69 protein-coding genes, 2 pseudogenes and 1 riboswitch (1 of these 72 only partly in view) are annotated in these 55,382 nt (G+C 34.7%); of the genes and pseudogenes, 45 read left to right on the top strand and 26 right to left on the bottom strand.

Translation table 11 applies throughout. The annotated features are described in order from the left end of the window. From AC1Q8N_RS07170 to AC1Q8N_RS07215, 10 genes and pseudogenes are all read left to right on the top strand, one after another. A protein-coding gene (locus tag AC1Q8N_RS07170) for a DedA family protein (protein WP_098076049.1) crosses the window boundary here: on the top strand, positions 1 to 365 show its 3' portion. It extends 250 nt beyond the left edge of the window; only the last 365 of its 615 coding nucleotides appear in the window; its start codon lies beyond the left edge, outside the window; the stop codon is at positions 363 to 365. Positions 366 to 393: 28 nt separating this feature from the next. Beyond that, complete coding sequence (locus AC1Q8N_RS07175) at positions 394 to 1,095, top strand: response regulator transcription factor (protein WP_000033681.1); 702 nt, start codon at positions 394 to 396, stop codon at positions 1,093 to 1,095. Continuing rightward, on the top strand, positions 1,079 to 2,587 hold the full coding sequence (locus tag AC1Q8N_RS07180; protein WP_493521143.1) for a sensor histidine kinase: 1,509 nt from the start codon (positions 1,079 to 1,081) through the stop codon (positions 2,585 to 2,587). The genes AC1Q8N_RS07175 and AC1Q8N_RS07180 overlap by 17 nt, the downstream gene beginning before the upstream one ends. 112 nt (positions 2,588 to 2,699) lie before the next feature. Beyond that, on the top strand, positions 2,700 to 3,053 hold the full coding sequence (locus AC1Q8N_RS07185) for a YxeA family protein (protein WP_493521144.1): 354 nt from the start codon (positions 2,700 to 2,702) through the stop codon (positions 3,051 to 3,053). A 200-nt stretch (positions 3,054 to 3,253) separates the two neighbouring features. Next, positions 3,254 to 4,015, top strand: coding sequence for a rod shape-determining protein MreC (gene mreC, locus AC1Q8N_RS07190; RefSeq protein ID WP_493521145.1), 762 nt, complete (start codon positions 3,254 to 3,256; stop codon positions 4,013 to 4,015). Between the two features lie 668 nt (positions 4,016 to 4,683). Beyond that, positions 4,684 to 6,519: an FtsX-like permease family protein gene (locus AC1Q8N_RS07195; RefSeq protein WP_493521146.1), complete on the top strand. Its 1,836-nt coding sequence runs from the start codon at positions 4,684 to 4,686 to the stop codon at positions 6,517 to 6,519. An 80-nt stretch (positions 6,520 to 6,599) separates the two neighbouring features. After that, positions 6,600 to 7,421, top strand: a complete 822-nt coding sequence (locus AC1Q8N_RS07200; protein ID WP_098076043.1) for a peptidoglycan-N-acetylglucosamine deacetylase — start codon at positions 6,600 to 6,602, stop codon at positions 7,419 to 7,421. A 17-nt stretch (positions 7,422 to 7,438) separates the two neighbouring features. Further along, positions 7,439 to 8,095, top strand: a complete 657-nt coding sequence (locus AC1Q8N_RS07205; RefSeq protein WP_098076041.1) for a YkyA family protein — start codon at positions 7,439 to 7,441, stop codon at positions 8,093 to 8,095. A gap of 145 nt (positions 8,096 to 8,240) precedes the next feature. Then, a pseudogene (locus AC1Q8N_RS07210) lies at positions 8,241 to 8,354 on the top strand (LPXTG cell wall anchor domain-containing protein); the annotation flags it as partial. Positions 8,355 to 8,555: 201 nt separating this feature from the next. After that, a pseudogene (locus AC1Q8N_RS07215) lies at positions 8,556 to 8,743 on the top strand (hypothetical protein). Positions 8,744 to 8,891: 148 nt separating this feature from the next. Here the strand turns inward: AC1Q8N_RS07215 and AC1Q8N_RS07220 are convergent. Beyond that, positions 8,892 to 9,071: a cold-inducible protein YdjO-related protein gene (locus tag AC1Q8N_RS07220; RefSeq protein ID WP_048541090.1), complete on the bottom strand. Its 180-nt coding sequence runs from the start codon at positions 9,069 to 9,071 to the stop codon at positions 8,892 to 8,894. Positions 9,072 to 9,417: 346 nt separating this feature from the next. Continuing rightward, complete coding sequence (locus AC1Q8N_RS07225) at positions 9,418 to 10,377, bottom strand: Rpn family recombination-promoting nuclease/putative transposase (RefSeq protein ID WP_098076039.1); 960 nt, start codon at positions 10,375 to 10,377, stop codon at positions 9,418 to 9,420. 123 nt (positions 10,378 to 10,500) lie between these two features. On the opposite strand from AC1Q8N_RS07225, the gene AC1Q8N_RS07230 reads away from it, so the two are divergent. Then, complete coding sequence (locus AC1Q8N_RS07230) at positions 10,501 to 10,647, top strand: DUF7003 family protein (RefSeq protein WP_176520785.1); 147 nt, start codon at positions 10,501 to 10,503, stop codon at positions 10,645 to 10,647. Between the two features lie 69 nt (positions 10,648 to 10,716). On the opposite strand, the gene AC1Q8N_RS07235 is transcribed toward AC1Q8N_RS07230, so the two are convergent. Together AC1Q8N_RS07235 and hpt are read right to left on the bottom strand one after the other, a co-directional pair. Beyond that, positions 10,717 to 11,619 carry a diacylglycerol/lipid kinase family protein gene (locus tag AC1Q8N_RS07235; RefSeq protein WP_426934128.1) on the bottom strand — a complete coding sequence of 301 codons (903 nt, stop codon included), beginning with the start codon at positions 11,617 to 11,619 and terminating at the stop codon, positions 10,717 to 10,719. Positions 11,620 to 11,705: 86 nt separating this feature from the next. After that, positions 11,706 to 12,233, bottom strand: coding sequence for a hypoxanthine phosphoribosyltransferase (gene hpt / locus AC1Q8N_RS07240; protein ID WP_001047287.1), 528 nt, complete (start codon positions 12,231 to 12,233; stop codon positions 11,706 to 11,708). A gap of 161 nt (positions 12,234 to 12,394) precedes the next feature. On the opposite strand from hpt, the gene AC1Q8N_RS07245 reads away from it, so the two are divergent. The 6 genes from AC1Q8N_RS07245 (at position 12,395) to AC1Q8N_RS07270 (ending at position 17,081) form a co-directional block, all read left to right on the top strand. Beyond that, positions 12,395 to 12,610: a hypothetical protein gene (locus tag AC1Q8N_RS07245; protein ID WP_098076037.1), complete on the top strand. Its 216-nt coding sequence runs from the start codon at positions 12,395 to 12,397 to the stop codon at positions 12,608 to 12,610. A gap of 183 nt (positions 12,611 to 12,793) precedes the next feature. Then, a complete protein-coding gene (locus tag AC1Q8N_RS07250) occupies positions 12,794 to 13,126 on the top strand; it encodes a hypothetical protein (protein ID WP_048551170.1) in 333 nt (110 codons plus the stop codon). A gap of 177 nt (positions 13,127 to 13,303) precedes the next feature. After that, positions 13,304 to 13,792: an LPXTG cell wall anchor domain-containing protein gene (locus AC1Q8N_RS07255; RefSeq protein ID WP_048541079.1), complete on the top strand. Its 489-nt coding sequence runs from the start codon at positions 13,304 to 13,306 to the stop codon at positions 13,790 to 13,792. Between the two features lie 89 nt (positions 13,793 to 13,881). Continuing rightward, positions 13,882 to 14,502, top strand: coding sequence for a class D sortase, LPxTATN-specific (gene srtD, locus AC1Q8N_RS07260; RefSeq protein ID WP_098076035.1), 621 nt, complete (start codon positions 13,882 to 13,884; stop codon positions 14,500 to 14,502). A 39-nt stretch (positions 14,503 to 14,541) separates the two neighbouring features. Then, on the top strand, positions 14,542 to 15,231 hold the full coding sequence (locus AC1Q8N_RS07265) for a response regulator transcription factor (protein WP_000041861.1): 690 nt from the start codon (positions 14,542 to 14,544) through the stop codon (positions 15,229 to 15,231). After that, positions 15,228 to 17,081, top strand: a complete 1,854-nt coding sequence (locus AC1Q8N_RS07270; protein WP_098076033.1) for a sensor histidine kinase — start codon at positions 15,228 to 15,230, stop codon at positions 17,079 to 17,081. The genes AC1Q8N_RS07265 and AC1Q8N_RS07270 overlap by 4 nt, the downstream gene beginning before the upstream one ends. 204 nt (positions 17,082 to 17,285) lie before the next feature. Here the strand turns inward: AC1Q8N_RS07270 and AC1Q8N_RS07275 are convergent, their stop codons facing one another. Then, positions 17,286 to 17,960, bottom strand: coding sequence for an energy-coupled thiamine transporter ThiT (locus AC1Q8N_RS07275; RefSeq protein ID WP_098076031.1), 675 nt, complete (start codon positions 17,958 to 17,960; stop codon positions 17,286 to 17,288). 86 nt (positions 17,961 to 18,046) lie between these two features. Then, positions 18,047 to 18,148: riboswitch (TPP riboswitch) on the bottom strand. A gap of 194 nt (positions 18,149 to 18,342) precedes the next feature. On the opposite strand from AC1Q8N_RS07275, the gene AC1Q8N_RS07280 reads away from it, so the two are divergent. The 3 genes from AC1Q8N_RS07280 to AC1Q8N_RS07290 are packed head-to-tail and all read left to right on the top strand — an operon-like array spanning position 18,343 to position 20,739. Further along, the gene (locus tag AC1Q8N_RS07280; protein ID WP_000060518.1) at positions 18,343 to 18,570 is read left to right on the top strand and encodes a FeoA family protein; all 228 of its coding nucleotides are present in this window, start codon (positions 18,343 to 18,345) and stop codon (positions 18,568 to 18,570) included. After that, on the top strand, positions 18,567 to 20,555 hold the full coding sequence (gene feoB / locus AC1Q8N_RS07285) for a ferrous iron transport protein B (protein WP_098847787.1): 1,989 nt from the start codon (positions 18,567 to 18,569) through the stop codon (positions 20,553 to 20,555). Before AC1Q8N_RS07280 ends, feoB begins: the two co-directional genes overlap by 4 nt. Before the next feature lie 16 nt (positions 20,556 to 20,571). Next, complete coding sequence (locus tag AC1Q8N_RS07290) at positions 20,572 to 20,739, top strand: FeoB-associated Cys-rich membrane protein (RefSeq protein ID WP_000989599.1); 168 nt, start codon at positions 20,572 to 20,574, stop codon at positions 20,737 to 20,739. A 35-nt stretch (positions 20,740 to 20,774) separates the two neighbouring features. Here AC1Q8N_RS07290 and AC1Q8N_RS07295 read toward each other — a convergent pair whose 3' ends face one another. Beyond that, positions 20,775 to 21,353, bottom strand: coding sequence for a lipoprotein BA_5634 family protein (locus tag AC1Q8N_RS07295; protein WP_098076029.1), 579 nt, complete (start codon positions 21,351 to 21,353; stop codon positions 20,775 to 20,777). A 402-nt stretch (positions 21,354 to 21,755) separates the two neighbouring features. Here AC1Q8N_RS07295 and AC1Q8N_RS07300 point away from each other — a divergent pair, with 402 nt between their 5' ends. The 5 genes from AC1Q8N_RS07300 to AC1Q8N_RS07320 all read left to right on the top strand — a co-directional run bounded on the left by AC1Q8N_RS07300 (position 21,756) and on the right by AC1Q8N_RS07320 (position 24,578). Next, positions 21,756 to 22,421, top strand: coding sequence for a PspA/IM30 family protein (locus AC1Q8N_RS07300; protein WP_000110287.1), 666 nt, complete (start codon positions 21,756 to 21,758; stop codon positions 22,419 to 22,421). Between the two features lie 79 nt (positions 22,422 to 22,500). Continuing rightward, positions 22,501 to 22,905 (top strand): DUF350 domain-containing protein, encoded by a 405-nt coding sequence (locus AC1Q8N_RS07305; RefSeq protein ID WP_000220323.1) that lies wholly within the window; start codon positions 22,501 to 22,503, stop codon positions 22,903 to 22,905. Between the two features lie 21 nt (positions 22,906 to 22,926). Then, positions 22,927 to 23,433 carry a DUF4178 domain-containing protein gene (locus AC1Q8N_RS07310; RefSeq protein ID WP_000051749.1) on the top strand — a complete coding sequence of 169 codons (507 nt, stop codon included), beginning with the start codon at positions 22,927 to 22,929 and terminating at the stop codon, positions 23,431 to 23,433. A gap of 12 nt (positions 23,434 to 23,445) precedes the next feature. After that, entirely contained in the window at positions 23,446 to 24,261 is an 816-nt protein-coding gene (locus AC1Q8N_RS07315; protein ID WP_493521147.1) for a DUF4247 domain-containing protein, read from the top strand. Between the two features lie 98 nt (positions 24,262 to 24,359). After that, positions 24,360 to 24,578: a hypothetical protein gene (locus AC1Q8N_RS07320; protein WP_087984897.1), complete on the top strand. Its 219-nt coding sequence runs from the start codon at positions 24,360 to 24,362 to the stop codon at positions 24,576 to 24,578. 95 nt (positions 24,579 to 24,673) lie between these two features. On the opposite strand, the gene AC1Q8N_RS07325 is transcribed toward AC1Q8N_RS07320, so the two are convergent. Together AC1Q8N_RS07325 and AC1Q8N_RS07330 are read right to left on the bottom strand one after the other, a co-directional pair. Next, entirely contained in the window at positions 24,674 to 25,546 is an 873-nt protein-coding gene (locus AC1Q8N_RS07325; RefSeq protein ID WP_000411242.1) for a YitT family protein, read from the bottom strand. A 187-nt stretch (positions 25,547 to 25,733) separates the two neighbouring features. Beyond that, positions 25,734 to 26,771 (bottom strand): YdcF family protein, encoded by a 1,038-nt coding sequence (locus AC1Q8N_RS07330; protein WP_098642335.1) that lies wholly within the window; start codon positions 26,769 to 26,771, stop codon positions 25,734 to 25,736. 710 nt (positions 26,772 to 27,481) lie between these two features. Here AC1Q8N_RS07330 and AC1Q8N_RS07335 point away from each other — a divergent pair. Both AC1Q8N_RS07335 and AC1Q8N_RS07340 read left to right on the top strand, forming a co-directional pair. Continuing rightward, a complete protein-coding gene (locus AC1Q8N_RS07335) occupies positions 27,482 to 28,231 on the top strand; it encodes an S-layer homology domain-containing protein (protein WP_493521148.1) in 750 nt (249 codons plus the stop codon). 104 nt (positions 28,232 to 28,335) lie between these two features. Beyond that, a complete protein-coding gene (locus tag AC1Q8N_RS07340) occupies positions 28,336 to 28,569 on the top strand; it encodes a spore germination protein (RefSeq protein ID WP_098076023.1) in 234 nt (77 codons plus the stop codon). A gap of 167 nt (positions 28,570 to 28,736) precedes the next feature. Here AC1Q8N_RS07340 and cydB read toward each other — a convergent pair whose 3' ends face one another. Both cydB and cydA read right to left on the bottom strand, forming a co-directional pair. Beyond that, positions 28,737 to 29,765, bottom strand: a complete 1,029-nt coding sequence (gene cydB, locus AC1Q8N_RS07345; protein ID WP_000017650.1) for a cytochrome d ubiquinol oxidase subunit II — start codon at positions 29,763 to 29,765, stop codon at positions 28,737 to 28,739. Continuing rightward, a complete protein-coding gene (gene cydA / locus AC1Q8N_RS07350; RefSeq protein ID WP_048541033.1) occupies positions 29,755 to 31,104 on the bottom strand; it encodes a cytochrome ubiquinol oxidase subunit I in 1,350 nt (449 codons plus the stop codon). Before cydA ends, cydB begins: the two co-directional genes overlap by 11 nt. Before the next feature lie 224 nt (positions 31,105 to 31,328). Between cydA and AC1Q8N_RS07355 the strand changes: the two genes are divergently transcribed. Next, positions 31,329 to 31,892: a beta-class carbonic anhydrase gene (locus AC1Q8N_RS07355; RefSeq protein ID WP_048541035.1), complete on the top strand. Its 564-nt coding sequence runs from the start codon at positions 31,329 to 31,331 to the stop codon at positions 31,890 to 31,892. Here the strand turns inward: AC1Q8N_RS07355 and yidD are convergent. After that, on the bottom strand, positions 31,889 to 32,125 hold the full coding sequence (gene yidD, locus AC1Q8N_RS07360) for a membrane protein insertion efficiency factor YidD (protein WP_000809334.1): 237 nt from the start codon (positions 32,123 to 32,125) through the stop codon (positions 31,889 to 31,891). The genes AC1Q8N_RS07355 and yidD overlap by 4 nt on opposite strands. A 128-nt stretch (positions 32,126 to 32,253) precedes the next feature. Here yidD and luxS point away from each other — a divergent pair, with 128 nt between their 5' ends. The 5 genes from luxS (at position 32,254) to AC1Q8N_RS07385 (ending at position 34,628) form a co-directional block, all read left to right on the top strand. Then, a complete protein-coding gene (luxS, locus tag AC1Q8N_RS07365; RefSeq protein ID WP_001141371.1) occupies positions 32,254 to 32,727 on the top strand; it encodes an S-ribosylhomocysteine lyase LuxS in 474 nt (157 codons plus the stop codon). Between the two features lie 128 nt (positions 32,728 to 32,855). Continuing rightward, complete coding sequence (locus AC1Q8N_RS07370) at positions 32,856 to 33,620, top strand: MerR family transcriptional regulator (RefSeq protein WP_098076019.1); 765 nt, start codon at positions 32,856 to 32,858, stop codon at positions 33,618 to 33,620. Continuing rightward, positions 33,617 to 33,796, top strand: a complete 180-nt coding sequence (locus AC1Q8N_RS07375; protein ID WP_493521149.1) for a hypothetical protein — start codon at positions 33,617 to 33,619, stop codon at positions 33,794 to 33,796. The genes AC1Q8N_RS07370 and AC1Q8N_RS07375 overlap by 4 nt, the downstream gene beginning before the upstream one ends. A 3-nt stretch (positions 33,797 to 33,799) precedes the next feature. Then, entirely contained in the window at positions 33,800 to 34,312 is a 513-nt protein-coding gene (locus AC1Q8N_RS07380; protein ID WP_493521150.1) for a DMT family transporter, read from the top strand. 1 nt (position 34,313) lies between these two features. Continuing rightward, positions 34,314 to 34,628 (top strand): DMT family transporter, encoded by a 315-nt coding sequence (locus AC1Q8N_RS07385; RefSeq protein ID WP_000312450.1) that lies wholly within the window; start codon positions 34,314 to 34,316, stop codon positions 34,626 to 34,628. A 26-nt stretch (positions 34,629 to 34,654) separates the two neighbouring features. Here the strand turns inward: AC1Q8N_RS07385 and AC1Q8N_RS07390 are convergent, their stop codons facing one another. The 6 genes from AC1Q8N_RS07390 to ytzI are packed head-to-tail and all read right to left on the bottom strand — an operon-like array spanning position 34,655 to position 36,039. Further along, positions 34,655 to 34,885 (bottom strand): YczI family protein, encoded by a 231-nt coding sequence (locus tag AC1Q8N_RS07390; protein ID WP_071721099.1) that lies wholly within the window; start codon positions 34,883 to 34,885, stop codon positions 34,655 to 34,657. An 11-nt stretch (positions 34,886 to 34,896) separates the two neighbouring features. Next, positions 34,897 to 35,136, bottom strand: a complete 240-nt coding sequence (locus AC1Q8N_RS07395; RefSeq protein ID WP_000548108.1) for a hypothetical protein — start codon at positions 35,134 to 35,136, stop codon at positions 34,897 to 34,899. Between the two features lie 27 nt (positions 35,137 to 35,163). Beyond that, complete coding sequence (locus AC1Q8N_RS07400) at positions 35,164 to 35,397, bottom strand: DUF3953 domain-containing protein (protein WP_098076017.1); 234 nt, start codon at positions 35,395 to 35,397, stop codon at positions 35,164 to 35,166. Between the two features lie 28 nt (positions 35,398 to 35,425). Further along, a complete protein-coding gene (locus AC1Q8N_RS07405; RefSeq protein ID WP_048541040.1) occupies positions 35,426 to 35,656 on the bottom strand; it encodes a YczI family protein in 231 nt (76 codons plus the stop codon). Positions 35,657 to 35,699: 43 nt separating this feature from the next. Then, positions 35,700 to 35,897, bottom strand: a complete 198-nt coding sequence (locus AC1Q8N_RS07410; protein ID WP_048541071.1) for a DUF3953 domain-containing protein — start codon at positions 35,895 to 35,897, stop codon at positions 35,700 to 35,702. Continuing rightward, positions 35,890 to 36,039, bottom strand: a complete 150-nt coding sequence (ytzI, locus tag AC1Q8N_RS07415; protein WP_000472802.1) for a YtzI protein — start codon at positions 36,037 to 36,039, stop codon at positions 35,890 to 35,892. The genes AC1Q8N_RS07410 and ytzI overlap by 8 nt, the downstream gene beginning before the upstream one ends. An 83-nt stretch (positions 36,040 to 36,122) precedes the next feature. Between ytzI and AC1Q8N_RS07420 the strand changes: the two genes are divergently transcribed. The 3 genes from AC1Q8N_RS07420 (at position 36,123) to AC1Q8N_RS07430 (ending at position 37,653) form a co-directional block, all read left to right on the top strand. Then, positions 36,123 to 36,440 (top strand): hypothetical protein, encoded by a 318-nt coding sequence (locus AC1Q8N_RS07420; protein ID WP_000448410.1) that lies wholly within the window; start codon positions 36,123 to 36,125, stop codon positions 36,438 to 36,440. 84 nt (positions 36,441 to 36,524) lie between these two features. Continuing rightward, the gene (mutTA, locus tag AC1Q8N_RS07425; protein WP_000276386.1) at positions 36,525 to 37,004 is read left to right on the top strand and encodes an antimutator 8-oxo-(dGTP/GTP)ase; all 480 of its coding nucleotides are present in this window, start codon (positions 36,525 to 36,527) and stop codon (positions 37,002 to 37,004) included. A gap of 112 nt (positions 37,005 to 37,116) precedes the next feature. Further along, positions 37,117 to 37,653: a DUF3267 domain-containing protein gene (locus AC1Q8N_RS07430; protein WP_098076013.1), complete on the top strand. Its 537-nt coding sequence runs from the start codon at positions 37,117 to 37,119 to the stop codon at positions 37,651 to 37,653. A gap of 103 nt (positions 37,654 to 37,756) precedes the next feature. On the opposite strand, the gene AC1Q8N_RS07435 is transcribed toward AC1Q8N_RS07430, so the two are convergent. After that, positions 37,757 to 38,428, bottom strand: coding sequence for an HAD family hydrolase (locus AC1Q8N_RS07435; RefSeq protein WP_098642337.1), 672 nt, complete (start codon positions 38,426 to 38,428; stop codon positions 37,757 to 37,759). A 93-nt stretch (positions 38,429 to 38,521) separates the two neighbouring features. On the opposite strand from AC1Q8N_RS07435, the gene AC1Q8N_RS07440 reads away from it, so the two are divergent. Together AC1Q8N_RS07440 and AC1Q8N_RS07445 are read left to right on the top strand one after the other, a co-directional pair. Beyond that, positions 38,522 to 39,634: a hypothetical protein gene (locus tag AC1Q8N_RS07440; RefSeq protein WP_098642338.1), complete on the top strand. Its 1,113-nt coding sequence runs from the start codon at positions 38,522 to 38,524 to the stop codon at positions 39,632 to 39,634. A gap of 214 nt (positions 39,635 to 39,848) precedes the next feature. Beyond that, entirely contained in the window at positions 39,849 to 40,076 is a 228-nt protein-coding gene (locus tag AC1Q8N_RS07445; RefSeq protein WP_000849118.1) for a hypothetical protein, read from the top strand. A gap of 33 nt (positions 40,077 to 40,109) precedes the next feature. Here the strand turns inward: AC1Q8N_RS07445 and AC1Q8N_RS07450 are convergent, their stop codons facing one another. From AC1Q8N_RS07450 to AC1Q8N_RS07460, 3 genes are read right to left on the bottom strand one after another with little or no spacing between them, the layout of a single operon-like run. Next, a complete protein-coding gene (locus AC1Q8N_RS07450; RefSeq protein WP_088064640.1) occupies positions 40,110 to 40,916 on the bottom strand; it encodes an ABC transporter permease in 807 nt (268 codons plus the stop codon). Beyond that, positions 40,909 to 41,673, bottom strand: coding sequence for an ABC transporter ATP-binding protein (locus tag AC1Q8N_RS07455; protein WP_098047246.1), 765 nt, complete (start codon positions 41,671 to 41,673; stop codon positions 40,909 to 40,911). The genes AC1Q8N_RS07450 and AC1Q8N_RS07455 overlap by 8 nt, the downstream gene beginning before the upstream one ends. 11 nt (positions 41,674 to 41,684) lie before the next feature. Next, entirely contained in the window at positions 41,685 to 42,692 is a 1,008-nt protein-coding gene (locus tag AC1Q8N_RS07460) for an ABC transporter substrate-binding protein (RefSeq protein WP_493521151.1), read from the bottom strand. A gap of 120 nt (positions 42,693 to 42,812) precedes the next feature. On the opposite strand from AC1Q8N_RS07460, the gene AC1Q8N_RS07465 reads away from it, so the two are divergent. The 3 genes from AC1Q8N_RS07465 to AC1Q8N_RS07475 all read left to right on the top strand — a co-directional run bounded on the left by AC1Q8N_RS07465 (position 42,813) and on the right by AC1Q8N_RS07475 (position 45,729). After that, complete coding sequence (locus AC1Q8N_RS07465; RefSeq protein WP_098076007.1) at positions 42,813 to 43,109, top strand: DUF3986 family protein; 297 nt, start codon at positions 42,813 to 42,815, stop codon at positions 43,107 to 43,109. An 11-nt stretch (positions 43,110 to 43,120) separates the two neighbouring features. Then, entirely contained in the window at positions 43,121 to 43,351 is a 231-nt protein-coding gene (locus AC1Q8N_RS07470) for a hypothetical protein (RefSeq protein ID WP_048541060.1), read from the top strand. A gap of 227 nt (positions 43,352 to 43,578) precedes the next feature. After that, positions 43,579 to 45,729 (top strand): LTA synthase family protein, encoded by a 2,151-nt coding sequence (locus tag AC1Q8N_RS07475; protein ID WP_141519941.1) that lies wholly within the window; start codon positions 43,579 to 43,581, stop codon positions 45,727 to 45,729. 208 nt (positions 45,730 to 45,937) lie between these two features. Here AC1Q8N_RS07475 and AC1Q8N_RS07480 read toward each other — a convergent pair whose 3' ends face one another. Further along, positions 45,938 to 46,747 carry an alpha/beta fold hydrolase gene (locus tag AC1Q8N_RS07480; protein ID WP_098068483.1) on the bottom strand — a complete coding sequence of 270 codons (810 nt, stop codon included), beginning with the start codon at positions 46,745 to 46,747 and terminating at the stop codon, positions 45,938 to 45,940. Positions 46,748 to 46,763: 16 nt separating this feature from the next. Continuing rightward, positions 46,764 to 48,794: a catalase gene (locus AC1Q8N_RS07485; RefSeq protein ID WP_098076003.1), complete on the bottom strand. Its 2,031-nt coding sequence runs from the start codon at positions 48,792 to 48,794 to the stop codon at positions 46,764 to 46,766. Positions 48,795 to 48,976: 182 nt separating this feature from the next. Between AC1Q8N_RS07485 and AC1Q8N_RS07490 the strand changes: the two genes are divergently transcribed. Both AC1Q8N_RS07490 and AC1Q8N_RS07495 read left to right on the top strand, forming a co-directional pair. Then, positions 48,977 to 50,233, top strand: coding sequence for an ATP-binding protein (locus tag AC1Q8N_RS07490; RefSeq protein ID WP_098076001.1), 1,257 nt, complete (start codon positions 48,977 to 48,979; stop codon positions 50,231 to 50,233). Continuing rightward, on the top strand, positions 50,230 to 51,447 hold the full coding sequence (locus AC1Q8N_RS07495; RefSeq protein WP_098642339.1) for an ATP-binding protein: 1,218 nt from the start codon (positions 50,230 to 50,232) through the stop codon (positions 51,445 to 51,447). Before AC1Q8N_RS07490 ends, AC1Q8N_RS07495 begins: the two co-directional genes overlap by 4 nt. Positions 51,448 to 51,710: 263 nt before the next feature. Here AC1Q8N_RS07495 and AC1Q8N_RS07500 read toward each other — a convergent pair whose 3' ends face one another. Both AC1Q8N_RS07500 and AC1Q8N_RS07505 read right to left on the bottom strand, forming a co-directional pair. Further along, the gene (locus AC1Q8N_RS07500) at positions 51,711 to 53,069 is read right to left on the bottom strand and encodes a collagen-like domain-containing protein (protein ID WP_493521152.1); all 1,359 of its coding nucleotides are present in this window, start codon (positions 53,067 to 53,069) and stop codon (positions 51,711 to 51,713) included. 215 nt (positions 53,070 to 53,284) lie between these two features. Further along, positions 53,285 to 53,449 carry a hypothetical protein gene (locus AC1Q8N_RS07505; protein ID WP_048540847.1) on the bottom strand — a complete coding sequence of 55 codons (165 nt, stop codon included), beginning with the start codon at positions 53,447 to 53,449 and terminating at the stop codon, positions 53,285 to 53,287. A 123-nt stretch (positions 53,450 to 53,572) separates the two neighbouring features. Here AC1Q8N_RS07505 and AC1Q8N_RS07510 point away from each other — a divergent pair, with 123 nt between their 5' ends. Together AC1Q8N_RS07510 and AC1Q8N_RS07515 are read left to right on the top strand one after the other, a co-directional pair. Continuing rightward, on the top strand, positions 53,573 to 53,896 hold the full coding sequence (locus AC1Q8N_RS07510) for an iron-sulfur cluster biosynthesis family protein (RefSeq protein WP_048540845.1): 324 nt from the start codon (positions 53,573 to 53,575) through the stop codon (positions 53,894 to 53,896). A gap of 195 nt (positions 53,897 to 54,091) precedes the next feature. Continuing rightward, entirely contained in the window at positions 54,092 to 54,997 is a 906-nt protein-coding gene (locus AC1Q8N_RS07515) for a DMT family transporter (protein WP_098068486.1), read from the top strand. A 28-nt stretch (positions 54,998 to 55,025) separates the two neighbouring features. Here the strand turns inward: AC1Q8N_RS07515 and AC1Q8N_RS07520 are convergent, their stop codons facing one another. Further along, a complete protein-coding gene (locus AC1Q8N_RS07520) occupies positions 55,026 to 55,247 on the bottom strand; it encodes a hypothetical protein (RefSeq protein WP_000639043.1) in 222 nt (73 codons plus the stop codon). Between the last annotated feature and the right edge of the window lie 135 nt (positions 55,248 to 55,382).

Below are 55,382 nucleotides of genomic sequence, written 5' to 3' on the forward strand. Positions count from 1 at the left end.
TGATGAAAAAGAAAAAGGCGAAGTACCTTTTAAAATCACAAGAAATAGTAGGGAAATATGGTCATTATGCATTAGTAATAAGTTATTTTATCCCCGTTGTGAGACATATCGTACCGTATTTGGTTGGAATGAATAATATGTCATTTAAAACGTATGCATTGTATTCCTATATGGCAGGACTTGTTTGGACGCTAGCTTATTTTATGATGGGCTCTGTATTCGGAAAACAGATAGAAACGATTGTAGCACTTGCGACGAAATATGGGATGTATTTAGGCGGGGGCATTATGATCATTACTATCATTTCTTATGTGTACATTCAAAAGAGGAATGCAGTAGTGAGTGAAATAAAGCAACATTCATAGTTTGGTAAATGATGCTGGAGGAGATTTTGTGAGTAAAGGAACGATACTTATCGTGGACGATGAGAAGGAAATTAGAAAACTTATCACTATCTATTTGAAGAATGAAGGTTACGAAGTATTACAAGCTGGAGATGGTGAAGAGGGTTTAGAAATAGTAAAGAAAAGAGACGTGCATCTAATCGTCCTTGATATTATGATGCCGAAAATAGATGGTATTCATATGTGTATGAAAGTGAGAGAAATAGCGGAAATGCCTATTATTATGCTTTCGGCAAAAACGCAAGATATGGACAAGATTTTAGGATTAACAACTGGCGCAGATGATTACGTAGCCAAACCATTTAATCCACTGGAACTCATTGCTCGTATTAAATCACAACTTCGGAGATATATGAAAATGAGCGGGACAAGTGTACAGGATGAAAATGAAATAGAAATTGGAGATATGAAAATTAATATAGTAACACGGCAGGTCATTATTGCAAATAAAGAGGCGAAATTGACACCTAGAGAGTTTGAGGTATTAGAATTGCTTGCACGAAATCAAGGAATGGTATTAAATGCAGCACAAATTTATGAAAGAGTATGGAAAGAGCAAGCTTTCCAATCCGATAATACTGTGATGGTACATATTCGGAAAATACGTGAAAAGATAGAGGCAATTCCAAGGAAGCCTCGGTACATTAAAACGGTATGGGGAGTTGGCTATAAGATTGAGAAAGATATTTGAACCGATAATATGGATGAATCAAGTTTTTAAAAAAATGATAGGTAAAATAGTGAGTCATTTGGAAAAGAGCATACGGATACAGCTAATGGCTACATTTACTTTTTGTACGTTACTCGGGGTATTAGTAGGATGGTCTTCATCTTCTTTTTTCGAGGATGCTAATAAAATTTCTATCATTGATTATGCATCAGGTATGGAAGCCATTGATGGACAGACACAAAGGCTTGTTGAAAGTATAACCGAGGAAGGTAAGGAAATTAATATACAAGAATTGCTTGATCAATTGAATCACCAAAATCAACTGAAGATTTTAATAATAGATGAGAATGGGAAAGTCGTTTATAAAACAAAGGGAGCGCCGGAAGAACAAATCAATCTTCATGAGACGATGCGTAATGTGATGGATTTTAAAATGGATCAAGTACGATATGTAGAGGCGCAAAGTTTAATTCAAGATGGAACTGAACAAAAGCGTAAGGAGTTTACAACTTTTTATCCGGTTACTGTTAATACGGAAAATATGTATATCATTGCAAGTGGTATACCACAAGGAAATGTGAAGTATATAGTGAATGATAGCAGCCCATTTCCATCTTTACTAGGTTTTATCACTTTTATACTATCTTTCTTTTATATAACGAAAAGGAAGATGAATCAGATTGAAGCGATGGCAGAAGGAGTAAGGGAGTTTTCGAAAGGTAATTTACAATATAAAATCAAACAGGCAGGTCAAGATGAAATAGGTTTATTAACTTCTAATATTAATCAAATGGCAGAAAAGCTTTTGGCTAATATAGAAAAGGAAAAACAAATAGAGAAGCAAAAAAGTGAATTAATTACAAATGTATCACATGATTTAAGAACACCACTTACTTCTATTATGGGGTATTTACGTTTACTAGGTGATGCGAAATATGAAAATAAAGAACAGCATGATGAGTATATAAAAATTGCCTTTTCAAAATCAGAGCAGTTGAAGATGTTAATAGAAGATTTGTTTGAGTATACAAAACTAACAGATGAAAATATGGCGTTAGATTCGCAAGAAGTGTGTATAAATGAACTACTTGATCAATTAATAGAAGAGCTAGTACCACAAGCGGAGGAGCATAATATTTCTTTTGTAAAAGAATTTCAAGAAGATCGTATATATGCTGTTGTGGACTCAGAAAAAATGGTACGTGTGTTTGAAAATCTTTTAATAAATGCAATTAAATACAGTATAGATAAAGCAGAAATTCGGGTTTTACTTCAAAGAGAAGAACAGCATATCAAAATTTCTATAGCGAATCATAGTGAAGAATTTACAAAAATAGAATTAGAGAATTTGTTTGAGCGTTTTTATAAAAAAGATCAATCGAGAAGTAGAGCTGTAGAAGGTTCAGGTTTGGGACTTGCAATTGCAAAAAGCATTGTTGAATTGCACAAAGGAGAAATTCGAGCAGAATATGAAAATGGGGTTATTCAATTTATTATCTTATTGCCAATTTAATTAGAAGAGCACTAGGAAATTTGGTTACATTTTAATACGTAATAGCGCTGCGATGGATTTAGAGGAAGTCCTTTAAGGGGAAGTATCTGAGAAGAGGAGAATAGAAAGTTTCATGAAAAAAATAAGTTCGTTTATCGTATTGATTATAGTTGGAGTTACATTACTTATAGGAAAGGGGGGACCGATTGTAGATCAATTCAATCCATTTATTAAAGAAGATATTTATTATGCTGTTGTTGATAATGATGGTAAATATGGAGCTGAAAACAAAGGTTTTGCTAGATGGAAATATAAATTCAAAGGATATAATGAATCTGGTCAAGAGCAAAAGATTGCGATGACTGCTTCAAAACATTTAAGAATAGGAGCATATTTAAAGATTAGATCTAAAGGAAGTTATGGTATGGAATGGGAAGAAGTACAAATAGATGAAATACCTAAGAAAGTACAAATACAACATAATTAGTTATAGAAATTATAAGTGGCATTCCATGGATAAGGTAACGAGCAAACTTCGAAGATTGTAGCAGTATATGATAAGTTCTAAATTTTTTATAAAGAAAATAAAGTTTATCTGAACTTTATCTAAACTCCATTTCTTCTGTATACAATCACTAGTATTCTATAGTGTGTGGATAAAAAGTGGTAAGGAGTAGCAGGATAATTATGCAGGTTTCTAAGAAGAAAATATTATTATTTCTTTCAATTATTCTTTTGGCTTTATTGATGGTGTATGTATGTACAAATAATAAGCATGTCCAAAATATTGTTCATAATATAGAAGACATCTATAAAGTATATAGAGAGAATCAGGTATTGAAAGGGAAAATTGAACATCAAGAATCGTTAAAGAGTAAAGTGCAAATATTAAGTGAGGAGAAAGAAAACCTTACTAAACTTATCAACAAAACGAAAGAATTAAAGGAACAAGGAAAATACAATTTAATTCAAGCTACAGTAGTAACTCGTGTAGCAGAAGAGTGGTATGGAGAAGTCACTATTGATAGAGGAGCACAACATGGTGTAAAGGTTGATATGGCTGTTATTACAGTGGACGGTTTTATCGGAAAGGTAGAGAGTGTAGATCAATATACATCTGTTGTGAAATTAATTACGAATGATGAACGAACGAATCGTTTAGCAATCACCTTTCAAAATAATTCATCCATTTTAGGATTTGTTACAGGATATGATAAGAAAAAACAGGCTCTTCGAATTGATAATATTCCATCAGATAAAGCGAAAGAAATAAAAATAGGTGATAGTATTATTACCTCTGAATTGAGTCAGAAAATACCACCTGGCCTTGAAGTAGCAGAGGTGATAGAGCAAGAACCGGATCAATATGGTCTTGCTTATATTATTTATGCAAAACCAAAGGCGAATTTATATGATTTAGAAGATGTAATTTTAATAGAACCTAAATAATAGTTTTATGTAGTGCCTTTGAGAGGTGAATTAGAAACGAAGAGAAGGAACGTAAAATAAAGAGTAAGAGGGATAAGGAAAAGTAAAACGGTACCAAATTTAATAATATATGGTTATATATTTATAATTTTTTTATTTTATCTTTATCTTATCTTTATCTCGGACAATTATAATGAAGAGGTAAACTGATGATAAGTGCAAAGTTATTAAGTATTACAGTGGGGCTTTTTTTTTGTACATTTTTAATATTAATTATTTATATAACCTCTTAAATAGGCTAGAAAACCTATTTAATATCCTTCGACTTTATATGTGTAAATATATTATTTGAGCGTGAGAATATTGATGTCAAAAGGTATATGAATCGGATTATAAAATGTTTGATTTGCATATTGTAATGTTTTTTTCGGGAGTGTACATTACAAAAATGTAAGGATAATGTAAGAGGAATCAATATTGCTGTTTGTAGGGAAAAGATAAAATGATAGTTAGTGGCTATGAAAATAGCATGATCGCAGCACTAGCCAAATGACAGGAGGCAATATGAAAACTTTAATATTTGAAGAGAACGTTGTACAAAGAGGGGATAGTAAAAAGATGAATGTAGTACACCACACTGTAGAGAAGCGTGGGTGTAGAGTGTGTTATTAAAACTTTCTATTTCTAGTATGAAAAAAATGATTAAGGATTATATCGTTTTATTAATAGGTCTTGTCATCTCAATTGCTATTTTTTATATGTTTCAAACGCTTGCGTTAAATAAAGAGTTTACAATGAATAACAGTATTATTGGTTCAATCGTATTTGTATTTCAAATAGGATCGATTTTGGTGGCTTTTATTACATTCTTTTATATTTTTTATGCAAACTCTTTTCTCCTTTCACTACGGCGGAAAGAACTTGGCATGTATCTTGTTTTAGGGGCCAAAAAGAGTAAAATCAGCCAACTTTTATTCTTTGAGACATTGTCTATGGGAATGATTTCACTAGCATTAGGGAGTGTATTCGGAGCTATTCTTTCCAATTTCGTTAGCAAATTTCTAACGAAACAATTGGGAATTTCAGCGGAAGGTTATCAAGCATTTTATGGTCCTGCATTCAAAATAACATTTATATTCTTTAGTGCGTTATTTCTACTTACATCCGTTGTGAATGCAATTCGTATAGCACTAAAAACAGAACTAGATTTAATTCGTACAGAGCAGCAAACGGAGCGCATACGAATAAAAGGACCAGCCACAATATTGTTACTCTTATGTAGTTTGCTAGGACTAGGTGTAGGATATTATTTTGTAATCTTCGTAGGAATAAAAGATGCTGGTGCCATTATGCTTCCATTATTCACGATTACAATTGGAACATACCTTATATTTATTTCACTCTTACCTATGATTGTTAATAGGCTAAAGAAAACGCGCTATTTAAATGAGAAGAAATTAAATGCATTTACATTTGCACAATTGCAGTTCAGGGTAAGTAGTTTGGCGAAAATATTAGGAACGGTAACGATGCTAATTGGACTAGGTGTGGGGGCAATGGCTGGTGGCATGTCTTTACAGAAAAATGTAATCCTTTCAGCAGAAAAAATGTCAGGGTATGATATTACAATTCATGATCCAGAAGCAGCGGATTATAAAGCTATGGAAAAAATGAAAATTGTAGATAAAAAACAATATAAATATAAAGTTGATAATGAGGCTGTTTACTATTTAAAAGAGGAATTATTAGCAAATCCTCCACTGTTGTTCGGAAAGAAAGAGACAACACATATTTTTGAACAACTTCCATCTTCGAGCTATAGGATGTTTAAGGGGGAGAAAGTTGATCCATCTAGTTCTACGTTACCGCTGAATTGGGATAAGAGTATGGATAGTGATTTTAGATCGAATATTTCTGTATATGATCGAAAAACTGTCTATATCGTCGACGAAAACCGGTATGAAGCAATTCAAGGTAATGAGCATATGTTTTTTATTGCTAAAATCGATAATATTTTACGGTATAAGACAGAGTTGAAAGAGATAGATAATCGTCAAATCGAAAAAATAGCCGTTGCTATTAATAAGCCTAAGGAAGACGTATATTTACCAACAAACTATGGTGATTATGAATCTATGCTCGTCTTCTCAAAAGGAACTTCCTTTATGGGATTCTTTTTAGGTCTTGCTTTTTTAGCTATGATGGCAAGTTGTTTAATGTTTAAGATTCTTTCTGGAGCTACGAAAGATATAGGGCGGTATGAGATGCTCCGGAAAATTGGGGTACGTAAAGAATTACTTATACAATCTATGTATAAAGAATTAGGCATTGTATTTTTATTTCCAGCTATATTGGGTCTTATACACGTTTTGGTAGGAATGAATATATTTAAATTTGTTAAGTTTTTTGTAAATCCATATGTGAATATTGGACTTCCGATTTGTATATTTTTAATCATTTACGGTGTCTACTATTTGATCACTGTTCAATTATATAAGAGGATTGTGCTTCCAAAGGAAAAATAGAATGGATGCCGGGGGAAGGGGTAAAAAACTAGAGTAATATTTTTATAAGTAAGTAATGGACGTAGAAAGGAATTAATAGAATGGGGAAACTGTTAAAGGTAAAGAATATAGTTGTAATGATGGTAGCTATAGTTGTAGTGGGAGGGACTTTTTTTGTATTTCAAGCGATAACTTCACCTGCAAAAGCGATAGCAAATCAAGAGAATCCAGTTCAAAATGCAAATGAACAAATAAAAGTGGAGATGAATAAGGTTGCACCAACCCAATTTAATGGTCAAACTAGGAAAATTGCCTATCTTACTTTTGATGACGGACCAGGAAAATATACGGCACAGTTACTAGACATATTAAAGGAAAATGATGCAAAAGCAACATTTTTTCTAATTGGTCAAAATGTAAAATCATACCCTGATTTAGTAAAACGAGAAGAAGCGGAAGGACACTACGTTGGTATGCATAGTATGACGCATAATAATAGAAAATTATATGCCCAAGGTGGCTACGTAGATGAAATGAAAGAGGATCAAGGCTTAATTGCTAGTATTCTCGGACATGCCCCAAAACTAACACGCCCACCATATGGTTCAAAGCCAGGATTACACGAAGAACTTCGTAATAAAGTTGTAGAAAATGGTCTTAGAGTATGGGATTGGACAATTGATTCATTAGATTGGGAATATAATAGTATATCAATTGATACTGCGAAAGCGAAAATTGTTCAAAATGTACTTGCTAGTGCGACAAATCCGAAAGAAGTTATTTTAATGCACGATATTCATCCGCAATCTATCGCTGCAGTACCGGCTATTATTAAAGGTTTAAAAGAAAAAGGGTATGAATTTGAAGCATATCATGAAGATGATCATTTCCCCTTGAACTTTATGCATGATAAACGAATGTAACATAGGAGGAATTGACATTGACTTATAAAGCGTTAACGATTACCGGAATTATATCTATAAGCTTATTGACAGGGTGTTTTGGCGCAAAGCCAGAAGCAGAATTGTACGTCGCATTTGAAAATGCAACGAAGCAAGAAAAGGCGGTTTCTGAAGATGCGAAAAAACTAGAGGGTTTAGAAAAACAAGGTCAAGAGTTATACAATCAAATTATAAATGATGGTAAAGATAGTAATCAAGCAATTATGCCGAAGATAGAGCATGCTACAAAAAGCATGGACGAACGTGAAAAAGTATGGAACAAAGAAAAAGAAGCTTTTGAAAAAGCACAGGAAGAAATAAAATCAGTTCATAAAACTATAGATAAAATGGAAGATGCTGCTCTTCAAAAACAAGCAAAAAACATACAGGATATTTATAAAAAGCGCTATGCATCTTTTAATAAGATAAATGATTCGTATCAAAAATTAATGGGATTTGAAAGAGAAGTATATAAAAGTTTAGGCGAAAAAGAAACGAACTTAAAAAAGATTAGTGAAAAGATTAAAGGTGTAAATCAAATGAATGAGGACATTCAACGAGAAAAAGAGAAATTTAATGGATATACAAAAGAATATAACAAAGAGAAATTAGATTTTTATAAACAAGCGAAAATTAAAATTAAAGATGAGAAGTAAATACTTTATTCCTATATCATTTAATCTTATTTATTAAGTACAAAAGGAAAAAATCAAAAATAAAAGTTTGTTTCTTACTCAAAAATAGAATATAGAATTCAAGGGTCTCAAACTATTATAGTTTGGGGCTTTTTAATATTCTTAAGGAGAAAAACTACCAAATACAGCATCAAATAGCGTAACAATGATGATGCTAAGTGCATGTCTTGTAGCGTTAGGATCTGTATTTGGATTTACTCGTCGTAAGATTCAAGCATAAAATTTTGTATGAGCCTATAAAAAATTGTCCTTCCGAAAGAGGTGTAGTATGTAATCCTAGATATAAATCTAGTAAAAGGTTATATTAGAGTGTTTTGAAACCATATAGAAATGATCGTAGCGAATTGATCTAATGAATATAGGCGTATAAAATATGATGTAAGATTTTCCGATATTTTACTTTTGTAAGAGAGGATACGCTATGTTATTGATTCTTAGCATCATTTTGATAGGAATTATGACCGGGATGAAAGTAGTAATTTCTTTGATAGTAGAGGTACAGAGAAAAAAGGTTTTTATGTATATTGTCTTAAGGGGAATGAGAGAACTCGAAATGGGAATTCTGCTCCTTTTTATTCAAAATGTAATTTATTTTTTAGTAAAGAATGATAGTTGGAATGAGTTTGAGATATTGAAAAAGCTTTGCGAGGATACGCAAAACTTTTTGTATAGTTTATTTGCTTTCGATGCACATTGTAAATAAGGAGAAAGAGAATCCTCTATGTTTCAGTTTATAGAAGGTGAAGAAGGGAATTTATTATATCTTTTGTAATAAGCGTTCGCTGCTTTCCATATCGCTTTTACATAACGGACATTTCGGTTCTGCTTCTAATGCAAAGTTTTTACGCATCCATCCACGGCAGTTTTCTTCTAGGCATTCCCATACAGCAATTGCTTCTGGTTCTACTACAGGTTTATCATTTTTTCTCCAATACATGTGATCGCTCCCTTAAATTGAAAAGTTTTTCAGAAAAACAAAAAAGGTTGTTAACGATTTTGTTAACAACCTTTTTTATATTAGTTCATTATACTTTATTTTTTGAAAAAATGCGAAGGTTAGTAATTGTTAAAGTATAGCAAAAAAGCGATTATGCCAGCTTAGGATTACCGCCTTGGTGGAGATTTATGATTGAAGTTTAATTAATGAAGAGTTGGCGCAGGTTCAGATGCATCGGAAGTAAATATGCTACAAAGAGTATGGTACAAGCATATCCTGTTAGCAGATGATATTGGGGAAAGTTAATAAAAAAGAGCTTGAAACCATTCAAGCTCTTTTTTTATCACTATTTATGTTCTAAAATATGCTCAATCTCATGCAAACTTAATTTACTTGCCTTAGCAATCGTTTCAAGCGGTATACCAAGATCATACATATTTTTAATCATTTGAATTTTCCCCTGTTGGACTCCTTCTTTTCGACCTTTTTCAATGCCCTGTTCAATGCCCCGTTCAATGCCTTGTTTCATCCCTTGTTCCATTCCTCTTTTTATTCCTTCTGTCTCTGCATGGGCGAATTTTGCTGCTTCATCCATTAAAACTTTCTCCCTTGCGTCATAGGCTTGTCGGAAAGAAGAATCTTGACTCATACGTTCCCATTTATTTATCGCTTTTTGTAAAATAGGGTCTTGGTTCATAGCAATATCCTCCAATAGTTTAGTTAAGTGCTCATCCTCATTGGCTGAAAGCAATAAGAGCCAACGAACAAATGGATCTTTCCACGGATTTACTTTTTCTTCATGCCATTGTTCAGTTAACTTTGGAATTTCTATAATGTGGATTTCTATGTCGTCACTCAGGAGTTTTTGTTGTTGTGTATTCCATAATATGCTCGTTGTATGGAAGGCTGGGTGTTCCGAAAACATTACGAAGTTTAGTAAGTTTATGGTGATGGTTTTGTGAAGTGCACTGTAGGGCATCCCTTTTTGTAGTTGAGATGTGTATAGTCTTCCCCAATAATATAAACTGCGTTTAACCATATCGTGATTATTATTGAGTTGTATTTCTACATTGACTTTTGTTCCTGTGTCTAATGTCGCTGAAATGTCTAAAATAGATAACTTATCCTCTTCATATTCCCTGTGTAAATGTGGATCTTCTAGTTGTAGAGAAGCAATGGGTGACTCTAAAGACTCCTGTAACATAGCATTTAAAAATGAAATTAGAATATCTTCACTACCATTCGTACCAAACAATTGTTTAAATGCAAAATCAATGCGTAAATTCACTAACTGTTGGTTGAACAAAGTTTGTCCTCTCCCTTATATGAAGGTACTTCTTTCCTTCATTGTATCTAAAAAGAACTATGGCATGCAAACAGGAAAGTTTGCTATTTTTTTAGCAATATTATTAGAATGTCGCAAACAAATATGTCTATGTTATACTCTACTGAAATTGAATTCTTCCAATCAGTAGCGGCTGCTATAGAGAAGAAAGATCCAAGTATTATTGTGAATAAGGATTCTAATACGTACTGGAAAAATTGGGTGGAGTTTGATTACGAAAACTCATATTAAAAATGAAAGAGTAGACTAAAACCTTTCTAAGGAAAAAGACGAGCTAACATATCAGCTCGTCTTTTTGTATTACACAACCGCAGGATTATAAATCATCGTAAAGTGTCCTTGTAATAGTTCAATATGACAAGGTGTATGAAGCGAGCTTTCTCCATCTGTATCTACTTCTTTTTCTTCTTCTGTTTCAATATGAATAGATTTCGCTTTTACATGGAAGATGTCATTTTCATTTGAATCTTCAAATAGTTTCTTCCCGATATAATCTTTAAACGCTTGAATACCTGTTGATTTTACGACGAAAATATCAAGTGTTCCGTCGTCGCACTTTACGTTTGGAATAAAGGACGGGATACCGCCAAGATATTCACCGTTTCCAACCATAACAAGGACGGCTTCGTCTTCATATACTTGTCCATCGTACGTAATTTTTACGGGGAATGTTTCAGCATTTTTGACAGTTCGAATGGTGCTTAAATAGTAACCAATTTTCCCAAGCTTTGCTTTCTCTTCCGCATCGATATTGTTTGATACTTCAGAGACAAGTCCAATGCCCCAGAAGTTTAAGAAGTGTAGGTCATTTGCTTTTGCGACGTCAACTGGTTTTACATGTCCTTGTGTAATAAGTTTTGCTGCTTCTGCGATGTTTTGCGGAACGCCTAGAGTACGAGAGAAGTCATTGCAAGTTCCGCCTGGAATGATTGCAAGTGTAGGTCTAGTTTCAAGAGGTGCTAAGCCATTTGTGCATTCAAATACAGTGCCGTCACCACCAAAGACGATAATTAAATCTACTTTACTAGCAAACTCTTGGCAATATTTTGTTGCATCACCTTGTTTTTTCGTATGAAGGATATGTAGATCAGGAAAAGCTGCGGCAAGAGGTGGTACGATTTTCGTTAAATTTGTATGTAAGTCACCTTGACCAGCTTTCGGATTTACGATGAGGAGTACTTTTTTAAATTTTGTCTTTGTCATTTTTATTCTCTCCCTTTGTCTTTTACGAATCGTGATAGAAAATAAACTTCCACCAGTAATTGATGGTGGAAGTTTATTTTATTATATTATTCCGTTACAACTGAAGCGATAAATGGTAAGTTACGATATTTTTCTGCGCAGTCGATACCGTAGCCAACGATAAATTCGTCTGGAATTTGGAAGCCAACATATTCAGCTTTTAAGTCCACTTTACGACGCTCAGGTTTATCAAGTAACGTACAGAATTTCAATGCTTTCGGTTTATGCATAAAGAAGTGATCTTTTAAGAAGTGAAGTGTTAAACCAGAATCGATAATATCTTCTACGACAATTACGTTTTTTCCAGTAATGTTTACATCGATATCTTTTAACAGTTTTACTTTTCCAGTTGTTTCTGTTTGATTTCCGTAGCTAGATGCAGAAATAAAGTCGATTGTTACATCGTTTTTAATGTGACGAATTAAATCGGCAGCGAATACGAAAGATCCTTTTAATACAGCGATTACTACGATTTCTTCTCCTTCAAAGTCACGTTCGATTTGAAGTGCTAGTTCTTTTACTTTTTCTTGTAATTGTTCTTCAGAAATTAAAGTATCTTTTATTTCAAGATTCATTGGAGTCCTCCTACAGTGTAAAACTTGTGAACATTTCGACTGTAAAGGAAAGAAGGGGAAAAGTCAAAGAAGATATAAGTTTTTTACAGAAATCCCCACAAAATAGTCAGATGATATGATATACTGATCATATCAAGAAAACGCTTCCAAAAAGGGTGATTATGATGAGAAAGAAAGATTATACAAGTGCAACATTTATAAAAGCATTACTTTTAACAATTGTTCTTGGTAGTTTGGCTTACATAATTGATGTACCAGCGATTCGAATTTCACTAATTGGAATGACTTTAGTATTAGGCGCAATTTCCCACGGTATGATGTCACAGCTACAAGAAGCTGGAGTGGATCATATGAAAGATCATATAGATAAGAAATGAGAAACCTTCACGTATAGAGAGTGAAGGTTTTTTGTTTCTTACAAAAATGTAAGGTAGTTGTAAGGCAAATCGATAGTTGCATAGTAGTGTTTTGGATAAACTATAAGTGTAAGGTAAAAGGCAAGCATATTTTAGGTAAATTAAGTTTTAGGCACTCTATATGTGAAAAAGGAGTAGGAGGGCATGGAGAAACGTTGGACGACCTTTTCTTTTTTAGCAACTAGCAACACCGTAATGCTAGCTGGCGAAATGGATTTTTTGCACTTGTTTGATCGAGAAGACGATCATTCTTCTTCTAAATTTACAATGAAATGGAATAAATGGAGCGAAAGTTGTAGGTTGGAAGAAGAGACCCCTAACGAAGAGCAAAAGATTATTTTGACAAACCCTATTAAAGCGTGGGTTGTTCAACGTCGTAAGTGTAACGTCAAAAATCACTTAAAGAAAACTGAGCCGAGACAATTAGTTATCGCTCCGGCCCGTTCTACTTCTAAATCACGCGAAAGTAACATGTAAATATTGAGACACACACCCGAAAAAACATCGCATATATTGCGATGTTTTTTTATTTTTCTACAATGAAATCTTTAAATGAAATATATTTCATCTGCATCTTATATTTATATCTCTTGTTTATTCTAGTGATACATCCGATGCGAGTTGATGTGAATAAAATATAAGGAGAGAATGAAGATGAAAAAGAGACTATTACCAATTTGTGCAATGGCACTTTTAACAGTAGGATATTCTTCAGTAGCGAGTGCGGATACTGGAACAGTAACAAAGGAAGAACAGGCGCAACTGCAGCAAGATAAAGCGAAAAAAGAAGCAGTGATTAAAGAACAGCAAAAAAGTGAAGAAGAGAAAAAGAGAATAGCGCAAGAGCAGTTGAAAAACGATAAGGCGAAAAAAGAAGCATTGATTAAGGAACAGCAAAAAAGTGAAGAAGAGAAAAAGAGAATAGCACAAGAACAGTTGAAAAATGATATGGCAAAAAAAGAAGCAGCACAAGTACAACAAAAAAATGGTGCGGTAAAAAAAGAAGTAGCGAAGCCAGCTGTACAAGGTGAAAAATTACCAAACACAGCATCTAATAATGTAGCAATGATGGCACTAAGCGCGTGTCTTGTAGGGATAGGGACATTATTTGGCTTGAAACGTCGCAATAAAGTTAAGGCGTAAATAAAATATTGTCCTATAAAGAATGGAATAATTTCATATATTAAAAATGGTAGGTTATTCCTACCATTTTTGGCATGGAGGGATGAAACATGAAGTTACTCAATTATATCGGTATCATATTGATGGCTATAGGACTATTTATGGGATCATATTATGCTATGGAATGGTATAAAGGAAAAAGCTCTGCTCAGCAACTAACGAAGGAAGAAATAAAGAGTCTTAACAATATACAACATGATCAACTTTTACATGAAACCCCCGTAACTTCTCAAGTGCCTTCTTCTCAAACAGAGCATAAAGAAGGAGAAAAGGTAGCGATGTTAAATATACCGAAAATAAAGAAGAAGTTTTCTGTATATTGGGGAGCGGATGATGCAACGCTGAAAAAAGGGGTTGGAATGTTCGTTAGTGATGTAACGACAACGCCATCTGGAGGGGGCCATACTGTACTAAGTGGGCACCGGGATACTGTCTTTACAGATTTAGGAGAGTTAAAAGAAAAAGACACTCTTGTTTTAGAGTATGATAATAAAACGTACACATATGAAATTCAAAAGACGTGGATTACCCATGCGGATGATCGCACTGTTATTATAAAAAAAGAAGAACCGATATTAACACTGACGACTTGCTATCCATTTGATTATATAGGGGATGCACCAGATAGATATATTATCGAGGCGAAGTTAACAGCTAGTTATTCAAAATGAAGTGATAGTTTCTGAAAACGGAAGGGGGATACACAAGTTATGTCAAAAAACATTTTAATTGTGGAAGATGAAGATATTTTGCGTGAAATTTTAAAAGATTATTTTTTGAGCGAGCAATATGTAGTGTTTGAAGCAAGAGATGGGAAAGAAGCTTTAGTTGTATTTGAGGAAGAAGAGGTTGATTTAGTTATTTTAGATATTATGTTGCCAGAACTTGATGGATGGTCTGTTTGCCGAAGAATTCGTAAAACATCTGAGGTTCCTATTATTATGCTGACGGCACGTGTAGATGAAGATGATACGTTACTTGGATTTGAACTTGGGGCGGATGACTATGTGACGAAGCCGTATAGCCCACCAATTTTATTAGCAAGAGCGAACCGATTATTAGAAAGTAGAAAAGCATCGAAGAAACCTTTAGAGAACGAAGATGATACTTTATCGATTCATGGCATCCACGTCCATTTTCCGTCACGTACTGTTACTGTTGATGAGGCAGATGTTAGTTTAACGCATACGGAGTTTGAAATATTAGTGTATTTCATGAAAAACCAAGGAATTGTACTAACAAGGGAACAATTAATTTCAAGAATTTGGGGATATGAATTTGCTGGTGATGATCGAACGGTTAATAGTCATATTCGTAATTTAAGAAATAAATTAGGAGAGAAAGCAAAGTGCATTACAACTGTAGTACGAACAGGTTATAAATTTGAGGGAAATGTATGAGAAAAGGGATTGTACTAAAATTATTTACCCTCACAACAGCATTATGCATGTTAATTTTAGCGACGATATTTATTGGACAAACGATATTTTTTAAACAATATTATGCGAATCGAAAAGTAGAAGATATTAAAGTGAATTTAAATTCTTTTGAGAAGAATTATTTGAATTATGCAGGAAGTGCAGAAGGAATTCAGAAGCTGGAGCAAGATTTTTTAAGAGAAAATAATACGTGGATTACAACGTTAGATCAGAATGGGAATTTAAAACATGCGGATGATTTTTATTTTGAAGTAACAATAAATCGTATGCAACAAAAGAGCTTTGGACAACAAATATTCAAGATTCCCTTAGGTAATCTCGTCAATATAGAGGAGATTGATAATAAATCATCAGAGCAGTTTTTAGGACAAGAAATTTATTTTTCTGGAGTGAGAAAAGAAGATAGTTTTATTCCATTCTCTTTTTCTTTATCTAAGCAGAATTTAAGCGGATCTAATAAACCGTTAGAAAAAGCATTTAATGAGAAAATGAGTAAATTATATGAGGAGAAAAAGAAAGCAGTCGGGGAACAAGTTGTTAAGGAGAAGAGGCCGGCCGTTCAGGAGCAAGTTGCCCAAGAACCAGATTTTTACATAGGAGGACGTGTTACAAAAGTACAGTTACCAGATGTAAACGGTCCTGTGAATCCAATTTATAAAAATAGCATATTTTTAGATAATATTAAGGTTTTTCAAACTGATTTATTATTAAAAGAAAGCAATAAAATACGATATACAACACAAACAATGGATTATGAAAAGAATGATATAAAATATAAATTATTAATTAAGCCAATAAAAGAAAAAGACGGATCAGTAGCATATATATATGCAATGGCTTCTTTACAGCCTGTAGATGAAGCAGTACAAATGGTGCAAGATTACTACATTTACATCATTGCATTTGTAGTCGTTCTCATTTTTCTAGCTTCGTTTTATTATTCAAAACAAATTGCAAAGCCGTTATTAAAAATAAATGATACCACGAAGAAAATAGCGCATTTAGATTTCACCGAAAAAATTCCGATTACTTCAAAAGATGAAATTGGTGATTTATCGAATAATATTAATGTACTATCTAATAAACTTCATTCGCATATTGGACAGCTAGAACAAGATATTGAAAAGGAAAGAAAGTTAGAAAATACGCGGAAAGAATTTATTTCTGGTGTGTCGCATGAATTGAAAACACCGCTGAGTATTATGAAAAGTTGTATTTCTATTTTAAAAGATGGAGTAGCTGAACATAAAAAAGAGTACTATTTTCAGGCGATGGAACGAGAAGTAGATAAAATGGATACTTTAATTTTGGATATGCTTGAGTTAGCTAAATTTGAGTCAGGTACATATAAAATGAAAAAGGATTTATTTTATATTGATTCAGTAATTGAAGATATATGTGAATACCTTTCTGTGGAGATAGAGAAAAAAGAACTTCGTGTGCATAAAAATATATGTTCAGTTGAAGTGATGGCAAATCAAAGTCGGATTGAACAAGTAATCGTGAACTTCATTACGAATGCCATACGTTATACACCAAATAAAGAGGATATTATTATTTCCACAATAGATGAGCAGGATCGTATAAAAGTGTGTATTGAAAATAAAGGTACTCACATTGAAGAAGAACAATTAGATAAAATTTGGGATCGTTTTTATCGTGTGGATGCAGCTCGTCAGCGTTCACAAGGTGGAACGGGTCTTGGGCTAGCTATTTCTAAAAATATTTTAGAACTACACGATGCTGAATATGGGGTGAAGAATACAGAAGACGGTGTATTATTTTACTTCTACTTACCAAAAAAAGCGTAGATGGTACATGCTACGCTTTTTTAATTTATTTTCATATTATCTTTACCTAATCTTTATTTTTAAGCGATATAATCTGGTTAGAAAATGAGGTTATGTAAGGAGTCGATGAACCGTGCATAGCAAGTGGCTAAGTATAATGGTATTTATTTTCTTTTGTGCATTTATTGTATTTTTAATTGATATTACGATATGAAAAAAGAGCGCTTATGAAGCGCTCTTTTTGTTTGAATTTATTTGATAAGCATTGATGCTTTTGAATAAACGTGGTGAAGTGATAAATAAAAAGATAAGTAAAACGGTACATAGAATATAGGAACCAATCATTGTGCTACCGTTAAATATTAAAGAATATAGAACTGCTGATTGGCCTTTCGGTGCATATTGTCCCCAGAAAATAATACCGGCAATAAAGTGACAGAAGTAGCGAGCAAAGCTACCAACAAATGTAGCAACAATAATGTAACCAATAACTTTCTTTCCTTCGTTTTGTTTTTGTGAAGGTTTGTCTTTACGGCTACTTAAATTGGATTGTTCTAAGCTATTTACATTGGATGTTAAAAGTGCTTTTTGAATTGGTCGATAGAATAAACCAGCAAATCCAATGAATGCGAAAGCAACGAAGTATTCAATTAGTACTTGAATTGGTGTGACGATAATGGCATCGCCTACGACAATTTGTAATAATCCCCAAATTAAGCCTCCTAAGAAAGCCATTTTGAAGCCCCAGCGATATGCGATAATAAAAATAGGAATCATAGCGAATGAGATGGAACCACCTGTTGCTGATATTTTGATTGAAAGTGGTAAAATGTCGATGACCAGGGCGAAGGCTGCAAGAATTGCAGATTCGATCATCGCTTGTAAATTGGTGTTACGCATGTTGTCTCCCCCTAAATCCAAGTTGTACAAAAAAGAATAGATATCATAGGAGGATACGAAATACGTAAATAAAAAAGAGGTATGTATTTCGGACGTTTGCACAATCCCTGCGTTAGCATTAACTAACAGGTTCGAAGGGTCGGAACGAAGTGTTCCCTCTCAGCGGCATGGCTCCCCCAGTGATAACGAGATTCTTTATTTGCTATTGTTTATTGTAAGCGAAATGGATGAGAATGGCAAACGAATACAGTATGACAATGATTGAAATAGAATTGTAGCGAAATATTAATAAATATGAAGCAAAAGGGTATAGTACAAGAGAAATAGAGTGTGCTATAATTTTTTTGAAAATAATTATCATTCTCTTCTGAGGGGGAAGGTTATGAGCTTAGTAGATATTAAAATCGGTGAGAAAGTGTTAGTAAAAAGCGTTCAGTCTTTAGATCATTTACTAAAGAGAAGATTGGCTGCTTTCGGTCTTTCTGAAGGAAGCGAACTTCGCATGAAGCAGAAAGCGATGTTCAAAGGTCCTTGTACATTGGAGTGTCGTGGACAGTTAATTAGTATTCGTCATTGTGACGCGAAAATGATAAAGGTGGAATTAGCGTGAATAAGGTAGCTTTGCTAGGGAATCCGAATACAGGGAAGACATCATTATTTAATGCACTTACTGGTTCTTATGAATACGTAGGAAACTGGAGCGGTGTAACAGTAGAAAAGAAGGTTGGTAAATTAAAAGATAAGCAAGGGACATTAATTGATTTACCAGGTGTTTATGATTTGAATCCAGTTTCGCGTGATGAAGGTGTCGTTACAAATTTTCTACTAACAGACGAATTTCATCATATGTTAAATATAGTGGATTCTTCGCAATTCGAGAGAAATATGCATTTAACGTTGCAATTACTTGAGTTTGGAAAGCCGGTTTCAATCGGATTAAATATGGTCGATGTGGCAAAGCAACGAGGCATTGTAATTAATGTAAAACGATTATCAGAGTTATTAGGTGTAACAGTCGTTCCTGTCGTTGCAAGAAGCGGAAAAGGTTGTGAAGAACTACTTGCGACTCTTAAAGAAAATGAAAAAAACGAGAAAAAGCCATTCGTAATTTCATATGGTGTACAGATGGATGAAGGAATTGGACAGGTAATTTCTCTTTTAGAGAAAGCGAATTACAAGCATCCAAGATGGTTAGCTCTTCAATTTTTAAGTAATAACGAAGTAGTAGAAAAAGAAATGAAAGCATTACCAATTTATAAGGAACTTGCAGCCATTCGATCTCGCTTAGAAGGAAAACTTGATTGTACGTTGGAGGAGCACATTTACAAAACTCGTGAAGCGTATATTGAAAAGTTAAAAACAAATGTTATGCGGCATGAGAAAGAAGGAAAAATTCCTTTTTCGGAAAAAATTGATAGATTAATTACACATAAAATTTTAGGACTTCCAATCTTTTTAGCAGTTATGTTTTTTATTTTTCAGGTTACGTTTACGTGGATTGGTACACCTTTATCCGATATGTTAGATGAGTTTTTTGGTGGCCAGCTTACGGATTGGGTGACGGCTGGACTTACAAGTATTGGAGCTTCTCATTTTATTCAAGCACTCGTTACAGAAGGTATTATTGCCGGTGTTGGTGCTGTATTAGTATTCGTTCCACAAATCTTTGCACTATTCTTTTTCATTTCATTATTAGAAGATTCAGGGTATATGGCGCGAATTGCAGTTGTTATGGATAGAATTATGGAGTTCTTCGGTTTAAACGGAAAAGCGTTCATTCCGATGATTATCGGTTTTGGATGTAATGTTCCAGGTATTATGGCAGCGAGAACGATTGAACAAGAAAAAGAACGTTTACTTACAGTTCTTGTAACACCGTTTATGTCTTGTTCGGCACGTTTACCTGTATATGCATTATTTGCGGGAGTATTCTTCCCTCAAAGTCAGGCAACTGTTGTGTTTTCTTTATATGTTGCAGGTATTGTTCTTGCGTTATTAGTTACAAAAATTATGTCTCTTACCATTTTAAAAGCGGAAAAATCTATTTTCGTTATTGAACTACCTCCTTACCGTGTACCACAAGCGAAAACGTTATGGTTAAGTACGTGGGAGAAAGGGAAAGGATTTGTTCGTAAAGCAGGTACATTTATCTTCGGTGGTTCTGTTGTCATTTGGTTATTAAACTACGCAGGTCCATCAGGATTTGGTGTTGACATGGGAGACAGTTACTTAGCGATGATTGGTGGATTTATCGCACCACTATTTGCACCACTTGGATTTGGAACGTGGCAAGCTGCGGCATCCCTTTTAACAGGATTTTTAGCAAAAGAAGTTGTCGTTTCTACAATGGCAATTATTTATGCGGTGAAAGAAGATGTGCTAGGAAATGTAATGGGAGCGCATTATACGGCGCTATCAGCATATGCATTTATGTTCTTTATTTTATTATATGTTCCGTGTTTAGCGACAGTAGCCGTTATTAAACGTGAAACAGGATCAGCGAAGTGGACGATTTTCTCTGTCGTATATCCACTCGTTGTTGCTTATGTATTAACGCTTATTATATACCAAGTTGGATCCTTACTCGGATTCTAGAAGGAGATGTATTAGGGTGATGGTCAATATTATAATTGGAGCTATCATTTTTGGTTATGCAGCATATACGTTAGTGAATTTTGTAAAGAGAAGTAAAAAGGGAAAATGCGCAGCATGTTCTTTAAATAAGTCATGTCAGTCGCAAACTTGTAGTCCGGATATGGAGCAAGTTGCTCATAAATAGAAAAAAGCTTTGCGAATTCGCAAAGCTTTTTTGTTTTACTTTTTAATTTTTACAAGTTGAGAAGCTTCTACGCCGTTGTAGCCAGGGAATTCTTTACTTGGGTCTTTATCGAATTTTAATACCCCAACAGATTTTTCATCACCTTTTATATTGCTGTAAGTTGCGTCATCAACAATTGCATACATATCTGTATATGCACGGCCACTTCCGATAATTGTATTGCCTTCGTATTTTAATTTTGCACCATCAAGTGTAGCATTTTCTACTTTTTCTTTAGCAAATAATACACCTTGCTCTGCTGTTATAGCTGGCAATTTATCAAGTGGTTTCGTGTCGTCTTTTTCATCAACTTTGCTAAGTAACTCTTTCTTCACCAGTTCTTCACCAGTTTTCTTATCCATAACAAGAACTTTTTTACCTTCTAATGTAGTCATTTTCATTTTATAGAAGTCTTTTTCTTTCACTTCTTTTTTGTTTTTATCTGTAATTTGTTGAACTTGTTCTTCTGATCCGTACAGTACAAAACCGTTTGCTTTCTCTCCTAATAAAGAACAACCTGATAATGCTCCAAGTGAAATTGCTGCCGCTAATCCGATTCCTACTAATTTTTTCATGATGATTTCTCCTTTTATATGTTTTATAGTCAATACATTTTTGTATTAGTTCCGAAATGATGAGAAGCTTGTTTGTTGCTTCTAGTATTAGTGTATAAGAAATATTGCAACGTAACTATCGAGTTAGCTTACAGTAACATTACACTTATGTAATTTAGTGAAAGTGCACAAAAGTAAGTTAATTTTAAAGAGAAATAATGAGGATATATTAGAAATACAATATTGTATCAAGAATGTCATATTATATTGGCTGTATTTTGGAAATAACATGTAAGGACATATTAGTTTTGTTATAATAAACACGTAGGCTGTAAAAATGAATATTCTTTACTGTTAAGGGAGATTTTTCAGTTTTCCAAGTAGTGAATTTGAAATATGAGGTAAGTCATAGGAGGAATTAGAATGTCTGTATTTAAACGATTACGAGATTTAACAATGTCGAATGTATATTCATTAATTGAAAAAGCGGAAGATCCAGTTAAGATGACGGATCAATATTTACGCGATATGCAAGCGGATGTACAAGAAGCTGAGAAAAGTGTAGCAGCTCAAATTGCACTTGAGAAGAAATTCAAAATATTATTTGAAGAGCAAGAAGCACTTGTGAAAAAACGTGAAGAGCAAGCTCATATGGCTGTTCAAGCAAGCAATCTTGACCTTGCGCGTCGTGCTCTTGAAGAAAAACAAAATGCAGAGCAAAAGATGAATGAATATAAAGCAAGCTATGAGCAAAATAAAGCTGCTGCTGATAATCTTCGCCTGAAGCTAGAAGAAATGCGTAAGCAATTAACAGAGCTGAAAAATAAACGTGAAACACTTGTAGCACGTGTAAATGCGGCGAAAGCACAAAAGAATATTAATCAGGCGATGTCTGGATTTGATTCAAACTCAGCAAAAGCTGGCTTAAGCCGTATGGAAGAGAAAGCTCTTCAATTAGAGGCTGAAGCAGAAGCAAGTGGCGAAGTTTATAAAAAAGAAAAGTCATTAGATGATGAATTCGCAAGCTTAAATAAAAATTCTGCTGTTGACGATGAATTAGCTCGTATTATGAAGCAGTATGAGAAATAATATAGAATAGACAAAGAAACCGACATGTCTGAAGAGAATTCATGTCGGTTTTCTATTACTTTTTAGAGGAGGTTTTGCAATGACATGGACAAATGTGTTAGCCATGCTTGTATGGACTGGAGCAAGTGCAGTACTTTTATTTGCAATTATGTGGGTTGATTCAATTTTTACTAAATACAATGATTTAAAAGAGATAAAGAATGGGAATACAGCTGTAACAACTCGTTTCGTTATGAAATTATTCGCGCAAGGGTACATTTTATCTCAATCCATAACGAAAGCAAACGACTTATGGCAAGCACTACTTGCATCAGCAGTTTCTTTCGTTATTTTATTAGTGGTAGAAATGTTTATCGAATTTGTGTTAAAGAAAATGTCCGGTTTAGATTTAGAAGAAGGTACGAAAGAAGGCAGTGTTGCGCATGCGATGTTGGCCGGATCATTACATATAGTTGGTGCACTTATTTTAGGTGCTTGTTTATAAAGAGAGAAGGAGGGGTAAATCATGAGTTTATTTAAACGAATTAAAAATATAATGAAGAGCCCAGAACCGCCGAAACCGGAGAAGAGTTTGTTAACGTTAGCTCCTGGCGATATGATTGAAGTTTCATTAGTCATGTACGAATTAACTGGAAAAACGAGTATGCATTCTCGTAAAGAAATTGTTTTAACACTGCAAGACGGGAAAGATATTCGTTATTTAAAAATTGAAGACCGTGAAAATACGTATTACAAATTATATACACCAATTGATGGTCGTTTAGATTCGATTGATGAAATTCCGACAACAATTGAAATGGATGATACGGAGTACCATATGGAAGAGCAATATAACGGACGTGTTGTTGTGATGGGAAAAACACCATTCTCTGCTTCAGAAGAACAGCACGTATGGGAATTCCAATCAGATAATCGAAAATTATTACGTATTGAATGGCAAAATGGTCGCACAATGATGTATGAGGGAGAAGCAATTATTCCTGCTGATGTACAAATTATAAGAGCAACGTAAGGGGGCGTAATCATGTCAAACCGATTGTTTACCATGATTAAATCGTTCGTAATCCCTATACTTGCTATCGTTCTATTACTTGTTGTTGCTGGATATGCCTTATCAGGTTGTCAAGGCGGACAGACAAAGTCGATTCAAGACCGTTATCCACTAGAATCTGTCGCAAAAGAAGGTAAACAAGAATCTTACGTGTATAGGGCCGCCAATCGGTCAGTTCCTGAAGTCGCAAAGGAACTCATTAATGAAAGAGAACCGAAGCAAGCATCTAAAGAAGACGAAAATCAAATGTTCCTCGTTTATTCTGATAAGATTTATAACCTGCAAAAGGATAAAGAGAAACCTTCTGATACGTTAATTGAAATAAGTAATAAAGAATTTGTCCGTCAAAATTATCAACCATCCTTCCTGCAAGGATATATTATGGGAAGTATTTTAAACGATATATTCGGTTCACGAAAATCATCATACGGTGATTATCGCGGATATAATGACAGACAAAATCATAAACCGGTTATTCCAGAGAGACCGCCTACGAAAGAAGAAAAGAAAACCCCGCCTCCAATTACGAAGGAAGGGGAAGGATCTATCATTAAGCGAGGCGATAATGTAGATTCGAAACCTTCCGTAGGAGATACAGGAAGTATTACGAAAAAAGGAAGTAGTACGCCTCCGCCTTCTACTGGAAGCAAAGGAAAAATTACAAAAACACCAGGTGGCTCGAGCGGATCAGATGTGAAGCCGAAATCATCTATTAAAACGCCGCCAAGGAATACATCTCCTCCGAAAACGAGGGTCGGTGGTTCAGGAAAAATTACGAAGAGAAGATAGTTATAGAGACCGGAAAGTAGCATGTGCTTTTCGGTCTTTTTATTATGGGAATTAATTCCTTTTAGCTGGTGCAATTAAGTTATAAGGGGGAGATTAGTATGACTATATATAAAAGGTTTAGTTTGATTATGTTCCTCGTCTTATTCCTCAGTTTGCTTATTAGCACAACGATGAAATTTCACTTTGTAGTAGGTATTCTATGGATACTATGTACATGTACTCTTTTTCTATATGTTCCGCTGCGCTTTCAACATGAAGTGCCTGCCTTTCAAAAATATGTAGCATGGATTAAGAGAGGAAGAAGATGGGGAGAGTAAAATTATATCAGCGATTATTAGAATATATCGACCGCAACTTAATAATAAGAAGAGGGTGTGCCAAATTGTTGGCACACCCTCTTTATTCATAATGATTAATGAATATCACGTTTCTTAAAGTTACCGCCTTTTACTTCTGCTACGTCATAAACTGTAATAAAGGCATTTGGATCGATTTCATTAATCAAGTCTTTCATTTTACTTTCTTCTAAACGGTTAATTACACAAGAAATTTCTTTGAATTTCTCTCTTGAATAACCACCATAGACTTCATTGTATGTTGCGCTTCGGCCTAAACGATCGCGAATTGTTTCTACCATTAATTCAGGTTCTTTCGTAATGATTTTAAATGTTTTCGAACCACTTAAACCAACTTCAACGATATGAATCACTTTAGAAGCGATAAAGTAAGCAATTGCCGAAAGGATAGCTCCTTGAAGACCGAATACTGTTGATACGAAAATAAATACGAACATGTTTAAGAATAAAATAAGGTCACTTGTTCCAAAAGGTAACTTACGAGAAAGTAATACAGCTAGCATATCGATTCCATCTAATGCGCCGCCGTTACGTAATGCTAGTCCCATACCGAAACCGATAATAATACCACCAACAACTGTAACGAGTAGTGTATCGCCTTCAATAATAGTAGGTATTCCGTGCATAACAACGGTACCTATTGCTAATGAAGCAATCCCGATAATAGAATAAATTGCAAAGCTTTTACCTATTTGTTTATATCCTAACCAAACGAAAGGAATGTTAATAACTGCGATTAGAGCTCCTAATGGCAATCCAAATAATCTTGAACTAACGATACTTAAACCAGTCACACCACCGTCTGATACGTTATTTGGAATTAATACCGCTTCTAATCCGTATGCTGTGATAAATGCCCCAATAATAATCATCAAAGCTTTTGAAGCGATTTTTAGCTTATTGGGCTTGTTTTTGATAATTTTCTCCATGTAATTTCCTCGTTTCAAACTAGTTTCTTATTTGTTACGTAATTCACACCTAAATTTCATTTTAACATTTAATTTGAAAAATTTCTCCTTTAATGGATGTATGCAGGGAATATTATCACCATATTATCTTTAAAATATTTTTGAAATGAGTATAAGAAATCCCATCCTTTCAAAGGATGGGAGGTTATTAAGAAATGATAAAACTAAGCACGGATAGGAATAAAGAAAATCCTAAAATAGCTCCGCAAACTTTCATATGACGTTTACGTCCCATCACAACGATTGCGACATACTCACGAATCATTGCATTAGGCCAGTAATAAAATGCAGTTTTTGATCCGATTCCTTGGCTATTAAGCCCCGCTTGTCTTGCATATATACCAGCGCGGAAAAGATGGAAATTATTCGTTGTAAAAATACTTCTATACTTACCTTCAGGTTTTAAAGACTCCATAATTTCTTTAGAGAACGACATATTTTGATATGTGTTTACAGAGCGATTTTCTTGCACTGTATGTTCAAGCGGAATACCTTTTTCAACAGCGTACTTTTGCATCGCTTCCGCTTCTGGAAGACCTTCATCTGGACCTTGTCCACCAGAGAAAATGATTGTTGGTGGTGTATTCACAGCGGCTTGTTTCCAGTAAAAGTCGATTGCTTTATTAATACGACTTGCAAGTAAAGGTGGTACTTTATCATTAATTAAGCCACTACCAAGAACGATGATGAAATCTTGATTACGTCTTGGTCTGTTGAATTGGTATAGAAAATAAGCACTTAAAAAGTTAGATAAGTGTATAAAGAAATATACGGTTATAAGGGAAATACCTGCAAAAATAGGCTCTAAATGTGATGAGACCAAACTTGCTGGATTTATGATAGGAAGTAACATAAAGAATAATATCCCTAAAGCAGCAAGGAGTGTTAAACAGTTAGTGAAACGTCGTCCTTCTCGCTTCATTAAAATTCTAGCATTAAGAAATAACCCAAACATTAAGGCAATAATACCGAAAGGAAGCATAATGAGAAGTGCTAAAATGGGTAAAATTATAATATAGCGTAAGACATCACTACTTGAATTCACAGATATAATTACACAAAAAAGAAGGAAAAAACAGATAAAGGTATTAAATAAAAAGCCGTTTATTATTTTTCGTGGATCTTTTAAATAGGAGATAAGAAAAATAATAAACAATATAAGAGGAATAATTCCGAAATACAGCATAAATATAGTACACCTCGACTTGTATAAGAATTTGACATACCTTTTATATTACATGATTTTATAAGTGAAAATGAAAGAAAAAGGATTTTGAATTTTCTCAATAAAATGTATGGATACATATGTTAAAATGTATGTAAGGCGATATATTAAAAGTAAAATGGTTGAAAAGGCACTCTATGGAGTGTCTTTTCTTTTTTTCATGTAATTATGCATATTATATTTATTTTCAAGTGAAGAGGATTAAAATATAAGTGATAGGCAGACTATATAAAGCAGAATTTCTTACAAACATTTCCCTCTACTTTTTGTATCTAACAATCGTATAACAATAAATAATTCTGTTTTATAGCGTCTGTTTATGAAAGGTGCCCTCTTTGAAGGCACCTTTTTATTGTTTCATGTAGATACTTTTCACTGTTGATATAGTGGAAAGTATCTATACTAAACATTAGCAATCTTCCGTATAAACATTATCAATTTACTATATATTCCAGTGGTGTTAACCTACATATGAAAGGCTTTCTTTTTCAAAATATTACCCCTAATAAATTTTTGAAGAAGTCAACTGTCTCCAAAATTGCCATTCATGCTTAGCAAAAAAGAATCCAATTGGATTCTTTTTTGTGTTCGACATAATGTGACAAAAATATATTTAATTAATTTATTATATTGTTATACGGTTATTGTAGTAAAGAGAAGGAGACTTAAGTATGGGATTTAAAAAATTAATTTTAACAGGTGCAATTGTTGCAACTACAGCATTTACTTCAATTGGAACAGCGCAAGCAAGCGCAGATTTTAAAGATGTTCCTAACAATCATTGGTCTTATAAAGCAATTTTAGATTTAACAAGTAAAAATATTGTTAGTGGGTACGGAAATGGAATTTTTGGGTTTGGTGATGATGTGACTCGTGAGCAAGTTGCTAGACTTATGTATCTTCAGCTAAAGCCGGAATCGAAAGAGAATTACAATAATCCGTATAATGATATTAATGATCATTCAACAAATTTTAAAAAGGAAATTTTAGCATTAATAGAAATGGGGATTTTTGCAGGGGATGAAAAAGGAAACTTTAGACCAAAAGCTTCTTTGACTCGTGAAGAAATGGCTCAAGTATTAACAAATGCATATAAATTAGTGGCAAAATCAGAGCATGCATTTGTAGATGTAGATAGAAAATCATGGTCGAATAAAGCGATTAGCGCTGTGCAATCTAATAAAATTTCCGCGGGAACAGGCGATAATATGTTTTCACCTAAGATGAATGTGACCCGTGAACAATATGTACAGTTCTTATATAATGCGACATTACCATATGAGGAAAGACCAGGAGTAAATCAAGAGCCAAAGCGCTGTGCTAATTGTAAAGAAGCAAACGATGCTGGATTTTATGATATTACAAGAGATAGTCCGTACTATGGTAAGCATTTAGATCGTGATGGCGATAGAATTGCTTGAGAGAGAGAGAAGAGCGGTAAATAAAAAAGCACTCACCCTGAGTGCTTTTTCTTATGGAAACATGCTATTTTTTTAGGCGATTCTCATAAACTAAAAGTAAGGAAATGAAAGTAGGTGACAAAATGCCGTCAGTTGTGGAAGGGGTTATTATTGAAAACTGCAATGGAACGATTAATTTAGGAGATAAATATAACGTGCAGCCGATTGAAAAAACGAAAGCTTATAATGGATCAGGATCATCGAATACAGGAAAAAAAGTACAAACATTTAGTGGTATTAGTACAGCAGATGTAATGGATAGCGATGTGTATGATCAAGTCATTCAATCCACGTTATAATTTTTATATGCAAAATTGCATAAAGTAACATGTTTGTTGTGTGTTACACTTTAGCTGTGAGCTGTTAATGATTCTTCTTTATTATAGTTGTTAGATTAGAAATATAACATCTTATCGAAAATCATACGTACAAAAAAGGCACTTCAAACGAAGTGTCTTTTTTTATTTTAGTGATACCCTTTAGCAGAGTCTTTATGAATTTTATTTTTAAAGATACTGTAGCTCCAAAGTTGATATCCAATAACAATTGGTACCATAACCATTGCAACGAAGAACATAATTTTTAAGTTTAATTGACTACCAGCTGCGTTGTATAACGTTGTACTATAAGCATCGTTAATACGTGACGGTAACATTCTTGGGAACATGCCTGCAAAGCCAGTTGTCATAAACATTGCGATTGTTAAGCAAACGAATGTGAATGCAAGACCGATTTTATGTTTGTACACCATAATAAGTGCGAGTACACTCATTAACATGGCAAGTACTGGCAGAATGAATAGTACAGGATATTCTGTGAAGTTTTGGAATAAATTTGTACGATTTGCAGTTGCTACATAGAAGATAGCTAAAATGATAGCAGCAGCCATTGAAAATGGTCTTGCAATTTTATAAGCACGATCAGATACTTCACCAGTCGTTTTAATCATAACCCAAAGGGCGCCAGATACGACGAATATAGCAGTGAAGAACAGACCACCTAAAATACCATAATGATTTAGTAAGCTTAGTAAATTTCCTTCATAGCCATTTTTTCCGATTTGTAGTCCGTAATAAAGGTTAGCGAACGTAACACCGAATAAGAAGGCGATTAGGAAACTACCAATTGTAAATGCCCATTTACAAGTTTTTTGCCAAATTGGTGAATCGTCTTTATGCATAAATTCAAGTCCGGCAGCACGAGCAAACAGTGCGAGTAATACTAAAAATAGTGGTGTATATAGGTAACTAAACATATTTGCATATGTGACTGGGAAGGCAGCAAATGTTGCGCCACCAGCTGTAATTAACCATACTTCATTACCACCCCAGAATGGGCCGATTGCTTCTTGTAATTGATTTCGTTCTTGTCGGTCTTTCGCAACGAAAGGAAAAATCATTCCGTTACCAAGTGCATACCCATCAAGAATGAAGTAAACTGTCCAAATCACGCCCCATAAACCAAACCAGATGATTGCAAGCATATCATGAGACATGAGCTGCACCTCCCTCAGTAGCAGGTTCTTCTAATGCTGCTGGTCCTTTTTTCGCGAACTTTAGCATTAAGTATACATCTGCGATTAAAAGTAATGTGTAGAACAAGATTAAACTAATTAATGAGAACCAAATTTGTGGAACAGATATAGGTGATACAGATTCTGCTGTACGCATTAGTTTATAAACTGTCCATGGTTGGCGACCTACTTCGGCAACAATCCAACCAGCGTTAATTGCGATATATGGTAGTAAGACAGACCATATTGTAATTTTTAAATAACGTTTTGAGTTTTCTAGTTTTCCTTTTCGGTTTAAATAGAAGCCATACCAAGTTAATGCCATAAAGAACATACCAAGTGCAACCATTAAGCGGAAGCTATAGTACACGAGGTTAACATTTGGACGTTCATCTTTCGGGATATCTTTTAAACCAACAATTTCGCCATTAAATGAGTTTGTATAAAAGAAACTCCCTAGTTTCGGAATAGTAAGGAATTCAAAGTTCTTTTCGTTTTTTACATCAGGAATTTGAACAATCGAGAAGCCTTGTCCTTTTCCAGTTTCCCAAACAGCTTCCATCGCAGCACCTTTTGCTGGTTGATATTTAGCTGCTGATACACCAGACTGATGCCCCATAAACGGTGTAACAGTTGCAGCGAATAAACCTAACATTAAGCCAAACTTAAATGATTTTTTGAAGAACTCCACTTCATTTTTACGTAATAAATGATAAGCACTAATTGCCATAACGAAGAAAGCACCAACAATATAACAACCAATTACAGTATGGAAGAACATGTTCCACGCATATGGATTTGTCACAAGTGCCCAGAAATCATTTAGTTCAGCGCGGCCGTTACGTACGACGTAGCCAACAGGGTTTTGCATAAAACCGTTTGCTGTAATAATCCAAAGGGCGGAAATATTTGTTCCAAGTGCAACCATCCACATACAGAAGGCACGGAACTTTGGTGAAATTTTGTCTTTACCGAATAACCATATTCCCATGAAAGTAGATTCTAAGAAGAAGGCAACGAGTGCTTCGATTGCGAGAGGTGATCCGAAAATATCTCCCATATATTTGGAGTACTCAGACCAGTTTGTTCCAAATTGGAATTCCATCGTAATCCCAGTTATAATCCCCATTACGAAGTTAATTGTAAATAATTTACCCCAGAAATTTGCCATTTTACGGTATGTTGGATTCAATGTGCGGGCGTATTGAGTTTCCATACATGCTACTAAAATAACAAGTCCGATTGTCAAAGGTACAAATAAAAAGTGATAAAAAATAGTAATTGCAAATTGAAAACGACTCAGTAACAGAACGTCGGACATAATGAATATTCACTCCTTTTTTACATTATCTACAATCAGTTTATAGTGAAAATACGTTTTAAATAGGAGGGACTTGTTACAAAGGTGTGTGTATATTTTGAAAGAATTATGTCGGTTATCTGAAAATATCTTATTTTCACTATAAAGTAATATCCTTTTTGAGGTTTTTAAATTTTGGTACACTATATAAGTAATGTAAATGAGAGAAAAGAGGGTTCTTTACTATGAAGTCATTAGAAGAGATTTTACAATACAATGAAAAATTCGTTGAAGAAAAAAAATACGAAGAGTACGAAACAGGTAAATTTCCAAACAAAAAGATGGTAATTATCTCTTGTATGGATACTCGTCTTGTTGAATTATTACCGAAAGCGATGAATATGCGTAACGGTGATGTGAAAATTATTAAAGTAGCAGGCGCTGTTATTTCACATCCGTTTGGGAGTATTATGCGTAGCATTTTAGTTGCTGTATATGAACTTGGTGCTGATGAAGTTTGTGTAGTTGGTCACCACGATTGTGGTATGGCAAAAATTGAAGCAAGCAGTACAATTGAGAAGATGAAAGAGCGCGGTATAACAGAAGAGAAATTAGATACACTTCGTTATTCTGGAATCGATTTAGAAAGATTCCTACAAGGATTCTCTAGTGTAGAAGAAAGTGTAGAACATAGCGTATCAATACTTCGCAACCATCCATTACTTCCTGAAGAAGTACCTGTTCACGGTCTTGTTATAGATCCTGACACAGGAAAATTAGATCTAGTTGTGAATGGTTACGACAATTAAGAATTTACTTTGTCATCCTTTTTATCTGGGACAGGATCAAATCCTCCCGGGTGGAAAGGGTGACATTTTAATATACGCTTACATGTAAGCCAAAATCCTTTCAGAGCACCATGTTTTTGAAATGCTTCTAATCCATAATGAGAGCAAGTTGGGTAAAAGCGGCACGTTGGTGGTGTCATTGGAGAAATGAATTTTTGATAAAACCGTATAATGCCAATAAAAATCTGTTTCATAATGGTCTCCTTTTCAGCATAGTCTTAAAGTATTATAGCACGACTGTACATAATACTTTACTAATGTTGATTTCCGTTATATCATATTGGATATAACGGAATTAAATTAAAAGCGGGAGAGATGTTGTATGCCATCAGTAGAAAGCTTTGAATTAGATCATACGATTGTAAAGGCGCCTTATGTAAGACATTGCGGAGTTCACAACGTAGGTAGTGACGGTATTGTAAATAAATTCGATATTCGTTTTTGCCAACCGAATAAACAAGCAATGAAACCAGATGTTATTCATACGTTAGAACATTTATTAGCATTCAATTTACGTAAATATATTGATCGTTATCCGCATTTTGATATTATCGATATTTCACCAATGGGCTGCCAAACAGGATATTATCTTGTAGTAAGCGGAACACCAACAGTTCGAGAAATTATTGATTTATTAGAACTGACATTAAAAGATGCGGTTCAAATTACAGAAATTCCAGCTGCAAATGAAACGCAATGTGGCCAAGCGAAGCTTCACGACTTAGAAGGAGCACAACGCTTAATGAACTTCTGGTTAAGCCAAGATAAAGATGAACTTGAGAAAGTATTTGGATAGAAAGAAAAACTGCCTGTGAAAGGGCAGTTTTTTTATTTGTAGAAATGTATGGTATGAAGAGTATTGACTTTAACGTATACGTCAAAGTTTATAGTAGGGATAAATAAAGTAAGTAAAGGGAGGAAATGATGGATAAGTATAGCATTGGCGAAATTTCAAAAGAAACGAATGTAACGACGAGAACACTTAGATATTATGAGGAAATTGGATTGTTAAGACCGTCTTATGTTGCTGATTCAGGATATCGTTACTATTCAAAAGATGATGTAATTACATTGCAGCAAATCACAACTTTTAAAAAGCTTGGTTTTAAGCTTTCAGAAATAAAAGAAGTATTAAAAGAAGAAAAGGGGATTTCAGAAGAAGGAAGATGGAAAAATGCGATTCAAAATGAAATTCAAACAATACAAGGGGAAGTAAAAAGATTACAGGATTTAGAAAAGCTACTATATACAGCATTTCATTCCATTGAATTAACAGGAGAGCTTAGAACAGAAGATTTAATGTTATTTATAAAATCAGTACAGGGAATTGATCAGAGGGAGAAATTTTGGAAAAGATATTTTAATGAGGAAGAGCAGCAGATTATTCAGGGCTTACCAACATTTGAAGAAAACGATAAAAGAACGAAAGAGTGGCTGCAAGTATTAAGAGAAATTCGCGAGCGTATAAATGAACCAGTAGATTCACCAGAAGTTCAACAATTGGCGGAAAAAGTAGTGACTTTTTCCATGCATATATTTCAAGAAGATGAACAATTAATAAATAAGTATTGGGAATTAATTAGACCTGAAGAGGGGGAGATTGCAAAAGTATATGGACTTGATTCGGAAACAATGAAATATATAGATGAAATGGTAGATTATTATTTGAAAAAGGAGGAAGATAAATGACAGCTATGCAAAAAGAGAAGCTATATGGAAAGGGGCACGCACGATTAGAGCGGCAATACTTTTATAAACATGTGGGCATTTTCATTCTTGCGCAGCTTTTATTTATTTTTCTAATAGGGCTTGTACCAGCTCAAGAGTTACCAAGTGGATCTTATATTCTTCATATGAAAGAATGAATTTTGAATAAACAAATAGGCTTTTATAAAAATGAAACTGTTAATACCATTATCAGTGTTTGGACATCGGTGCTCATTATTCATTTTATATGGGCGATGTCGTATATCTTTTTTCCGAAAAAGAAACGTAGTTCGCTAAAGCAAGAAACACGACAAGAGGTAAAAGAAGGAGTGGAAAAGAAAAAGGAGATTAGTACAAATAGGGCGTGGCTGTATTTAGTATTTGGAGGCTTAATCGAAATATATTGGGCAACAGGATTAAAAACAAATTCGATGAGCATTTTGACACTTATTGCAATTTTAGTTAGTTTTCATCTATTAATTGAAGCAACTAAAAGAATCCCAATTGGAACGGCATATGCAGTATTTACTGGAATTGGGACAGTGGGAACGATAGTAGTAGATATTTTATATTTTAAAGAGCCATTTTCGTTTATTAAAATTTTCCTTGTTTGTTTTTTAGCACTATTTATTATCGGATTGAAATTTAGTGGCGACAAGGAAGAGGTGAAATAAAATGGCGTGGATGTATTTAATTATAGCTGGGCTTTTTGAAATTGTCGGTGTAATTGGGATAAAGAAAGTAGCAAAAGATAATAATTGGACGAATAATATTATTTTAATAGGTGGATTTATTATTAGTTTTCAATTTTTAACGATGGCGCTCCAAGAAATTCAGTTATCAATTGCATATGCAGTTTGGACTGGAATTGGGACGCTCGGGGCAGCAGTTGTCGGTATTTTATTTTTTCAAGAGCCGAAAAATGCTTTTCGGATTATTTGTATCGTTGGAATTATGGGGACGATTATTGGGTTGAAAATGGTGAGTTAAAGAAGAGCAAAACATGCTCTTCTTTTTTATGAAAGTATACTAGACACCCCAACATATAAAACAAAGGCAGAACCGAGAAAATAAACAAATGCTTTTGCTTTTTGCCGCTCTTTTATTTCATCGATTCCAAAAAGGATAAACATAATACTCAAAAGGATAAAAACGTATGGTAAAAGCATAGAGAGGTTTGCGAAGAAGCTGAATAGGGCGAGAATAAGAGCGATAGTAGCTATTATAATTCGAATGTTTTTTAACATATAATCCTCCTTTAAAAGAACATTATAAATGGAATAACAAAAACAATCGTAAAAAGACTTAAACCGATGCTAATAGTTCCAATTTGTTTTTGCTGTTTTTGAATCGTCTCAATTCCTACTAAAATGCCATATAAACTAAAGAGGAACAAAATGATAGGTGAAAAGATTTGAAAGTTCATTGTAAAGGTGCTGTATAAGCATAAGATTAAAGTAATAAAAACGATGATGAGTTGTATTTGTCTAATATGCATTTTAGCCCTCCTTAGTAGAAAGAGAAGTTACCGAGAGAAAATAATAACAATAGCAACGATTAAAGTGAATACGCCAGAAAAGAAGGAGAGTGTACTATGTACTTTCTTTTGTTTCTGTTTTTCTTCTGCGCTCATGATGAAGGTCATAACAGATAAGGCGATGAACATATAAGGCATTGTAACAAGTGCGTTTGTCAACATTCCGGATAAAGCGAGAGCGATGACGATAAGAGCCGATACAATTCGTAATATTTTTAGCATACAAATCTCCACCTTTTAAATAGATTATTTACCGAAATATTTCTGAGAAGCCAAGCAGTAAAGCACCAGCTCCAACCATGAAAGCAAGTATGCTGCTAGATTGTTTCTGTTTTTTTATTTCCTCTAAACCTATAGTGAAAGCCATAGCCCCTAAGAAAATGAACATGTAAGGCATAATGTCTCTGTTACCGCTAATAAATCCATAGATTGCTATAGATAAGGCGATAAGTGCAAAAGTAATTCGAACGCCTTTTAACATAAAAGCCCTCCTTCTAGTTTATGTAGGTAATGATGAGAACAATCTAAATGAAAGCACCTGCAACAATACAAATAAATCTAGTTCCTGAATCCTTTTTCCTTATTTGTTCAATGGTAATAAGAAACAGTAAAACTCCTAATAGAGATTGTGAAAGTGGTAGAAAGTTATGTTGACCTGCCAGTAAACGAATACTGAATATGATGTGGGCTAAAATAAGTAGTATATGAAGCGTATTATGAATTCTTCTTGCTGTTTTTTGTATAAGGGTTATCTTCTGGCTTATCAACAGAATGTTTATAAGCGTAGCCTTTATTAATCGTCATGACGGAGAGTACTAGTATGACTAGGACGATTATAATACCGATAATTAATATTTTGAACATGGAATCCCTCCTTTTCTTTATTTTACATAATTTTGTAATTGATGAAAACAATAGAAATTAAAAGGATGAAAGAAGGGTGTTACATGGAGACGAAAAAAACATATTATATATCAATAGGAAACGGTCAAATTTCACAAGTGAAGACGGCGGATACGTATAATTTTGAGATTTCCGCAAGTGATGAGGAAATTACGGAGTTAAGAGAGTATTTTGATCAAGCATATGTAGAGGATTTAGGTTCATTTGTACGTTCTCACGTTCCATTTGTTGAGTATCATCACGATTCGAATAATGACCGATATGATGAACAACTACAAAAAGCATATAAAATGATTTACGATTTAGGTAATCATGAGACGAAAGAATTAGTCGCGCAAATGGGAATAATCAATGGATTGTAATTGGATAATATTATGCAGAAAAGCGAGAATATGCTACAATTTGTGGTAGGAAAAACTTGTAACCATCAATAGGGGAGTAATGGCATGTACAAATTTAAAGATTATTACCACAATACTGTACAATTATCGTTTGAACGTTATCCATTTTCTCCTGAGCCAAAGCATGTTTGGGTTGTATGCCGGTACGGGGATCAATGGTTATTAACGCATCATTTACGTCGCGGTCTTGAATTTCCAGGTGGTAAAGTAGAATTAGGGGAAACACCGGAAGAAGCGGCAGTTCGAGAGGTTCATGAAGAAACCGGCGGCATAGTTTCTGATTTAACTTACTTAGGACAATATAAAGTATCTGGAAAAGACAAAATAATCATTAAAAACATTTATTTTGCAACAATTAGTGCGGTAGAAGAACATACGCATTACGAAGAAACGAAAGGATCTGTTTTATTAACAGACATTCCTGATAACATTAAAACGGATAGAAAATTTAGCTTTATAATGCGTGACGATGTACTGGCGCGCACGATGAAACATATAGAAGAAATCGGCTGTTTTACGAAGTAAAGTGGCCGGTTTCTTTTTTTTGTGTGTAAGAATAAATGTAAATATATCTTTACATTATTTTGGGTATATTATACAATTTTGTAAAGATATATTTACATTTTAGGAGGGGAAGATGGATAAAAGAAAAGAAACGACTGTTACTGTTTCGATGGGGAAATTAAATTTCTATTCATGTTGTATAGCATTTGCTCTGGCGATTGGAGTTAGTTTTTTACATTCACTTCTTTCAGGTGAGTTTCAAATTGAAATTACGTTACCAACCTTGTTTCTTTTTATTATCGCAATGATTGTTCTTGTTTGTATTCATGAAGCGATACATTTAATAGGGTTTCGCTATATCGGTGATGTTCCGTGGAGTGAACTAAAATGGGGTGTTAATTGGAAATTAGGTGTTGCATATGCTCATTCTAAACAGGCGATTACAGTAAAGCAAATGAAGAAAGTGTTAATGCTGCCGTTTTTACCAACTGGAATTTTGCCAATTGTAATTGGGTTAGCTACGAACGTGCAATCCATCTCATTTTTAGGGATTTTACTAACAGCAGGTTGTATAGGTGACATTGCCCTATATCAAAAAGTATCAAAGTTTCCAGAGGATGCGCAAGTTAAAGATCATCCGAGTAAACCGCAGTTTACAGTATATGAATAATAAAGGAAGGGGAGGCGCTAGAGTAGCGACCTCCTCTTGTTGTTGTCACTTTTTTTCGGTAAGTCGATATATTGCAAAAATCGCTGATGTAATTTATTTACTATTATTTTGTTTTCAGCTCTATCTCTACAAACGAAAGCACCTCCAACAAATCATTCACTACACGTGGATGTTCAAAGTCACTCCAAAACAAATCTCTCTTCCACACACCAAGAATCCCTACTCGTTCAGAACCAAGCACATCGTTTTCTGGATGATCTCCAACGTAAAGACACTCTGCGGCCTTAACGTCTAGCTTTTGCAAAGCTCGTTCGAAAATTTCAGGATGTGGTTTTTTAATCCCTTCCGCTTCTGAAACGAGAATTGTATTTGTATACGTATGTATGTTTAGTGCACGAAGATTGTTCATTTGAAAGTCAGTAAAGCCGTTTGTAATAATGCCAATTTTAATATTTTGCTGTGTTAAACGTTGGAGTAATTCATGCATATTTTGGAAAGGGATACAATGATGTTGAAAATTTGTAATGTAGTCGTGCAGCAGTTGCTCTGGTGTTAAAGTGGTAATGTTGTATTCGCAAAGGAGAGTAGCATATACTTTATCTTTCCACGTATAGCCATTATTATCTAGCTCAAGAAATCGAGAACAATAATCTGATTTTTCTATGTTCATTAAGTGAGAGGCAAAGCGATTATATTGATCATGAATAAATTGTTCTAGAGATTGGGGCCGATCTAATAGTGTTCCATCTAAGTCGAATAAGATTGCTCGAATCATGGGAAACCTCCTTACAGTTTGTATAATTAATTATCGCATATTCGTTAAAAAATGATTATGATATTTTTGTAGAATGGAACGACGGAGGTTTATATGAAGGAACTGTATGGCAAGTTAGTAGGGGTGATCGTCGCAATTGGTTTAATAGCAGGATGCGATAGTTCTATGAAGAGTGTGAAGGAAAAAGAAGTTTGTAAAACAGAAGAAGAATGCGTGGAAATAGGAGATAATAAACTTCAAAAAGTATATGAAAAAATAGATGGATTATCTGAGCTTGAAGCAGTAGAAGATTATGATATAGAAGAGCATGAAAATGCGGATATGAAAGGGGCAGAGCAGAAAAAAGAGGATGACGAAAATTATTTCTTTTTAGCTTCTTATTATATTGATGGTGATGAAATTGTAGATCCTTATTTTGAAAAAATAGAACGAAAACGTTTAAATAAAGTATTCGCTGAAGATAAAGAAGCGAAAGAAGAGGTGCTACAACAGCGTCAAGATAGAGGGTATCATGAAGACTTATGGGATATGTACCGTACTCTCATTCCAGCTAAATATCGCGGGAATATAACAGAATTTGATTTAATAACGGACGGTTATGACGGCGTTGTTGCCCACGTTATGCCTAGTATGGAGAATCCGAAAGATTGGATTCTTAGCTTAGATACGCTTGATTCTGCGGTAAATATCGATGAAGTGATGAAAACATTAATTCATGAGACGGCTCACGTGTTGACACTCGGGCATAAGCAAATACCAGTAGATGAAAAGTATGTAAAGGATTTTGAAGAAGATAAAGATAATTCAACATACCGAAATGACTGTGGAACTCTTTTCTTACAAGAGGGGTGTGCGAAGGGAAAATCTTATATTAATCAATTTTATAACTCTTTCTGGAAGGACATTGAGCAGGAGTGGACAGAAAAGAAAGTGGAAGAAAGTGAAGAAACTCAAATTGAATTTTTTAAAGAAAAGCATGAGGAGTTTGTATCACAGTATGGAACGACAAATGTAGCGGAAGATATTGCAGATACGTTTACAGCATTTATGTTGCAAGATTCAAAAAAGGTGAAAGAAGGATCGGAGTTAAAGTATAAAAAAATTGCGTTCTTCTATCAGTTCCCTGAGCTTGTAAAAATGAGAGCGGAAGTGTTGTCGGGATTAGATGATATCTCAAAAACGATAGAACAACAAAGCGGACAATAATGAAAGGTATATATTTTAGCCAAGAAAACGTAAAGAATTTTAGTTCTTTGCGTTTTTTATGTTGATAAAATTGAAAATTCTGTCTTTTTTCAAAAAAGAAGAAGGAACTGAAGCTTTAAAAGAGAATTAGTATAAAAATGTCACAAATTAGACACAATTATAATGCGCATATTGTAGGGACTATAAGTTTACTCTCAAGGAGGTAATGAAACGTATGAAAACGATTCTTGCGGTTGCTGGTCTCATTTGGGTAATGTCTCACGGTTTTCCGATTTTTGAAGGAGAGCAAATTCGTAGTGCATTAAATAAAAAGTATGATGATTATCATGTAATAGATCGAAAAGAAAATGTCGTTACAGTACGTGTGAAAGATTGTTTCCATACAGTTACGGTTGCGGATGGAAACGTTACAAATGAAACAAAGATGTGTGATAAAAGGTAAAGAAAGAAGCTGACTATAGTCTATCGTCCTAAGTCAGCTTCTTTTTCGTTTTCCAATTAAAAGTTTTTCAAATGCCTCAACAAACACATACATAAGTGTTGCGAGGACGCAGGTGAGTAGTACGCTCAGTAAGACGAGCGTGAAATTAAACACTTGGAATCCGTAGCTAATTAAGTAGCCAAGACCTTGTTTAGAGACGAGAAGTTCGCCGAATATAACACCGACCCATGATAAACCAACGTTCACTTTTAACGTTGAAATAATTGCTGGGAAGGATGCAGGGAGAACGACTTGCTTATAACATTGCCATTTATTTGCGCCAAAGGTGTCCATCACTTTTATATAGTTAGAATCGACTTCTTGAAATGCGCTGTAAATAACGAGAATGGTAATGATGATGGAAATGATTACCCCCATTGCAATCGACGAAGAAATATTTGGACCGAAGATTACAATAATAATGGGTCCAAGTGCCACTTTTGGCATGGCGTTTAGGACGACGAGATAGGGGTCGAGCACGCGAGCGAGAAGTGGCATCCACCAAAGAAAAGTAGCGATAATAGCGCCGAGCACTGTTCCAAGAATGAAGCCTACTCCTGTTTCAAGTAATGTCGTCCATATGTGAACCCAAAGCGAACCGTCAATCCATTTACTAAGGAAGAGATCCCAAATGCTTGAAGGAGAGCTAAAGAGTAAAGGATCAATCCACTCTTTTTTGCTAGCTATTTCCCATAGTGAAAAGAAAAGAATGAGCAGTAAAAGCTGCAGTGAGCGTGCTAACCATGCGCGCTTGCGTTCTTTTTTCTGAAACTGTTCATGTAGTTGCTTTATATTATCCAATTCGCTCCAGCTCCTTCCATATATCTTGGAAGAGGGATGGGAAGTCGTGATGATGGCGTGATTCTAACGGTGATAAGGAACGGATGCTTTCAGGGACGATAAATGTTTTTGCAATTTTCCCGGGATTCGCTTGTAGTAAATAAATACGATCACTCATCGCAATGGCTTCTTCAATATCATGTGTTACGAGTAGTGACGTTTTCTTATATTTGCGTAGTAAGTTGAAAACGAGATCTTCTAGTTTCAATTTCGTTTGATAATCGAGCGCTGAGAATGGTTCATCTAGCAATAAAATTTTAGGATCGGTCGCTAACGTTCGAACGAGAGCGGCACGTTGACGCATACCGCCGGACAGTTCACGAGGGTATTGCTCTTCTACATCATGTAGGCCGACTTGTTTTAAAAGCTGTAAAGTATGTTCTTTCGTCTGTTCATTGTAAATTTTTCGGGTGTGAAGTCCGAGCATAATATTTTCTTCAATTGTTTTCCAAGGAAACAAGTAATCTTGCTGCAACATGTACCCCATAGATGAAGTTTTCGTTGTAATAGGCTCACCATCTAAAAAGACGATGCCTTCAATTGGATCAAGCAGCCCAGCAATAATGGAGAGGAGTGTCGTTTTGCCGCAACCACTTGGACCGAGTATAGAAATAAATTCGCCTTCTGCCACTTGTAAACTCATGTCTTCGAGAATCAATTTAGCATTCTCTTTTTCGAAAAAGCAGTGAGAAACGTTACGTATTTGTAAAAAACTCATACACTTCGCCTCTATTTCTTAATAATGCTTTCGGCAATTTTTGTATTGACGAGCGCTTCATGTGGAACTTCTTTTTGTAATTCGCCAGCTTCTTTCATAATCGTTTGGAGCTGTTTCCATTCTTCAGCATCTAATAGCGGATTTGTTGCATAAGAATGTTGCTTTTTATAACGTTCAATTACTTTTAATGTAATGTCCTTTGAAGTGTCTTTAAATAACGGAGAAACGGTGTCAGCAATCTCTTCTGGACTATGTGTATCAACCCATTGTTGTGCTTTATAGAGAGCACGTGTGAATTTTTCAGCAGCAGCTTTATCTTTCTTTAAGAAACTTTCTTTTGCCATGAACGTTGTATACGGAACAGTACCAGATTCATTTCCGAATGAAGCGACAATATATCCTTTACCTTCTTTTTCAAATATACTTGCAGTCGGTTCAAAGAGCTGTACAAATTCCCCAGTACCAGATGCAAAGGCACTTGCAATGTTAGCAAATTCGATGTTTTGAATTAAGTTTGTATCTTTGTGGGGATCAATGCCATTTTTCTTTAAAACGTATTCTCCAACCATTTGCGGCATGCCGCCTTTACGTTGTCCTAAAAACGTAACACCTTTTACGTCATTCCAATTAAAAGAGTCTAATTTTTTACGCGAAACTAAAAATGTTCCGTCTGTTTGTGTAAGTTGTGCGAAGTTAATGATAGGGTCTTTTGCACCTTGTTGATGAACGTAAATAGACGTTTCAGAACCGACGAGAGCAATATCAATTCCGCCAGATAATAGGGCGGTCATCGTTTTATCTCCGCCAGCTGTTGTTTGGAGGTCAATATTTAATCCTTCATCTTTAAAAAATCCTTTTTCAATCCCGACATATAACGGGGCGTAGAAGAGAGAATGGGTAACTTCGCCGATGCGAATGTTTTGCGTTTGTTCTTTCGTACCTTCCTTTTTACTACTGCAAGCAGCAAATGTGAAAACAGCTAGTAACATGATGCAAAAAACAGCTATTAATTTTTTCACTATATGACACCTCCTAGAAGTCACTCTACAAGCATGATATGTAGGTAAGTGCCCATATGTGAGTGTAGATAGCAGGAATTTTTTGGGGGATAAAGAAGTACAAATATAAGGGGTGATAAAATGGATTACGAATATGATGATAGCGTACATTTACATCTTGATTATTTCGGAACAGAATGTGATATGGAATCGATTGCTTATAAGCGGAGGAATGAAGACGTGTGGGATGTGTATTTTAATTTTGGGGCATATGGTCTTCAGAAAGATGAGCTTGAGACAGGTAGATTTATGGACGAATATGCTGGTCATTACATTTTTTCTGTACATGCGCGTGATCTTAGCTGGGAATTTGGAAGTGCTCAATTTGAAGAGTGGGTTTTGAGAAATCAAATAGTAGAAAAATCGCTGCAAAAATAGGGAGGAATTTTGTGGTCGATTTTCTTATTTTTTTGTTCATTTTCGTAGTCGGATTTTTTATTATGCAAGTACTCGTTTATCGATTTGCAAAGAAAAACATTCAAAAATATACAAAAATAAAATGGATTCATATGTGGCTAGAGATGAATATGAAAAAAGGACCGAGATTAGATCTTTTTGATTTTGTAGTTATCGTACTTGTATGTATTATATGGAAAGTATGGATGTATTCTCTTGTGTAATAAATATGCCTATATTTGTTAAAATGAAGGAGAATCTGTCATTGTTGATAGGTTCTTTTCTTATGTTAATCATTTTGAACAGCATCATTCATTTATGCTGTTAGAATATAGAGATGAAGAAGCTATATTTTTAAGAAGAAATTAAGGATACGCATGTATAATACAAACACATAGGGAGACTAACTGCATACAAATATGTTATTTTGTATAGGACAACATGTTCGTTGATGCGAGACGAAGGGGTAAAGGAAAGAGGGAATAAATTGCGTTTTAATGTTTTTACACAGCGACGAAGAAGAGATGAATTTCATTTTAGTTTCTCGGCTCAGCAACCGAGACCGAGAAAGAATCTATTAATTTCTATCATTCTTAGTGGAATGTGGGCGATCTGTTTAGAAACGCTATTCTTTGTTATGTTAAGGTCTTTCGAATTTCAGAGAACTAAAGATTTTTTTAATGGGGAAATACCGCTAAGTATACTCATTATTGTTTTGTGGAGTGTACTACTATACATCATTCATTTGAATAAAGGCATTAGTCATAAGCTTAGGCCGACGATTCAAGCTTACATCTTATTATTTTTAATTGCTCATGCAATAAATTGGATATATATTATGATGCAGGAGAATATGAGTCTTGTATCAGTGAATAACTGGGTTTATGAGCGATATGGACAGTATATATTAAGTTTATTATTTATTTATATGGTATATGTTTTTGTGTATAGTTTACTTGGACGAATCTTTTTGAGCGTCACGATAATAAGTTTGGTGCTAATTGTTTTTGGGATTGTGAACCATTTTAAACTCATTTTTAGAGGAGATCCATTCTATCCATCTGATTTCACACAGATTACTCAAATGCAGTCTGTTATACCAATGGTTATGGACTATTTTAGTTGGTGGAATATATTTTTGGGAATATTCGGGATTACCCTGCTTGTATATTTAATTATGTATATACGAAAGCATACTCCAGTTATAAAGCCTAATATAATTACGAGAATTATTTTCATATGTGCTTCTACGTTTATGGTGTATGCATATAGTAATTATCCTAATACATTTATGAGTAATGTATTGCAAAAATATGGGGTAACCTTTGTGGCTTGGAATCAAAATATAAACTATGCTGATAATGGTTTTGTTTTAGGATTTGTCAGTAACTTAGACACGACTGTCATTGAGAAGCCAGAAGAATATTCAAAAGAAACTATGCTACAAATTTCAAATAATATAAAGAAACAATATGGAAGCAATGTAGGGAAAAAAGAAAAGACCGAGAAGCCAAATATTATATTTTTCATGAGTGAAGCTTTTTGGGATCCAACAAAGCTAATGAATCTGTCATTTAGCGAGGATCCGGTGCCGAATTTACATCACTATATTGAGAATTTTCCGGGTGGACAAACAGTATCTCCTGTATTCGGGGGAAACACAGCGAATACAGAATTTGAAGCGTTAACGAGCTATTCAATGAGCTTTTTAAAGCAAGGTTCTATACCATATCAACAAGCGGTGACAGGGCAGAGAGAAATTCCGTCTATCGCAAGTGAATTGAAAAAACATGGATATTACACGAATGCAATTCATGCTTATGGAAGATCATTTTATAAGCGGGATGATGTATATAATGTTTTAGGAATTGATAATTTCAATGCAGAAGATACAATGAACAACGTAGAGGTAGATGGGGATTATATTAGCGATGTATCTATTAGCAAAGAAATAATAGAGGAATTGAATAAGAGAAAGCAACCTACGTTTATTCATGCAGTTACGATGCAAAATCATTTTCCATTCAATCCAGGAAGATTTGAAGAAAAGCAAATAGAAATTAGCGGATTAACAGATGAGGGATCGAAGGCAGAATTAGAAACATATACTGAGGGTGTACGTCGTTCTGATGAGGCTCTAAAATATTTAGTAGAACAAATTCAAGAGCTGGAAAGACCTACTATATTGGTTTTCTTTGGAGATCACTTACCAATATTAGGGGTAAATAAAGCTATCTATGAAGAAGCTGGATATATAGAGAATGAAGAAACTATAAATGAAAGGTTAGCTATGTCAGAAACACCATTGTTAATGTACGCAAATTTCGATTTGCCAAATGACAATTTAGGTTTAGTAAGTCCGATTTATTTTTCTAATCTTGTTTTGGATTATGCAGGGATCAATAAATCACCGTTTTATCAATTTTTATCGGAAATGCATAAAGAAATACCAGTCCTTAAAGATGAGTTAAAGGTTAATAAAGATGGGGAAGAGATAACAGATTTAACAAAGAAACAAAAAGAAATGTTAGAGCAATATAAAATGATCCAATATGATTTACTTGCTGGAAAGCAGTATAGTAAAGATATACTTTTTAAATAGAACAAACAAAAAGAACTTGTATAACGATACAAGTTCTTTTTTTTATAGTATTTAACGGGGTAACCAGACAAGCTGGGTTTAGGGAGTATTACCTGTACATTTAGTATAAATGAAAATGTAATCGTTTTATTTATTGATTTGTGAGAAATATGTGAATTTTAATCTTTTCAAAAAATGCGTTCCAATTGAAGCGATTTGGTATAGATTTTTATGAATGCAAAAACTTTATAAGTTCTTCGTTTAATTCATCCGCTTGATCGATCGGGGAGCCGTGACCACTATTTGTAAGAGGATGTAACTGAGAATTTTTAATCCGCTTTTGCGTAAGTTCAGCGCTTTTGTAAGGGATAAGTTGATCGTGAATACCGTGGAATATTTTTGTTGGGACGTTAATTTTACTTAAATCTTTCGTTACATCTTCATTTGCGGCAGCTTGCAATATTTTGATGAGAGCGTAGGAAGCAGACTGCATGCCGAGATAAGAAAACCATTCTAACGTAGCAGATCCTAAGTTTCTATTGAAAAATGATAAAGATACATCATTTAAAAATTTTGGCATATTGGCATACATTTGATTAATGAGGGTATCTGCTTGTTCTTTTGGGACACCATAGGGAGATTCTTGATTTTTAACGAAAGAGGGAGAAACAGCATCGATTAATACAAGTTTAGAAATACGACGGCCATTGTAGCGGGACATGTACCGAATAGAAAGAGCGCCACCTACTGAAAAACCGACTAATGTAGCATTTTCTACTTGAAGTGCTTCGAGAACAATGGCGATATCGTCTGCTAAACGATCGTATGTGTAACCAGTCCATGGTTTATCAGATTGCCCGTTTCCGCGTATATCCATAGCGATACAGCGGAAACCATGCTGTGGTAAAACATTGAGTTGATATTGGTACATTTGATGATTTAAAGGCCAGCCATGAACGAAAAACACGGTTTTACTACCGGGCCCAGGATTAACGTCTTGCACAAAAATATGCACATCTTTCTCGACGGTAACAAACATAAATTATCCCCCTAACCTATTCATATGCTCTATCCCAAAAGCGTTGTTTCGTCATAGCTTTAATAAATTCATTCGCCAGGAGTGTAGGGTTCTGTTCTATTAAGACACCAGGCTTTCCTTTAATATTTAAAGATTGAATAACAGTAGATCCATTTTGGAAGGCACCGATTGGTTTAAAGTGATTATATGATTCTACGACAAATGAACTCGCTTTATTAAGAAACTGTTCATCGAGGTTTCCTCCAATAAGAAGTAGACCATCATAAAGAAGTGAGGATCCTGTTAAAAAAGTATCATTCACGTCCCAACGTACATTTTGCGTTCCTTGTACAATACCTAATCGTTCGGAAACAATCACTGGCTGCAACCCAACTTGTTTGAATTGATTTAGTATATATTGCGCGTTTTGTCCGTCATATCCATTTGCAACAATGACACCTACTCGTAATGTATTAGGGCTAAATGTCGTATTTGCCATACTGAGTGCTGGCGATGATTTCGTAACGCCCGATTCTTGAATATTTGGGACTTTTGCTCCGATCGCTTCAGCGACTAACGTAGCTAGTTCACTACTAATATGTCCAATCATATTTACGACTTGTTGACGGACTGATTTACTTTTTACTTTTCCTAATTCAAAGGAGAAGGCTTGCATAATATGAACCTTTTCGACGTTACTCATACTATTCCAAAATAAACGTGCTTGAGAGAAATGATCTTTGAAACTGGCGGCTGTTTCTCTCGTTTTATGCCCTGATACAGTGGAAGGATATGTAACGAACCCACCCTTTGTACCAGGTACAGTGTAAGGAGTGTTATTTGCTAAGGAATTATTATGGTAAGCGATTTTTCCTTTATCAATTATATATTTAGAGGCACCATCTCTTTGATTGTTATGAAATGGGCATACTGGACGGTTAATCGGTAATTCTTGATAATTTGTACCGACGCGTGCCAATTGAGTGTCTGTATAAGAAAAGAGCCTACCTTGTAAGAGCGGATCATTGGTGAAATCAATACCACGGACGATACTTCCAGGATGAAGTGCGACTTGTTCCGTTTCAGCGAATACATTATCGACGTTGCAATTTAATGTCATTTTTCCGATGATTTTAACAGGGAAATCTTCTTCAGGCCAAATTTTTGTCGCATCTAATATATCGAAATCGTATTTAAATTCATCCTCTTCTTCTAAAATTTGAATGCCAAGTTCGTACTCAGGATAGTTTCCAGCATTAATATTTTCCCATAAATCACGGCGATGGTAATCTGGATCAGCACCACCTAATTTTTGCGCTTCATCCCAAATTAATGAGTGAATGCCAAGCTTCGGTTTCCAGTGAAATTTTACGAATCGTGACTTTCCATTTTTATTCACTAAGCGAAATGTATGAACGCCAAACCCTTGCATCATTCGAAAACTTCTTGGAATGGCACGATCAGACATAATCCACATCATCATCGCAGCCGATTCTTGGTTATTGGCGATGAAGTCCCAAAATGTATCATGTGCTGTTTGTCCCTGTGGAATCTCATTATGCGGTTCAGGTTTAAGGGCGTGAATAAGATCAGGGAATTTAATGCCATCTTGAATGAAAAAAATAGGAATATTGTTTCCGACTAAATCAAAATTTCCTTCTTCTGTATAAAATTTAACGGCGAACCCTCGTACATCTCGATTTGTTTCATTCGCGCCTTTTGATCCAGCCACTTCAGAGAAGCGAACGAAAAGGGGTGTTTTTTTTGAAGGGTCTTGTAAAAAGTGGGCCATTGTTAGTTCTTCTAAAGATTCATATAGCTCGAAAACACCATGCGCACCGTATCCACGTGCGTGAACGACTCTTTCAGGAATTCGTTCACGGTCAAAATGAGCAAGCTTTTCTCGCATTAGGAAATCCTCTAGAAGGGTAGGACCACGATCACCAGCGGTTAAAGTATTTTCATCATTTGAAATGGTAACACCTGTATTTGTCGTCATTTTCTTTCCTTCATTCTCACGCGTGAAGGATTCCAGTTGTTCTGTTTTTTTATTTTTTTTGCCGTCCACATAAAACACCTCCCATAATATACGTATTATTGTTTATAGCTTTTATGCTTATATAGCCTGAAGACACTCTGCTTTATTGGGATGATTTTCCTCAAATGTTCGATTTATCTTTGTTTGTCTATGAAAATCATTTATTATAATAAATGGTATTCTTCGAGATATTATTTTGAAGGGGTGTTGAAGTGAAAGGAAGTTTTCTATCATATAAAGAAGAAGAAAGGAATGCAAAAATTTTTTTATGGGTGCTATATGTCATTGTTGTTTCATACCAAATTTTCTATGCAATCGTATTAGAAAATAAATCATTAACGGATAGGGGACATAGCATAATATGGCAAGTTATTTGCGGAACTGCAATACTCGGTGTGAATGTATATTTAATAAAAAAAGAGAAAGCGAACCTTGTTAAATATGCATGTGTATTTGCATACATAGGAATAGAAATCGTTAATATACTTTCGTATATGCTTTATAATGAGGCGGCATTTGATGGAGTAAATATAATAGAAATTATTTTCATCTTCTTTGTACCTATATTTTTAAATAAAAAATATTTTGTGTTTGTACTTTCGACAATTGTAGGGAAATATGTTATTTATTTATTTGTATTAAAGGAAGTAAAAGGATTTATGTTCCTCATTATGTATACACTCGTATTAATAGCGGCATACATCATTTTAAATCGATTTATACAATACCTTTCAGCGGTCAAGGAAAGTATTAAGATTGCTAGTGAATCACAAAAATTAGCAGTAATCGGAAAAATGGCAGCGACAGTGGGACATGAAATTAAAAATCCACTTGCTTCATTAAAAGGGTTTACGCAATTACAACGAGAGAAGCATGAGGAGGACCCTATTTACGAACAGATGATATTTGAAATAGAAAATATGAATAATATGATAAGTGAGTTAATGGAAGTTGCTACATGTAAACCTTCTGTTTATAAGAAACATAATATAGGTGAAATTGCATTACAAGCAGTAAAAATTGTTCGCGAAAAAATGAATGAATCTAGCGTCCAGTTTATTTCTAATGTGGAAGAAAAGACGATAGAAGTTGAATGTGATGAGCGGAAAATAAGAGGAGTCTTTCTATATGTCATAAAAAATGCTTTGGAGGCAATGGAGCAAGGTGGCACATTAGAGTTACGGTTAGAAAACAAAGGACAAGATTATGTAATGCTAAGTGTAATTGATAATGGTTACGGTATTAAGAAAGAAAATTTAGCTCGTGTTAAAGAGGCCTTTTATACAACGAAACAAGATAAAATTGGCCTAGGACTTACTGTAGCGAATCGGCTTGTTACTGAGCAGCATCTTGGTGAATTACATATTTCAAGTGAAAGAGATATTGGAACTAGAATAGATATTATGCTCCCGAAGCAACGTGGAAATAATGAAATTCAAGAGGGAGAAAAGCTAGGAGTTACGATATGAATAAAGACGATATATTTAAAAATGAAGAAATGAAGGCACTGAAAATATTTTTAATTTTATTTTTCATTATATTTTTTGTATACGATCTTGCCTACGAATTTATTGTACCTTTAATAGGAGGAGAGCAAGAAGGAGTAGGACAATTTGAAGATGGTTTAGGTTTATGGCTTTATTTTCTAATGGTGATTTTGTTTTGTATTGGAGTATACTTCATGAAATGGAAGAATCCATTTGCAGTGAAATATATTATTCTAATTGGATATAACCTATTAGATTTTATCCATAATTTTATGATTTACTACGGTAGTGATGCTGAGTTTGATGGTGGGAATATAGTAGAAGGATTTTTTATTTTATTTGCCCCACTCTTTGTGAACAAAAGGTATTTTTGGTTAGTTACTGGTATACTTGTTGGGAAATACGCTCTTATAGGAATCATTATTCACTCGTCACTCGTTTTAATCCCGATGGCATTATATAGCGTATTTACTATCATATGCTGGATTATGTTTTTAAGGTTTCAATCTTACGTTCGTACGCTTGAGATGATGGATAAAGAAATACAACAAACAGAAAAGCTAGCAACTGTTGGGAAAATGGCTACAGTTATCGGTTACAAAATTAGAAGACCTCTAGCTAATTTAGATAAATTTGTTAATAAGCAAGCAAATAAATATCCTGAGGATAAAATATATAGTGATATTATGAAACAAGAAGTAGAACGAATTCATACAATCGCTACAGAACTTAGTGGATTTGAGAAATCTAAATCACTAGAATCAGAAGTTCATAATATAGAAGAAATTATCGCTTATGTTATTCGAGTTATGGGAAAGCCTGCTTTAAAGCAAGGAGTGCACATACAAGGTATTTATAGTAAAGACATACCATCGATTACATGCGATGAAAAACGATTAAAGCAAGTATTTTTTAATTTAATTAAAAATGCAATTGAAGCAATGTCAGTTGGCGGAACGATTACGATTAAAGTGACTGTAGAAGATGAAATCATTGTTCAAGTTAAGGATGAAGGTTGCGGTATTCCAAAAGACAAAATTCCGAAGCTAAATGAAGCTTTTTACACAACGAAAGAAACGGGAACAGGTTTAGGTTTAGTAGTTACAGAAAAAATTATTAAAGACCACAACGGTAAAATGAGTTTTGAAAGTGAAGTTGGGGTTGGAACGACTGTGAAGATTGTATTGCCAATGTAATGAAAAAAATTTTAAAAGGGAGATTACTTATTTGAGAGTGATCTCCCTTTTTTATTGTGGATGAGAGTAAGGCATTCTGATAAAGGTAGGCGAGTTAATTATATTAACATAGTGTATATAATTCGAAATCCAAAAAACGGATAAGTTTACAATGATAGTATATACTAAACTTGTCTGTTATTTGTTTTAATTCATTTGTATTTCTATTTGCTGACCCGAATCTCGGGTCTTTTTTTGTTAAATAAATTATTTTTTAGTAAGGGCTATATATCAGTGATTAAAAAAATAGAATATACAGCACTCGCAGTAATTCCAGGGGTAATATAAAGGGATATAGCATCTCCTCTCGAAACTGAGTTTCCAGTTGTAATGCTAGTCCAAGTTACAGTAGCGGGACCTACTGCTGGATTAGGATTAAACACTTGAATTTGTCCTGATACAGTATCCGTTGGTTTAATTGAAAATACTATAGTTCCTGTAATTTTGTCAGTGGTAGTTAAAGTAAGAGTAGATAGGATGTAACTAGAGGTAGGGGCAGTGAGGTTTGTTGGAACATTCCTGCAAATATTAATCGTATAAACAGCAGCAGGTAAGTTATTTACATTTATAGATGCAGCGAAGCCAACTATACTACCGGCTCCAGCAGTGACATATGGAATAACATTGGAGTCAATTCCAGGAGAACCCGCTATACGTTGAAAACCAGCATTTGTTCCTTGAAAAACAATACTTTTCGATGAGGCACTACCGGTGATGCCAGTAGGCCCGGTGATGCCAGTAGGCCCGGTAATGCCAGTAGGCCCAGTAATGCCAGTAGGCCCAGTAATGCCAGTAGGCCCGGTGATGCCAGTAGGCCCGGTACTACCAGTAGACCCAGTAGACCCAGTAAATCCAGTAGGCCCGGTACTACCAGTAAATCCAGTAATGCCAGTGGGTCCGGTACTACCAGTAGAACCAGTAAATCCAGTAGGCCCAGTAATGCCAGTAGGTCCGGTACTACCAGTAGACCCAGTAGATCCAGTAATGCCAGTGGGTCCGGTACTACCAGTAGACCCAGTAAATCCAGTAGGTCCAGTAATGCCAGTAGGCCCGGTAAATCCAGTAGGCCCGGTGATGCCAGTAGGCCCGGTAATGCCAGTAGGTCCGGTACTACCAGTAGACCCAGTAAATCCAGTAGGCCCGGTGATGCCAGTAGGTCCGCTTTCTACTAATACGATATAATCTGGAGATACATTCGGAAATCCTTGAGGTGCATCTTTTTTTACAACATAGCCGCTGCTCGTATACGTGACAACTTGTCCTTTTTTATAGGTGGGAGCGGCTGCTAGACTAAAGGCGGTAGTACTTTGTAAACCAGCTCCTGTACCCCCAGTAGCGCCGATAGCTCCAGTGGGCCCAGTGATGCCAGTGGGTCCAGTGATGCCAGTGGGTCCAGTGATACCGGTGGGTCCAGTGATGCCAGTGGGTCCAGTGATACCGGTGGGTCCAGTGATGCCAGAAGGTCCAGTGATGCCGGCAGAGCCAGTGTTTCCAGTAGGTCCGGTGCTACCAGTGGGCCCGGTGTTTCCGTTAGAACTACTATTGCGTCTGCCGTCGCAACTAAAACAATTACGTGGGTACATGTATGTTCTCCTTTCTATATTTTGAAAAACTAGTTTTAAAAATAGAACCACTATATACATATTATGAATTCTATATTTTTGTGTGTTCAATCGTATTGTGTATAGATTTTAAAATAGAGAGGAGAGTTGAATCGTTATAGAGCCAACGTTTCTCTTGTGGGCCGAAAGTAACACCTAAGTCAAAATTAAGCTGCAAATAAATCTTAAAGTCCTTCTTATTTTTTCATAGCAAAATAAGAAGCGGTTAGGAAAAAAATAAAGCCTACAATCCAACCAATAGAAGGAGAATAAGGAAGTATATGTTGTAATAGCATTCCGCTAGAAATAAAAAAGCTACCGAGTAGGCTTAAGAAGATGGGGTATCGCAGTAATTTGAACATGAGTGATACAACCTCCTTTATTACATATATTGTATATTAGTCTTAATTTTCTGTATATAAATTTAAGAGAAAATGGTGGTACAATGTATGAAGGATATGAGAAGAGAGGATGAAGATTAACATATGTACGTTACTGTAACAGAAGCAGCATATAAAAAGATTATGGATACGATTCCAAATGAAGCGAAATATATAAAGTTATTTTACGATAATGAAGGTTGCGGTTGTGTAATGAGCGGAATTATCGATTTAGTAGCTGTAGCAGAAAAAGATGAGCGCGATGTGGATATCGAATCTAGCGCAATGAATTTTATCGCAGATCGCACAAAGCTTGTATTTATGGATGATAAGTTAACAGTTGATTGGCATGAAGTTGGAGGAACTTTTCAGCTGAAGAGCCCAAGCCAATTTTATAATCCAAATATGAAGTTACACGTTCGAGTGTAAGAAAGAAAAGATGGTCCAAAATATTTTTGGACCATCTTTTTTTATTGTCTAAGTCGCTATATTTAAAAAATCGCTGATATATTTTCATGTACTAAACAAAGAAAACCTCTCCATACAATACAAAGGTTTTTTCACATAATGAAATGTACATATGATTGAATTTTCTGTATAATCTTATTTGCGGAGGGGATATGCATGAGAAGATGGGGGATTGAGTTATTAATTTTAGCAGTCGTTATTATTTGGGGGATTAATTTTACGATTGCTAAATATGGACTTTTAGAATTTACAGCAATTGAGTTTACTGCACTTCGGATGATATCGGCGGCACCGCTTATGTTACTCCTTACATTTTTTATTGAAAAGTCGGTTTATATGGAACGAAAGGATATACCTAGATTAATCATCGTTAGTGTTGTAGGTATTGTACTGTATCAAACGTTATTTATGGAAACTGTCAAATATACGTCCGCTACAAATGCCTCTTTACTCATTTCTATTTCACCTATTTTTACAACTGTATTTGCTATTTTTTTGAAACAAGAAAAGTTTTCTTCTCGAAAGCTCATCGGTTCTATAATTGCCTTTTGTGGTGCTGCATTAGTTTTAGTAGCAGGGCATTCGCTTGCTAGTTCTTTTTATGGTAACGGAATTGGACTTATTACATCAATATGCTGGGGGCTTTATCCTGTTTTAGCAGGTCCATTAATTAAAAAATATTCAGCACTACGTGTTACCGCATGGTCAGCATTAGTTGGCGCGATTCCGCTTTTATTGTTAAGTGGACCACATGTATTTATAATGCCATTTCACATTACACATGGAATGACACTATTCGCTTTACTATATTCCATTTTCTTTGTAACAGTATTTGGTTTAGTGATGTGGTATGTTGGTATTCAAAAAATTGGCGCGTCACATACGATGGTATATATGTATATAACGCCACTTGTAGCTGTTTTATTTGCAGCTATATGGGCAAATGAATATGTATCATTTCAACAAATAATCGGTGGAATTATTATTTTCTTCGGTCTATGGTTTGTGAAATCGGAGAAAGTGAAAATTCATTCTACTGCGGGGGAACCTATATCAAAATAGGAAAACAGATCACCTATGATCTGCTTTCCTATTTTTTTATTTTTGGTAAGAAGACGAGAAATAAGATAGCAGTAATAAGTGGAATTAAGTTTAAAAATGGAATACGGAAGAGTGTGATAAGAATAATACCTGGAAGAAGAACACCGAGGACAGCGTAGAAAATACTATGATTTTTCGTGTACCAATACAATGAAAGTCCAATAAGTGCAGGGATAATGAGGTGAATGAGAGCCATTAAAAAATAAATCATTAGACGCCCCCTTTATTTGTGTACTTATTACATCATATCCGTATGTTCATAGATTGATATCACTTTTTTCATAAATGGACGAAAAATGTTTGGAAAAACGTCACAAATTATGAGGATATGATGTTTGAAATCTTG

The sequence above is a fragment of the Bacillus sp. GW823-FHT06B01 genome, from assembly GCF_058952315.1.

Coding starts and splice junctions, on each gene's coding strand:
- cydA (WP_048541033.1), bottom strand. CDS start 31,104: ATGTCCGACGTTCTGTTACTGAGTCGTTTTCAATTTGCAATTACTATT.
- AC1Q8N_RS07245 (WP_098076037.1), top strand. CDS start 12,395: ATGATGAGAAAGAAAGATTATACAAGTGCAACATTTATAAAAGCATTA.
- AC1Q8N_RS07405 (WP_048541040.1), bottom strand. CDS start 35,656: ATGTTAAAAGGCGTTCGAATTACTTTTGCACTTATCGCCTTATCTATA.
- AC1Q8N_RS07390 (WP_071721099.1), bottom strand. CDS start 34,885: ATGTTAAAAAACATTCGAATTATAATAGCTACTATCGCTCTTATTCTC.
- AC1Q8N_RS07310 (WP_000051749.1), top strand. CDS start 22,927: ATGAGTTTATTTAAACGAATTAAAAATATAATGAAGAGCCCAGAACCG.
- AC1Q8N_RS07355 (WP_048541035.1), top strand. CDS start 31,329: ATGAAGTCATTAGAAGAGATTTTACAATACAATGAAAAATTCGTTGAA.
- AC1Q8N_RS07335 (WP_493521148.1), top strand. CDS start 27,482: ATGGGATTTAAAAAATTAATTTTAACAGGTGCAATTGTTGCAACTACA.
- AC1Q8N_RS07515 (WP_098068486.1), top strand. CDS start 54,092: ATGAGAAGATGGGGGATTGAGTTATTAATTTTAGCAGTCGTTATTATT.
- AC1Q8N_RS07420 (WP_000448410.1), top strand. CDS start 36,123: ATGGAGACGAAAAAAACATATTATATATCAATAGGAAACGGTCAAATT.
- hpt (WP_001047287.1), bottom strand. CDS start 12,233: ATGAATCTTGAAATAAAAGATACTTTAATTTCTGAAGAACAATTACAA.
- mutTA (WP_000276386.1), top strand. CDS start 36,525: ATGTACAAATTTAAAGATTATTACCACAATACTGTACAATTATCGTTT.
- AC1Q8N_RS07325 (WP_000411242.1), bottom strand. CDS start 25,546: ATGGAGAAAATTATCAAAAACAAGCCCAATAAGCTAAAAATCGCTTCA.
- ytzI (WP_000472802.1), bottom strand. CDS start 36,039: ATGTTCAAAATATTAATTATCGGTATTATAATCGTCCTAGTCATACTA.
- AC1Q8N_RS07230 (WP_176520785.1), top strand. CDS start 10,501: ATGTCTATGTTATACTCTACTGAAATTGAATTCTTCCAATCAGTAGCG.
- AC1Q8N_RS07255 (WP_048541079.1), top strand. CDS start 13,304: ATGAAAAAGAGACTATTACCAATTTGTGCAATGGCACTTTTAACAGTA.
- AC1Q8N_RS07455 (WP_098047246.1), bottom strand. CDS start 41,673: ATGAGTTTTTTACAAATACGTAACGTTTCTCACTGCTTTTTCGAAAAA.
- AC1Q8N_RS07375 (WP_493521149.1), top strand. CDS start 33,617: ATGACAGCTATGCAAAAAGAGAAGCTATATGGAAAGGGGCACGCACGA.
- mreC (WP_493521145.1), top strand. CDS start 3,254: ATGCAGGTTTCTAAGAAGAAAATATTATTATTTCTTTCAATTATTCTT.
- AC1Q8N_RS07300 (WP_000110287.1), top strand. CDS start 21,756: ATGTCTGTATTTAAACGATTACGAGATTTAACAATGTCGAATGTATAT.
- luxS (WP_001141371.1), top strand. CDS start 32,254: ATGCCATCAGTAGAAAGCTTTGAATTAGATCATACGATTGTAAAGGCG.
- AC1Q8N_RS07195 (WP_493521146.1), top strand. CDS start 4,684: ATGAAAAAAATGATTAAGGATTATATCGTTTTATTAATAGGTCTTGTC.
- AC1Q8N_RS07395 (WP_000548108.1), bottom strand. CDS start 35,136: ATGCATATTAGACAAATACAACTCATCATCGTTTTTATTACTTTAATC.
- AC1Q8N_RS07200 (WP_098076043.1), top strand. CDS start 6,600: ATGGGGAAACTGTTAAAGGTAAAGAATATAGTTGTAATGATGGTAGCT.
- AC1Q8N_RS07400 (WP_098076017.1), bottom strand. CDS start 35,397: ATGCTAAAAATATTACGAATTGTATCGGCTCTTATCGTCATCGCTCTC.
- AC1Q8N_RS07510 (WP_048540845.1), top strand. CDS start 53,573: ATGTACGTTACTGTAACAGAAGCAGCATATAAAAAGATTATGGATACG.
- AC1Q8N_RS07480 (WP_098068483.1), bottom strand. CDS start 46,747: ATGTTTGTTACCGTCGAGAAAGATGTGCATATTTTTGTGCAAGACGTT.
- AC1Q8N_RS07330 (WP_098642335.1), bottom strand. CDS start 26,771: ATGCTGTATTTCGGAATTATTCCTCTTATATTGTTTATTATTTTTCTT.
- AC1Q8N_RS07185 (WP_493521144.1), top strand. CDS start 2,700: ATGAAAAAAATAAGTTCGTTTATCGTATTGATTATAGTTGGAGTTACA.
- AC1Q8N_RS07305 (WP_000220323.1), top strand. CDS start 22,501: ATGACATGGACAAATGTGTTAGCCATGCTTGTATGGACTGGAGCAAGT.
- AC1Q8N_RS07430 (WP_098076013.1), top strand. CDS start 37,117: ATGGATAAAAGAAAAGAAACGACTGTTACTGTTTCGATGGGGAAATTA.
- AC1Q8N_RS07295 (WP_098076029.1), bottom strand. CDS start 21,353: ATGAAAAAATTAGTAGGAATCGGATTAGCGGCAGCAATTTCACTTGGA.
- AC1Q8N_RS07265 (WP_000041861.1), top strand. CDS start 14,542: ATGTCAAAAAACATTTTAATTGTGGAAGATGAAGATATTTTGCGTGAA.
- AC1Q8N_RS07275 (WP_098076031.1), bottom strand. CDS start 17,960: ATGCGTAACACCAATTTACAAGCGATGATCGAATCTGCAATTCTTGCA.
- AC1Q8N_RS07280 (WP_000060518.1), top strand. CDS start 18,343: ATGAGCTTAGTAGATATTAAAATCGGTGAGAAAGTGTTAGTAAAAAGC.
- AC1Q8N_RS07340 (WP_098076023.1), top strand. CDS start 28,336: ATGAAAGTAGGTGACAAAATGCCGTCAGTTGTGGAAGGGGTTATTATT.
- AC1Q8N_RS07475 (WP_141519941.1), top strand. CDS start 43,579: ATGCGAGACGAAGGGGTAAAGGAAAGAGGGAATAAATTGCGTTTTAAT.
- AC1Q8N_RS07320 (WP_087984897.1), top strand. CDS start 24,360: ATGACTATATATAAAAGGTTTAGTTTGATTATGTTCCTCGTCTTATTC.
- AC1Q8N_RS07235 (WP_426934128.1), bottom strand. CDS start 11,619: ATGACAAAGACAAAATTTAAAAAAGTACTCCTCATCGTAAATCCGAAA.
- cydB (WP_000017650.1), bottom strand. CDS start 29,765: ATGTCTCATGATATGCTTGCAATCATCTGGTTTGGTTTATGGGGCGTG.
- AC1Q8N_RS07435 (WP_098642337.1), bottom strand. CDS start 38,428: ATGATTCGAGCAATCTTATTCGACTTAGATGGAACACTATTAGATCGG.
- srtD (WP_098076035.1), top strand. CDS start 13,882: ATGAAGTTACTCAATTATATCGGTATCATATTGATGGCTATAGGACTA.
- AC1Q8N_RS07445 (WP_000849118.1), top strand. CDS start 39,849: ATGAAAACGATTCTTGCGGTTGCTGGTCTCATTTGGGTAATGTCTCAC.
- AC1Q8N_RS07440 (WP_098642338.1), top strand. CDS start 38,522: ATGAAGGAACTGTATGGCAAGTTAGTAGGGGTGATCGTCGCAATTGGT.
- AC1Q8N_RS07495 (WP_098642339.1), top strand. CDS start 50,230: ATGAATAAAGACGATATATTTAAAAATGAAGAAATGAAGGCACTGAAA.
- AC1Q8N_RS07270 (WP_098076033.1), top strand. CDS start 15,228: ATGAGAAAAGGGATTGTACTAAAATTATTTACCCTCACAACAGCATTA.
- AC1Q8N_RS07465 (WP_098076007.1), top strand. CDS start 42,813: ATGGATTACGAATATGATGATAGCGTACATTTACATCTTGATTATTTC.
- yidD (WP_000809334.1), bottom strand. CDS start 32,125: ATGAAACAGATTTTTATTGGCATTATACGGTTTTATCAAAAATTCATT.
- AC1Q8N_RS07385 (WP_000312450.1), top strand. CDS start 34,314: ATGGCGTGGATGTATTTAATTATAGCTGGGCTTTTTGAAATTGTCGGT.
- AC1Q8N_RS07220 (WP_048541090.1), bottom strand. CDS start 9,071: ATGTATTGGAGAAAAAATGATAAACCTGTAGTAGAACCAGAAGCAATT.
- AC1Q8N_RS07370 (WP_098076019.1), top strand. CDS start 32,856: ATGGATAAGTATAGCATTGGCGAAATTTCAAAAGAAACGAATGTAACG.
- AC1Q8N_RS07500 (WP_493521152.1), bottom strand. CDS start 53,069: ATGTACCCACGTAATTGTTTTAGTTGCGACGGCAGACGCAATAGTAGT.
- AC1Q8N_RS07250 (WP_048551170.1), top strand. CDS start 12,794: ATGGAGAAACGTTGGACGACCTTTTCTTTTTTAGCAACTAGCAACACC.
- AC1Q8N_RS07505 (WP_048540847.1), bottom strand. CDS start 53,449: ATGTTCAAATTACTGCGATACCCCATCTTCTTAAGCCTACTCGGTAGC.
- AC1Q8N_RS07520 (WP_000639043.1), bottom strand. CDS start 55,247: ATGATTTATTTTTTAATGGCTCTCATTCACCTCATTATCCCTGCACTT.
- AC1Q8N_RS07315 (WP_493521147.1), top strand. CDS start 23,446: ATGTCAAACCGATTGTTTACCATGATTAAATCGTTCGTAATCCCTATA.